Here is a 57,671-nt window from a genome sequence, read left to right on the forward strand (position 1 = left end):
CAGCTTGACGGGGCCCTGGGCCGTCCTCTTCTCCCGGATCTCGAAGTCCATCGCATACCCCCTGAACTGGGGTGTTGCGACGACCACTAGAACCTAGTTGTCGCCCCGGGGCCCTTCCCGTGTCCCTGGATCCGTGTCGTCCCCCGTGCCGCTACTCGGTCTTGATGGCGGTGAGCATGTTCAGCCGGGCGGCGCTGCGGGCCGGCCACATGGCGGCCAGTACGCCGACCACGGCGGCCAGCAGGAGGAAGATTCCGATCCGGTCCCACGGGAGGATCAGCTCGTAGCTGGGCATGGCCTTCGACAGCGTGGAGCCGACGGCCCAGGCGAGGAAGATGCCGATGCCGACGCCGAGGACGGCTCCGAAGAGCGAGATCACGACGGCTTCGAGGCGGATCATGTTCTTGACCCGGCTGCGGTCGAGGCCGATGGCCCGCAGCATGCCGATCTCCTGGGTCCGCTCGAAGACGGACATGGCCAGGGTGTTGACGACGCCGAGCACCGAGATGACCAGGGCCATGCCGAGCAGGCCGTACATGATGTTCAGCATCGTGTTGATCATGCCGCCCATCTCGTTGCGCATGTCCTGCTGGGTGGCGACGGTGATGGCCGGGTTCTTGCCGAGGGCGTCGACGACCTTCTGCTGGGCCGCCTCGGAGGCTCCGCCGTCGACGTTGACGTACACCTCGGGGATGTACATGTCCTCGCTGTGCTCGCTGAGGATCCTGTCGTCGATGACGTAGGGGGAGAGCAGGCCCTCCATGTCCTTGAAGACGGCGCCGACCTTGACGGACGCCTCCCGGCCGTCGTCGTGGGTCAGCTTGAGCGTCGTGCCGACGGTGAGGTTCTGCTTCTTGGCGGTCTTCTCCGCGACGGCGACCTCACCCCTGCCGAGGCTGTCGAGCGAGCCGCTGAGGACCTCGATGTTGAGGAGCTGCCCGATGGCGGCCGGGTTCACGCCGGAGGCGGCCCGGAAGTCGCCGTCGACGAGGAAGTAGCCGGCCGTCTGCGGGGACACCGCCTTGATCCCGGGGGCCTTGGCCAGGGTCTCGGCCACGGACTTGTCGAGGCTGCCCGCGTCGGAGGACATGGAGACCCGGTAGTCGGCCTTGAGCTTCTCGGTGCTCATGCGGTCGACGACCTTGCCGACGGTGATGCCGAGCACGGACAGCGTGGTGACGAGGGTCAGGCCGATCGCCAGGGAGGCGGCCGTGACGGCGGTGCGCCGCGGGTTGCGGACGGCGTTCTGGGCCGCCAGCTTGCCGGGGACGCCGAAGGCCTTCTGCAGCAGCGGGCGGACGGCGCCGATGACGGGCCGGGAGAGCAGCGGCAGCAGCACGATCATGCCGATCAGCATGAAGAACGCGCCGCCGCCCATGATCATGCGGCCGGTGTCGCCGCCCTTGGACACGCCCAGGAAGACCAGGCCGATGCCGAGGAGGCTGATGATCGACCCGAGGATGTTCCGGACGAGCAGGGACTTCGAGGTGGCCGGCAGGTGGGCGCTGCCCATGGCGGCGACGGGTGCGATCCGCCCGGTGCGCCAGGCCGGCAGCAGGGCGGCGACCGTGGTGACGACCACGCCGATGACGAGGGCGGCGACGACGGTGCCCGGGGCGATCACGGGGGCGCCGCCCGGCAGCTTCGCGCCGAGGGAGCCGATGACGGAGCGGATCCCGATGGCCAGGCCGACGCCGCCCAGCAGGCCGGCCGCGGCCGACAGGAAGCCGACGACGAGGGCCTCGGTGAGCACGGAGCGCATGACCTGGCCGCGGTTGGCGCCGACGGCGCGCAGCAGGGCCAGCTCCTTGGTGCGCTGGGTGACCAGCATGGTGAAGGTGTTGTAGATCAGGAAGATGCCGACGAAGAGCGAGATGCCGGCGAAGACGAGAAGCATCGTGCTGAGGTTGCTCAGGCCCTTCTCGATCTGCTTGGCCTGCTCAGCGGCGAGGGCCGCGCCGGTCTGCGCCTTGGTCGTCCTGCTGTCGAGCAGCGGCTTGATGTCGGCGAGCAGCTTGTCGGCGGAGGTGCCGTTCTTCGCGGCGACCGACAGCTCCTGGAAGTAGCCGGGCTTGAGGTAGAGCTCCTGGGCGACCTTCGTCTCGAAGAGGACCAGGCTGCCGCCGGCCTGGACGGCGCCGTCCTCGGTCGTGAAGACGCCGGCGAGGGTGTACTCCTTGACCGGGCCGTTGGTGGCGACGCGGACCTTGTCGCCGACCTTGTACCCGCCCTTGTCGGCGGTGGCCCGGTCCAGCGCCACCTCGTCGGCCTTGGCCGGGCCGGCGCCCTGCGTGAAGGCGTAGCGCGGGTCCTTGCCGTCCTTGACGGGCGTGTAGTTGGCGCCCTGGTTGGACCAGCCGGAGCCGATCAGCTTGCCGTCCTCGTCGCCCACGCCGGCGAAGCCGAAGACGCGCCCGCTGACGCTGTCCACGCCCGGGAGCGCCTTGATCCTGTCGAGGGTCTGCTGGCCGAGGCCGGGCTCGCCCTCCTTCTGGCCCTGCTCGTTGCGGCCCTGGCCGTAGGAGGTGACCGAGACGGCCACGCCCTCGTAGCTCTTGGCGGACTGGCCGGAGAGGGACTTCTTGAGGGTGTCGGTGAAGACGAGGGTGCCGGAGACGAAGGCGACGCCGAGGGTGACGGCGAGCACCGTCATCAGCAGCCGGGCCTTGTGCGCGAGGACGTTGCGCAGGGCGGTACGGAACATGGGGGATCTCAGTCCTGGGGCTGGAGGTCTGGAGGAAGGGCCGGGGCGGGACCCGGGATCAGCTGGTGCGGCCCTTGGCGTCGAAGGCCTTCATGCGGTCCAGCACGCCGTCGGCGGAGGGGCGCAGCATCTCGTCGACGATGCGGCCGTCGGCCAGGAAGATGACCCGGTCGGCGTAGGAGGCGGCGACGGGGTCGTGGGTGACCATCACGACGGTCTGGCCGAGCTCGCGCACGGAGTTGCGCAGGAAGCCGAGGACCTCTGCGCCGGAGCGGGAGTCCAGGTTTCCGGTCGGCTCGTCACCGAAGATGATCTCGGGGCGGGAGGCCAGGGCGCGGGCGACCGCCACGCGCTGCTGCTGGCCGCCGGACAGCTGGGTGGGGCGGTGGCCGAGGCGGCCGGAGAGGCCGACCATGTCCACCACGGTGTCGAGCCACTGCTTGTCGGGCTTGCGGCCCGCGATGTCCATGGGCAGGGTGATGTTCTCCAGCGCCGTCAGGGTGGGCAGCAGGTTGAAGGCCTGGAAGATGAAGCCGATCTTGTCCCGGCGCAGCTGGGTGAGCTGCTTGTCCTTGAGGGAGCCCAGCTCGGTGTCGCCGATGCGGACGGAGCCCGCCGAGAAGGTGTCCAGGCCGGCGACGCAGTGCATCAGGGTGGACTTGCCGGAGCCCGAGGGGCCCATGATCGCGGTGAACTGGCCCTGTCCGAAGTCCACGGAGACGTTGTCCAGGGCGACCACCTGGGTCTCGCCCTGGCCGTACACCTTGGAGAGGCCGGTGGCGCGGGCGGCCACGGCCTGGGCGGTGTGCGGGGCGTAGTTCATGGTGGTCACAGGACGGCTCCTCGATCGCTTGTGCGGGGACTCCTCCATCTTCACCGCGCCCCTACCTGCCGCGGATCAGCCGCCGTGACTGTTCGCGGGCCCCCTCCAGACTGACGGCGGGCGGGCCCGCCTCCTCCTCTGGTATGACACAGGAGAGGCGGACGGAGGAGGTGGCGGCCCTGGTCGCCGGGGCGGCGGGCGGAACCGGCCCGGGGTCGGCGGGGGTGGCGCGGGGGGTGGCGCAGGGGGGTGGCGCGGGCCATCGAAATCCCGTCATTCCCGTACAGGTGGTGATCGCCGTCCAGAACGGGCCGACCGCGCATTCTGGGGCCTGACGGACCCTCAAGCGCCAATAAAATCAGACAACATCGCATAGACGTCCGGTCGCCGGCCGGCGTCTTGCGGATAGGCTCGGCGCAGCGTTCAAGGCTTTTTCCACGGGGGCCGCCACGCCCTGCCCGGATGGTGGAATGCAGACACGGCGAGCTTAAACCTCGCTGGCCTTCGGGTCGTGCCGGTTCAAGTCCGGCTCCGGGCACTCCGTAGCTCCGGCGAGGTCCTCGTCGCGGTGGTGGCGCAGCTCCGAGGTTTATCTCCTGCGCTTCGCCATGCCTTCTCCTAAGATCCTCCTCCAGCAGTAGGGTGCTTTCTTTGCGAGCGCATTACTCTTGATGCAAGGCCGCGCTCGGTGGCCACGGAGGAGTGAGATGAGGAGCAGTAACCCGGTCTTCTCGCGACGGGGGTTCAGCCGCGACAACGGTGGCTACGCGGGCTTTGACGCGCAGCACCCGCAGGCCGGGACGAACCCGTACGCGACGAACCCCTATGCGACCGACCCGGCCACGGGTATGCCGCAGGCGCCGGCGCGCACCAACGCGATGACCATGGACGACGTCGTGAGCCGTACGGCCATGACGCTCGGCACGCTCATTGTGACGGCGACCCTCTCGTGGGTGCTGCTGCCGGTCGACCCGGCCAATCTCAAGACGTCGTACGCGATCGGCATCGGCGCCGCCCTGGTGGCGTTCGTCTTCGCGATGATCCAGTCGTTCAAGCAGAAGGCCGCCCCCGGCCTGATCCTGGCCTATGCGGCGTTCGAGGGCGTGTTCCTCGGCGTCATCAGCGCGGCCACCAGCACCTACTTCGGTGCCGGCGTGGTGATCCAGGCCGTGCTCGGCACGATGTGCGTCTTCGCGGCCGTGCTCTTCTCGTACAAGATGGGCTGGATCCGCGTCACCCGCCGCTTCTACGGCTTCGTGATGGCCGCGGCCCTGGGCTTCATCCTGCTCATGCTCGCGAACACGCTGTTCGCGGTCTTCGGCGGCGGTGACGGCCTCGGCTTCCGCAGCGGCGGCCTCGGCCTGCTGTTCGGCGCCATCGGCGTCATCCTCGGCGCCTGTTTCCTCGCCCTCGACTTCAAGCAGGTCGAGGACGGCGTGACGTACGGCGCCCCGCGCGAGGAGGCCTGGCTGGCCGCCTTCGGCCTCACCATGACCCTGGTGTGGATCTACATCGAGATGCTGCGCATCTTCCAGATCCTCTCCGGCGACGACTAGCAGGACCCGCGGGCCCTCGGGCCCGCGCGGACCGGCACTCGGCACGGGAAGGCCCCGCGAGCAGACGCTCGCGGGGCCTTCCCGTGTGTATGGGGGGCGACGGGGGTCGGGGGAGGGGTCAGCCGAACCGGCGGGCGGCGCGGCGCAGGTCGTACTCGTGGATGATCGCCTTGGCCTGGCCGTACGACAGCTCGTGTGCGCCGCGCAGCCAGCTGACCTTCTCCTCGAACCGGACGAGTGAGGGGCCCTCGTCGACGGTGCGGAGCCAGTCGGAGACCTCACGACCGGTGGTCAGGGGGATTCTGTCGATCATGTTGCGGTGGGTCTGCTCGGAGAACTCTACGGACATGGGCGCCTCCGGAGGTGTTGCCGTGCTGTTCTCTTCACGCCACCGTGCCGGAGAGTTCGCCCGTTGGCAATGGTGCCCGGGCGGCGCGTAAGGTCGGCCGGGTGCTGGATACTTCGCCCCTGAGCGCCGCCGTGGAACGTTTCGCCGACCGGCTGCGGGCCGCACCGCAGAGCCGCCTCCAGCAGGGCGCCGCCGCGGCGGCGCTGGAGCTGGCCCGCGAGCTCTCCGTACGGGCTCAGCGGCTGGAGGCGCCCGGACGGGTGCCGCGGGTGATGCCCGACGAGGGCCTCTTCGTCGTCGGCGACCAGGTGGCGGTGGCCGGGCTGGACCTCGCGGAGGCCCTGCGCGGCGGCGGGGCCGGTGCCGCGGACACGGCGAAGGCCCCGTCCGAGCTGCTGGACGAGGCCGTGTCGCTGGTGGAGCAGGCGGAGATCAGAGCGATGCGATGACGCGGTCCGCGAGGATGTAGACGTTGCTGTCCGGGTCCTCGGAGTCGCCGCAGGAGAAGGTCAGCGCGTAGGCGCCGGAGATCCCCGAGCCGCCCAGCAGGACCGGAGCCGTTCCCGAGCGCAGTGCCTCCGCGAGGCGCTCCGCGGTCTCCCGGTGCCCCGGGGTCATGCACAGCGTCGTGCCGTCGGTGAAGACGTACACGTCGAGTGTGCCCAGCGGGCCGGGTCGGACGTCCGCGAGGGCCGTACGGGCCTCCGCGAGCTCCTCCAGGCGGTTCACGGTGCGCTCGTGGTCCGCGCCGGGGTGCGAGGCCTGGACCGGTACGAAATCGGGGTGCGAGGGGTGGCGCCGGCGGGCGGCGGCCAGCTCGGCCGAGTCCTCCGGGTAGCCGGGCAGCTCGTCGAGGGCCTCCTCGCCCAGGACCGGCTCCAGGCCCACCAGGTCGGCCTGCCGGGGCAGGAAGACCGGGTTGTCCTCGCCGAGCCCCGACAGGCCGCCCAGCAGCGACGGCGCGTCCGCGGCGTCACGGGCCTCCTGCGCGGCCCAGAAGGCGCGCGCCTCGGCCAGCTCGCGCTCGCGCTCCTCGGCCAGGGCCTCGGCGACGGCGGCTCGTATCTCCGCGGCGGGCGACTCGGCGGCGGCGTTGCGGGCGTGCGGGACGGTCGCGGCCCGGGCGTGGACCGGCACCGCCAGCTCACTGCGCAGGGCGGTGACCTGCTTGCGCAGACCGTGGACGGCGTGCAGAGCAGCAGCGCCCACGGCCGTGGCAGCGGCCGTGGTCAGCAGCAGGGCAAGAGACATGGCGCTCACTGACTAACTCCTGAGGTGATTCGATCCCCCGACTTCCTACATCAGAGTGTCCCGGCCTGGGAATGGCGTGCAGTGCATTACGTCACGAAATGGACAGGGCCTTCGTCACACCATTCACTCCTGTGCAGTGGCTGACCTGCGTAAACACCGATCCCCCAGGACATAGGTCACATCCTGGGGGAGATTCGGTCACAGGTCGGCCGCGGCGGGATTAGAACCGGCGTCAGTACGGCCCCCGACCCCTAGGGGCGCCTGCCCCCTTCCTTGATCGGGTGATCGGAGGGTCACCCTCCGCTCCGGCTCGGCTCAGCCGCTCGTGCGTGTGGTCGCGCTGGGCTTCGCCACCGCTGCGGGCAGGTGCCGTGCTCGTTCCTCGCGAACTGCTTGTCGTGGAACTGCAGGCTGTTGATCAGGGTGCCGGTCAGGCGGGCGCCGGTCATCCCGAAGGGGTGACCCACGGCGATGGCCCCGCCGTTGACGTTCAGCTTCTCCAGCGGGATCTCCAGGTCCCGGTACGACGGGATGACCTGGGCCGCGAAGGCCTCGTTGATCTCGAAGAGGTCGATGTCGCCGACCGTCAGGCCGGCCCGCTTCAGGGCCTGCTTCGACGCCTCGACCGGGCCCAGGCCCATGATCTCGGGGGAGAGGCCCGTGACGCCGGTGGAGACGATCCGGGCCAGCGGGGTCAGGCCCAGCTCCCGGGCCTTGGTGTCGCTCATGATGACCAGCGCGGCGGCGCCGTCGTTCAGCGGACAGCAGTTGCCCGCGGTGACCAGGCCGTCGGGACGGAAGACCGGCTTGAGGCCCTGCACGCCCTCCAGGGTCACACCGGCACGCGGGCCGTCGTCGGTGGAGACGACGGTGCCGTCCGGAGTGGTGACCGGGGTGATCTCCCGGGCCCAGAAGCCGTTCTTGATGGCCTCCTCGGCCAGGTTCTGGGAACGGACGCCGAACTCGTCCATGTCCTGCCGGGTCACGCCCTTCAGACGCGCCAGGTTCTCCGCGGTCTGCCCCATCGCGATGTACGCGTCCGGGACCAGGCCGTCCTCACGCGGGTCGTGCCAGGACGAGCCCTCGCTCTGCGCGACGGCCGCGGTGCGGGCCTCCGCGTCGGCGAAGAACGGGTTGTGGGTGTCCGGCAGACCGTCCGAGGAACCCTTCACGGACCGCGAGACCATCTCGACGCCCGCGGAGATGAAGACATCGCCCTCGCCCGCCTTGATGGCGTGCAGCGCCATGCGGGAGGTCTGCAGCGACGAGGAGCAGTAGCGGGTGATGGTGGCGCCCGGCAGGAAGTCCATGCCCATCTGCACCGCCACGATGCGGGCCAGGTTGTGGCCCTGCTCGCCGCCCGGCAGACCGCAGCCCAGCATCAGGTCGTCGATGTCGCGCGGGTCCAGCTCGGGGACCTTGGCCAGGGCGGCCTGGACGATCGTCGCGGTCAGGTCGTCCGGGCGGACGTCCTTGAGGGACCCCTTGAAGGCGCGCCCGATGGGAGAGCGGGCGGTGGAAACGATGACGGCTTCGGGCATCGGGACTCCAAGGGGTGCGTCGTTGCGGGACCGGATGCGAAGTTACCGCCCCGTACGGTCGAGGTCACCGGCCTGGGGGTGTGATGCCGGTCGCTCCGACCGGGCCGGACGGCCGGGGCGTCCGCACCCCCAAGGATGCGCCACCCCGGCCGGTGGGGGGCCCGCGCCGACCGGGGCGGACCCGGCGAGAGCAGCGCCGGCCGCCGCAGGGCCCCCGCCGGGCGGACCGGACGGTGCGGACGGCCCCCTACGGCGCCAGCTCCGCCGCGTCCGGGGCCGCCGGCGCCGGGTCCTCGCCCGGCACGCGCCGCCGGCGGCGGTGCTTGAGCAGTACCCACGGGCCGCGGGCCGCGGTGACCTCCGTACCCGCCTGCCCGGCGGCCGCCGACGCGGCCTTCGCCACCGGCAGGATGTCCTCGTCGCGCGACACGTCCAGCCGGTCCGACTCCGGCCACAGCGCCAGCGCCGCGCACAGCGTCGGCAGCACGGCCATGGCGGCCGTCGCGTACCCCTCCGCCGAGGGGTGGTAGGAGTCGGGGCCGAACATCTCGCGCGGGTTCGCGGCGAACTCCGGGCCCAGCAGGTCTCCCATCGAGACCGTACGGGCGCCCAGCGCGACCACCCCTATGGTCTGCGCGGCGGCCAGCTGCCGGGACACGCGCCGCGCCAGCCAGCGCAGCGGCTGGTAGACCGGCTCGATCGTCCCCAGGTCCGGGCAGGTGCCCACGACCACCTCGGAGCCCGCCAGCCGCAGCCGGCGCACCGCCGACGTCAGCAGCCGCACCGACTGGGTCGGCGGCATCCGGCGCGTCACGTCGTTCGCGCCGATCATGATCACGCAGACGTCGGGCGGGGGCGCGTCCCGGTCCAGCAGCAGCCCCACCTGGCGGTCCAGGTCGTCCGACATGGCACCCGACAGGGCCACGTTGCGCAGCTCCACCGGCCGCTCCGCGACCGCGGCCAGCCCGGAGGCCAGCAGCGCGGCCGGCGTCTGGCGGGCCCGCCGCACCCCGAGACCCGCGGCCGTGGAATCACCCAGCATGCCCAACCGCAGCGGCTCGGGGCCCCCCGGGCCGCCGAACTCGCTCCCGTACAGCCCGTCGGCGCGCGGCGGGTCCGGCAGCCCGGACCCCACCGTGCGCTTGGCGAACTGCATCTCCGCCAATATCAGCCCGACCGCGGCGGCCCCCACGAGTCCGATGCCGCCGCCGCCGTACGCCGCCCCCGCCGCGATGCGGCGGGCTGTTCGCGCCCTGGACACCTTTCAGGCCACCTCCTCGGTCCTCATTGACCCCTACCTGCCCCGTACACACGGTCGGCCAATCCCTTTCGGCATACCCTGGCCGTGCCTCCCGGAGAACCCGTGGAGTCCCCTCCTTGGAGAACATGGTGCAATTCCACGATTCGATGATCAGCCTCGTCGGCAACACCCCGCTGGTGAAGCTCAACCGTGTGACCGAAGGCCTGCAGGCCACCGTCCTTGCGAAGGTCGAGTACTTCAATCCCGGCGGATCCGTGAAGGACCGGATCGCCGTACGGATGATCGAGGCCGCCGAGCAGAGCGGAGCCCTCAAGCCCGGCGGCACCATCGTGGAGCCGACCAGCGGCAACACGGGCGTAGGACTCGCCATCGTGGCCCAGCAGAAGGGCTACAAGTGCATCTTCGTCTGCCCTGACAAGGTGTCCATGGACAAGATCAACGTGCTGCGCGCCTACGGCGCCGACGTGGTCGTCTGCCCGACCGCCGTCGACCCCGAGCACCCGGACTCGTACTACAACGTGTCCGACCGCCTCGTGCGCGAGACCCCGGGCGCCTGGAAGCCCGACCAGTACAGCAACCCGAACAACCCCCGTTCGCACTACGAGACCACCGGTCCGGAGCTGTGGGAGCAGACGGACGGGAAGATCACCCACTTCGTCGCCGGCGTCGGCACGGGCGGCACGATCTCCGGCACCGGCAACTACCTCAAGGAGGTCAGCGGCGGGAAGGTCAGGGTCATCGGCGCCGACCCCGAGGGCTCGGTCTACTCCGGCGGCTCCGGCCGCCCCTACCTCGTCGAGGGCGTCGGCGAGGACTTCTGGCCGACCGCCTACGACCCGAACGTCACCGACGAGATCATCGCGGTGTCCGACAAGGACTCCTTCCAGATGACCCGTCGGCTGGCGAAGGAGGAGGGCCTCCTCGTCGGCGGCTCCTGCGGCATGGCCGTCGTGGCCGCGCTGAAGGCCGCCGAGGGGCTCGGCCCGGACGACGTCGTCGTCGTCCTGCTGCCGGACAGCGGCCGCGGCTACATGAGCAAGATCTTCAGCGACGAGTGGATGGCGGGACACGGCTTCCTGGAGGAGGCCGGACCGTCCGCCCGCATCGGCGACGTGCTGAACGACAAGGAGGGCGGCATCCCCTCCCTCGTCCACATGCACCCCGAGGAGACCGTCGGCGAGGCCATCGAGGTCCTGCGCGAGTACGGCGTCTCCCAGATGCCGATCGTCAAGCCGGGCGCCGGCCACCCCGACGTGATGGCGGCCGAGGTCATCGGCTCCGTCGTCGAGAAGGAACTGCTCGCCGCGCTGTTCGCGCAGCGCGCCGCGCTCTCCGACCCGCTGGAGAAGCACATGAGCTCGCCGCTGCCGCAGGTCGGCTCGGGCGAGCCGGTGTCCGAGCTGATGGCGGTGCTCGGCGAGGCCGACGCGGCGATCGTGCTGGTCGAGGGCAAGCCCACCGGTGTGGTGAGCCGCCAGGACCTCCTCGCCTTCCTGGCGAAGACGAAGTAGCGGTGGGGCGGCATGTCCCGGCCGTCGCGCAAACGGTACGGGCCGGACACGTGACAGCAGCACGGCCTTAACACGACTCCGGCACAGTGGTGGTCGTCGGCAGGGAACCGGGGAACCGGGCCCGGCCGGCACCACCGACGGTGTTCGCGCACCCCCCGGAGCGGCTCCCGGACACGCGAGCACCACGGACGCGGACGGCCCTGACCCGGCCGTGTCCTTCGCGGGGACCGCCGTCGTCCCGCCCCTCGATCGAGGGTGCGGCGGTCCCCGCGCACACCCTTCTCCGGCGTTCCGTCCGCCTCCGCCCCCGTATCGGGGGCCGGGCCGGCGGCGCGGCGGGCGAGCGGCGGCAGGGGTCAGGCCGGGGAGTCCGGCCGGGGGCGCCGCAGGCGGGCGGCGTGGACGAGGTTCACCCCCAGCACCCCGACCCAGGCCACCACCAGCCCCTTGAAGCCCTCCTGTGCGGCACCGATCGCCGACAGCGGGACGGCCAGGACCAGGGTGATGATCGCGAAGCCGAAGCGTTCGCCGAAGTTCCCCTCCGCCGGGTCGCCCCCGGCGTAGCGGCCGTCGCCGCGTGCCGCGGCCAGCCGTTCCTCGGCGAGCCGGCGCCGCAGCTGGGTGTCGACCTTCTCGACGAACGAGTCCACCAGCGCGGCCTCGTACTCCGGGCCCAGCTCCCGCCGGGCCTTCAGCGTCGCGTCGAGTTCCTTCTTGAGCTCTGGGGCGTGGGTGTCCATGGCCCCACCGTAGGAAGCGCCGCCGCCCCCGACACTGGGGCTGTCCCCCCTATCCGCATCGCGGGCACCGGCTTGCCCCGCTGCATAACCCCATGCAGAGTGCTCCGTGACTGAATGGACCAGCGGGACGGAGGGGACGGCATGAGCGACAGCCCGGCGGCGCGGCTCCAGGCGCTGTTCGAGGGGCACCGGCTGACGCCGACCCAGCGGCGGATCGCGCACTGCATGGTGCGCGGCGCGGCGGAGGTGCCCTTCCTGTCGAGCGTCGAGCTCGCCGAGCTGGCAGGGGTGAGCCAGCCGTCGGTGACCCGCTTCGCCGTGGCGCTCGGCTTCGACGGCTACCCCGCACTGCGCAGGCACCTGCGCGAGGTGGCCCCGGCCGAGCGGGCCTCCGCCGCGCCCGAGGACCCGTCCAACGAGTACCAGCAGGCCGTCCTCGGCGAGATCGAGAACCTGCGCCGGCTCGCCGAGATGCTGGCCGACCCCGCGCCGGTCGAGGAGGCGGGCCGGCTGCTCGCCGCGTCGACCCCGCTGCCGGTGTTGGGGCTGCGGGCGGCGTCCTCGCAGGCGCGCGGCTTCGCGTACTTCGCGGCCAAGGTCCATCCGGACGTACGGCTTCTCGACGAGGGCGGCTCGATGATGGAGGACCGCATCGACGCGGCCCTCTACGAGGGCGCCACGGCCCTGCTGTGCTTCGCCCTGCCCCGGTACCCCCGGGAGGTCGTGGACACACTGGAACGGGCGCGCACGGCCGGGCTGACCGTGGTGACGGTCGCGGACTCGGCCTTCGCCCCGGTCGCCCGCCACTCGGACCTGCTGATCCCGGCCCCGGTCGGCACGGGACTGGCCTTCGACACGGCATGCGCGCCGATGCTGCTGGGCCGGGTCCTGCTGGAGGCCATGGCGGACGCGCTGCCGGACGCCCAGGCCCGTCTGGAGGCCTTCGACACCCGCGCGGCGGCCCGCGGCCTGTTCGTGGAGTGAGCCTCAGCGGTGGCTGAGCTCCGCCGGCCCGGTGTCGCCTCCCAACTGCTCGGCCTGGCCCCGACCGCTACGTGCTGCGGCTGCCCGCGGTCACCGCGCCGGCCCCGGACGGCCTGATCGTGGGCCTGGCGGTGGGTCTGGCGGCCCCCCCTGGAGCAGGGCGTCCCGCAGCGCGCCGCCGGCCTCCGCCACGATGTCGGCGGGTCGCTGCGCGGGCCTGGCGAGGCGGAAGCGGACCCTGCCGGAGGAGGTCACCGTGAAACCGTGGACGGCCGGGCGCGGCAGGCTGTTGTAGCCGTAGTGCGCCGTGAAGAAGTACGCGCCGGTGTCCGGTACGCCGATCAGGTCGCCGGGGGCGAGCAGCGGCAGCTCGCGGGCCGCGGCGAGCAGGTCCCCGGCGAAGCAGGCCGGACCCGCGACGTCCTGCGCCACCGCCGGGCCCGTCCTCGGGGCGCCCTGCGCGTCGTACGGCAGGATCCGCACGGGCCAGGCGGCCGGGGCGTACGCGGTGCGGGTGGCCAGCTGGACGCCGGCGTGGGTGAGCGCGATCGGCCGGGAGCCGCTGCGCTTGGTGTACTCCACCCGGGCCAGCACCAGCCCGTGCTTGGCGAGCAGGGACCGGCCGAACTCGGTGACCAGGCCGTAGGAGCCGTCGAAGAGCGCCGGGACGGCCCCGCGCAGCGCGGCGACGTACTGGGCGTACGTCGGGACCGCCTCGTCCGAGGCGAAGTTCACCGGCAGGCCGCCGCCGATGTCGAGGGTGTCGATCCGGCGGTGTCCGGCCGCCGCGTTGATCTCCTCGGCCAGTGCATGCAGTTCCCGTACGCCCTCCGCGAGCAGTTCCAGGGGGACGCCCTGCGAGCCCGAGTGGACGTGCAGGCGGGTCAGCCACGGGCGGTCCAGGAAGGCCCGGACGAGCCACTCGCGCGCCCCGGGATCGCGCAGGGCGACGCCGAACTTCGAGGTGGACGTCGCCGTGGAAAGGGCGTCGATGGCGCCCGCGCCGGTCTGCGGATTGACCCGGACGCCGATCGGGGACGCGGTCCGCGCCCCGGCGACGAGCGCGTCGAGGCGCTCCAGCTCCTGCCGGTTGTCGGCGTTGACGGCGATCCCCAGGGCCAGCGCCCCGCGCAGCTCGGCCGTCGTCTTGGCGGGGGAGTCCAGGACCGTGCGGGCCGCGGGCACGCCCGCCGCCCGGGCCAGGGCCAGCTCGCCGGGGCTGGCCACCTCGCAGCCCAGACCGGCCGCCGCGAGCAGCCGCAGCACGGGCACCAGCGGCGCGGCCTTGACGGCGAAGGCGTGCAGGACGGGCGTTCCCGGGGCCAGGGCCCCGGCGAAGGCCGCGGTCAGGGCGGCCGCGGAGGCCCGGATCCCGTCGGTGTCCAGCAGGCAGACCAGGGGCTCGCCGGCATCGGCCCCGCCCACCAGCCCCTGCTCGACCGCGGCCCGTACGACCCGGTCCCGGCGCTCGGCGGCGCCCTCGCCCTCCGTGTCTGCGGCCATGTCCGCCATCCCATCACCCGAAGGGGCCGCCCGCAGCTGTTGACTGAATCTATTCAGGGCGCGAGGATGTGAATGGAATCATCAACATCGGAGGAGGCACCCCGCCATGTCAGGACCCCGCCCCGTACGCGCCGCGCGCGGCACCGAGCTCAGCGCCCTGGGATGGCAGCAGGAGGCCGCTCTGCGGATGCTCCAGAACAACCTCGACCCCGAGGTCGCCGAGCACCCCGACAAGCTCGTCGTCTACGGCGGCACCGGCAAGGCCGCCCGCGACTGGCGCTCGTACGACGCGATGGTCCGCACCCTGCGCACGCTGAAGCAGGACGAGACGATGCTCGTCCAGTCCGGCCGCCCGGTCGGCGTGATGCAGACCCACGAGTGGGCGCCCCGCGTGCTCCTCGCCAACTCCAACCTGGTCGGCGACTGGGCCAACTGGGAGGAGTTCCGCCGCCTGGAGCACCTGGGCCTGACCATGTACGGCCAGATGACGGCCGGTTCGTGGATCTACATCGGCACGCAGGGCATCCTCCAGGGCACCTACGAGACCTTCGCGGCCGTCGCCGCGAAGAAGTTCGGCGGCACCCTCGCCGGCACCATCACCCTGACCGCCGGCCTCGGCGGCATGGGCGGCGCCCAGCCGCTGGCCGTCACCATGAACGACGGCGTCGCGATCTGCATCGACGTCGACCCGCGCGCCATCGAGCGCCGCATCGAGCACCGCTACCTGGATGTCAAGGCCGACGACCTGCGCCACGCCCTCCAGCTGGCGGTCGAGGCCCGTGACGCCCGCAAGCCGCTCTCCATCGGCCTGCTCGGCAACGCCGCCGAGCTGCTCCCGCAGATGCTCGCCGAGGGCGCCCCGATCGACATCGTGACCGACCAGACCTCGGCGCACGACCCGCTGGCGTACCTGCCCGTCGGCGTCGACTTCGACGACATGGCCTCCTCCGCGGCCAAGGACCCGGCCGGCTTCACCACCCGGGCCCGTGAGTCCATGGCCCGGCACGTCGAGGCCATGGTCGGCTTCATGGACGCCGGCGCCGAGGTCTTCGACTACGGCAACTCCATCCGCGGCGAGGCCCAGCTCGCCGGCTACGACCGGGCGTTCGCCTTCCCCGGCTTCGTCCCGGCCTACATCCGCCCGCTCTTCTGCGAGGGCAAGGGCCCCTTCCGCTGGGCCGCCCTGTCCGGCGAGGCCTCGGACATCCACAAGACCGACCAGGCCATGCTGGAGCTCTTCCCGGAGAACGAGTCCCTGCACCGCTGGATCAAGATGGCCGGCGAGCGCGTCCACTTCCAGGGCCTGCCCGCGCGCATCTGCTGGCTCGGCTACGGCGAGCGCGACAAGGCGGGCGAGCGCTTCAACGACATGGTCGCCTCCGGCGAGCTGGCCGCCCCGCTCGCCATCGGCCGCGACCACCTCGACTGCGGCTCCGTCGCCTCCCCCTACCGCGAGACCGAGGCCATGCTCGACGGCTCCGACGCCATCGCCGACTGGCCGCTGCTCAACGCCATGGTCAACGTCGCCTCCGGCGCCTCCTGGGTCTCCCTCCACCACGGCGGCGGCGTCGGCATGGGCCGCTCCATCCACGCGGGCCAGGTCACCGTCGCCGACGGCACCCCGCTGGCCGGCGAGAAGATCCGCCGTGTCCTGACCAACGACCCGGGCATGGGCGTCATCCGCCACGTCGACGCCGGCTACGACATCGCCGAGACGGTCGCCGACGACCGCGGCGTCCGCGTCCCGATGCGCGAGGGCGACGAGGCGTGAGCGGGGCCGCATCGACGCCCGCGGCCGGACCGGCCGCGGGCTCCGGCGGGGCGCCGTCGTTCCACGCCATGTGGGCCGACCTCGCGCCCGTCGGCCGCAACGCCGACACCGGCGGCTACCGCCGCTACGCCTGGACCGGCGCCGACGCCGACTGCCGCACCTGGTTCCAGGAGCAGGCCGAGGCGCGCGGGCTCACCTACGAGACCGACCGCAACGGCAACCAGTGGGCCTGGCTCGGCGACCCGCTCGCCGGGGACGCCGTCGTCACCGGCTCCCACCTGGACTCCGTCCCCGACGGCGGGGCCTTCGACGGCCCCCTCGGCGTAGTGTCCTCCTTCGCCGCCCTGGACGAGCTGCGCAGGAGGGGCGCGCAGTTCTCCAGGCCGCTGGCCGTCACCAACTTCGGCGACGAGGAAGGCGCCCGCTTCGGCCTCGCCTGCGTCGGCTCCCGGCTCACCGCCGGGCAGCTGACCAAGGAGAAGGCGTACGAGCTGCGCGACGCCGACGGCATCAGCCTGCCGCAGGCCATGGAGGCCGCCGGACACGACCCCGCGGCCATCGGGGCCGACCCCGAACGGCTGGGCCGCATCGGCGCCTTCGTCGAACTGCACGTGGAACAGGGCCGCGCCCTGGACCTGTCCGGCGACCGGGTCGGCATCGCCTCCGCGATCTGGCCGCACGGCCGCTGGCGGTTCGACTTCCGCGGCGAGGCCAACCACGCCGGCACCACCCGCCTCGTGGACCGGCACGACCCGATGCTGACGTACGCGGCGACCGTACTGGCCGCCCGTACCGAGGCGGCCCTCGCCGGCGCCGTCGCCACCTTCGGCAAGATCTCCGTCGAGCCCAACGGGGTCAACGCCATCGCGTCGCTCGTGCGCGGCTGGCTCGACTCCCGCGCCGCCGACCAGGCCACCCTCGACACCGTCGTCACCGCCATCGAGAAGGCGGCCCGCGAGCGCGCCGAGCAGGACGGCATCGACCTCACGGTCGTCCGGGAGTCCTTCACCCCGGTCGTCGAGTTCGAGCACGCCCTGCGCGACGAGATGAACCGGATCCTGGGCGGCTCCGTCCCCGTCCTGGGAACCGGGGCGGGACACGACGCGGGGATCCTCTCCGCCGCCGTCCCGACCGCGATGCTGTTCGTACGGAACCCGACCGGCGTCTCGCACTCCCCGCGCGAGTTCGCCGCCGAGGACGACTGCGTGGCCGGCGTCCTCGCCCTCGCCGACGTACTGGAAGGCCTGGCATGTCGCTGACGACGTACTGGCTGGAGCACGCCTGGCTCGGCACCCATGTCGAGCCGGGCGTCGCCCTGGAGGTGTCCGCCGAGGGGCGGGTCGCCGCCCTGCGCACCGGCACCGACACGCCGCCGCCCGGGGCGGAGATCCTGCGCGGCCTGACCCTCCCGGGGCTCGCGAACGCGCACAGCCACGCCTTCCACCGGGCGCTGCGCGGCGCCGTCCAGGTCGGCTCCGGCACCTTCTGGACCTGGCGCGAGCTGATGTACCGGGCCGCCCAGAACCTCACCCCCGAGACCTACTTCGCGCTGGCCCGCGCCGTGTACGCCGAGATGGCCCTGGCCGGCATCACGAACGTGGGCGAGTTCCACTACGTCCACCACGCGCCCGGCGGCACCCCGTACGCCGACCCCAACGCCATGGGCGAGGCCCTGATCGAGGCCGCCGCCGCGGCCGGCATCCGGATCACCCTGCTGGACACCGCCTACCTCTCGTCCGGTTTCGGCGAACCCCCCAACGCCCACCAGCAGCGCTTCTCGGACGGCAGCGCCGACGCCTGGGCGGAGCGCGTCAGCGCCCTGAAGCCGCGCGAGCACGCCCTGATCGGGGCCGCCGTCCACTCGGTGCGGGCCGTGCCCGCGGACCAACTGGCCACCGTCGCCCGCTGGGCCGAGGAGCGGCGGGCGCCGCTGCACGTCCACCTCTCCGAGCAGACCGCCGAGAACGACGCCTGCCGGGCCGCCCACGGCCGCACGCCCACGCAGCTGCTGGCCGACCACGGGGTGCTCGGACCGCGCACCACCGGCGTCCACAACACGCACCTCACGGACCCGGACATCGCCCTGCTCGGCGGCACCGGCACCGGCACCTGCATGTGCCCCACGACCGAACGCGACCTCGCCGACGGCATCGGCCCGGCCACCCGGCTCCAGCAGGCCGGCAGCCCGCTGTCGCTGGGCAGCGACAGCCACGCCGTCATCGACCTGCTCGAAGAGGCCCGCGCCATGGAGCTGAACGAGCGGCTGCGCAGCCGTACGCGGGGCCACTGGACGGCGAACGCGCTGCTGACCGCCGCCACCGGGGACGGGCACGCGGCGCTGGGCCTGGCCGACGCCGGCCGCCTGGAGGCGGGCGCGCTCGCGGACTTCACCACCCTCGCCCTGGACTCCGTGCGCACGGCCGGTCCGCTGCCGCGGCTCGGTGCCGAGACCGCCGTCTTCGCCGCCACCGCCGCGGACGTCCGCCACACGGTGGTCGGCGGCCGGCACGTCGTCCGCGACGGCCACCACACCCTGGTCGCCGACGTCCCGTCCGCCCTGTCCGAAGCGATCGCGGCCCTCCGCGCCTGACCCTGCCGCCCGCGGCGGGCTTTCCCCCACCCCGCCCCTTCCCGAAACCGGGCTCCGCCCGGGCCCGGTCCTCGAACGCCGGACGGGCTGGAGAATCCAGTCTCGCCGGCGTTCGAGGCGCGGGGTCCGGGGCGGAGCCCCGGGGCTCTGAGAGGAACCCAGTGACCACCACGGCCATCACGAACATCGGCAGCCTCGTCACCAACGACCCCGCCGTCGGCGACGGCAGCCCCCTCGGCCTGATCGAGAACGCCGCCGTCGTCATCGACGCCGACACCATCGCCTGGGTCGGCCCGGCCACCCGGGTCCCGGCCGCGGACGAAAGCTTCGACGCGGCCGGCCGCGCCCTGATCCCCGGCTTCGTCGACAGCCACAGCCACCTCGTCTTCGCCGGCGACCGCACCCAGGAGTTCAACGCCCGGATGTCCGGCCGCGCCTACTCCGCCGGCGGCATCCGCACCACGGTGGCCGCCACCCGCGCCGCCTCCGACGCCGCACTGGAGGCGAACCTCGTCCGCCACCTCGACGAGGCACGCCGCCAGGGCACCACCACCTTCGAGACCAAGTCCGGTTACGGCCTCACCGTCGCCGACGAGGCCCGCGCCCTGCGGATCGCCGCCGCGCACACCGACGAGGTCACCTACCTCGGCGCGCACATCGTCTCCCCGGACTACGCCGAGGACCCGGCCGGCTACGTCGACCTCGTCACCGGCGAGATGCTCGCCGCCTGCGCCCCGTACGCCCGCTGGGTCGACGTCTTCTGCGAGAAGGGCGCCTTCGACGGCGACCAGGCCCGCGCCGTCCTCACCGCCGGCGCCGCCGCCGGGCTGATCCCGCGCGTCCACGCCAACCAGCTCTCCCACGGGCCCGGCGTGCAGCTCGCCGTCGAGCTGGAGGCCGCCTCCGCCGACCACTGCACCCACCTCACCGACGCCGACGTCGACGCCCTCGCCCAGGCGGCGGGCACCACCGTCGCCACCCTCCTGCCCGGCGCCGAGTTCTCCACCCGCGCCCAGTGGCCCGACGCCCGGCGCCTGATCGACGCGGGCGCGACCGTCGCCCTGTCCACGGACTGCAACCCGGGCTCCTCCTACACCAGTTCCATGCCGTTCTGCATCGCGCTCGCCGTGCGTGACATGCGGATGACCCCCGACGAGGCCCTCTGGTCGGCCACCGCCGGCGGCGCCCGCGCCCTGCGCCGTACGGACATCGGTGTCCTGACCCCGGGAGCCCGCGCCGACCTCGCCCAGCTGGACGCCCCCAGCCATGTCCACCTGGCCTACCGGCCGGGCGTGCCGCTCGTCTCCGCGGTGTGGCGCAAGGGCGTCCGCGCCCACTGACGAAGCGCCGATCCGGGCCTGTCCTTTGTCTTCCCTCCGCAAGGCCCCGGGCGTACCTTGAGCCACCCATCTGATGTGTCGTCAGGAATTCGTGGCTCGAGGGGAAGACGAAGGTGTCCGACCGCATACGCTCCACCGCGCTCGCGCTGGCCTCCGCGCTGGCCGGATCGGCGGTACTGATCACCGCCCCCGCAGCCCACGCCGCCGTCGTCGACGTGGCCTACGACTGCAAGACCCCGATCGGGGACAAGTCGGCGGTGTCGCCCATCGACATCAAGGCCGTCAAGGAGGGCGACGGCTACAAGCTGACGATGTCCTTCCAGAAGGGCGTCTCCTCCAGCCCCATCGAGCTCGGCAAGGGCGCGATGAGTCCCGGCGCGGTGATCGTCGTCGGCGGCGCCGAGAAGGCGTCTGTACCGGTGTCCGGCCCGCCCAACGCCGAGGCCGTGCCCCCCGACACCCCGATCAGGATCACCGACCTCTCGGGCACCTACACCCCGAAGAAGACCGGCAGGGTCACCTTCACCGCCGGTGTGCTGACCATCAAGGCGATGGGCACCACGACCACCTGCACCCCCGGGAACAGCCCCGGTCCCTCGCTGGAACTGGACGTCACCGCGGCCGGCGGGGGCGGCGCATCCGGCACGCCGGGCGGCGACGCACCGCCCGACACCCTCCCCCAGACCGGGCCCACCGACTCCGCCCTCGCCCTCGGCACCCTCGGCGGCACCGTGCTGCTCACCGGCGCGGCCGGCGTGCTCTGGCTGACCCGGCGCGGCCGGCGGGCCCCTTCCTGAACGGAGCGCCCCCGGCCATGCCCGTGCTCCCCACGCCCAGGCGCGACGTCCGCCTCCTCCTGGCCCTCGCCGCCGCGGCCGCACTCCTCACGGCCCCCGCGCCCGCCGCGACCGCCGACGAACCGGGCTGGTCCGCCGAGCCCGCCACCGGGACGGCAGCCGGCCCGGCGGGCCGGCCCGGCGGCGCCCGCCCGTACTTCTACCTGGAAGGCGCCCCCGGCGCCGTGCTGGAGGACCGCCTCGTCCTGACCAACACCACCGACCGGGAGCGCACCGTCACCCTGCGCGGGGCCGACGCCCAGCCCGCCGCCGAAGGCGCCCCCGCCGTGCGCCCGGCCGCCTCCGGCGAGCCCGCCGGCGCCGGTTCCTGGTTCGGCTTCGGCGCCGGAGCCACCGTGCGGATCCCGCCCCGCACCCGCGCGGTGGTCCCCTTCACCGTCACCGTGCCGCCCGCGTCCCCACCCGGCGACCACCCCGCCGCCGTGATTGCCGCCGAAACGGGACGGGAGGTGGGCGTACGGGTCCACCTGCGGGTCAGCGCTCCCACCCTGGCCGCCCTCACCGTCGAGGACGTCGCCGTACGGGGCCGGGGCGCGGCCGCGGTCGTCGCCTACACCCTGGTCAACCGCGGGAACGTGGCCCTCGCGCCCGAGCTCGACATCCGCGCCGACGGCGCCTTCGGCGCGGTCCCGGGCCCGGGACCGCGCGCCGTACCGGTCGAACTGCCGCCCGGCGGGCGGGCCGAGCTGACCGAACCCTGGCCCGGGGCCCCCACCGTCGACCGGGTCCGCGTCACCGTGACCGCGACCGCCCCCGGCGGGGCCCGGGCCGCCGCAGCCGCCTCCGCGTGGCTCGTGCCCCGGCGGGCCGCCGGCTGGGCGGGCTGTGGCCTGCTCGCCCTCGGCGGCACCGCGCTGACCGCGATGTTCCTCGTACGCGGCAGGGGCCCGCGACGGCGGCCGGCGGACGGCGGGACGCCCCCGGCGGCCGCCCCGGCACCGGACCACGAACTGACGGGAGCCCCCAGGTGAGCGCCATGGTCGGCGGCAAGACCGGAGGCGGGCGCGGCCGCGCCGTCCGGTCCCTCCTCGCGGGGCTGGCGGCCTGCGCCCTCGCCCTCCTCCCCGCGGCGGCGTCCACCGCGGACGAGGCCCGACCCACCGCGGCGCTGTCCCTCCAGGAGGCCGCCCAGGGCACCGAGCTCACCGTCACGGGCGCCGGCTGGCGGCCCAGAACGCTGGTAATGCTGCTGGTCTGCGGACAGAACATGATCGGCGGCACCAACAGCTGCGCCAACGCCGACGGGGTGGCCGTCTCCGTCGCCGACGACGGCCGCTTCACCGGCCGGCTGGCCGTCGTGCCACCACCCAAGCCGTGCCCCTGCATCGTCAACGTCACCTCCGTCAACGGGGACCGCTCCACCGTCGCGGCCCCGCTGCGGATCACCGGCCATCCGGTGGCCGAGCTGCCCGCCGCATCCGGCACGGGCCGCCTCGCGATGCTCACCGGGGTCCGGCTGGAGGGCGAGGACGGGGTGCTGACCTGGTTCGGTGCCCCGCCCGGACGAAAGTTCAAGGTCACCGTCGGCAACCTCGGCACCGCCCCCGTGAAGGATCCGGTCTTCCAGCTCGGCACCGCCCACGGCGTGTTCGCCCCGCTGTGGGAGGAGGCCCGCTGGAAGGGGACCATCCCGCCCGGCGGCAAGGCGGAGGTCGCGCTCGACGTCACCCTGCCCGCCGGTGCCCACGGCGACTACACGATCTCCCTCAAGTACGGAGACACCGTCGTGGCCACCCAGCCCTGGGGCGTGGACCGCCCGTACGGGGTCCTGCTCTTCTGGGGACTCCTCCTGGTGGTGGTCCCGGCCGCGGTCTTCCGTACCGGCATGGCCGTCGTCGACAAGGTCCGGCCGCCCACCGGGCACGGCGCCGGACGGCACCGGGGCCTGCGGCCCGCCGGGGCCGCGGCGGCCGTGACGGCCCGGCTGCCCCGGCTGTCCGCCGCGCGCCGGGCCGCGCCGTCCCCCGCCGAGCGGCCGGCCGGGCCCCCCGCGACCACCACGGCGGTTCTGCCGTGGTTCACCCCGGACAGCGCGCCGGAGACAGCACCGCAGACGTCCGCACCGTCTGAGAACCGTTCGACGACGAAGGGACCATCGTGAAGAACCGACGGAGGGCGGGCGCGGCACTGGTCGCGCTGCTGCTCGGCGGCGCGGGCCTCGCCATCACGGCTCCTCCCGCCCAGGCCGCCGAGGCCACGTTCAAGGTCAGGTGCGTGCCGCCGGCCGGCGGCGGCTCCCCGGTGGAGGGTGAGACCACCGCCAAGGTCACCGCGCCGGCCACGGCCAAGGTGGGCGACGAGGTCGAGGTGTCCTGGGAGACCGTCAAGCCGGCCTCGAACAACACGGACCTCATGGACATCCCGCAGGACTCCGTCCAGCCCACCGGCTGGATCACGGTCGGCGGCGGAGGCGGGGAGCTGAAGGTCGTCGGGGAGAAGAAGAACCCGCCGATCCCCAAGAAGGCCCCCATGCAGATGTCGACGATGAAGGGCAAGCTGAAGCTCACCAAGGCGGGCAGGATCACCCTGACCCCCGGCAAGTACGACGTCGCGGTCACCTTCTCCTTCGGCACCTTCGTCACCAAGTGCGCGCCGGTCGGCAAGGTCGAGGGCGGCGCCGTCATCGAGGTGTCGGGCGGCTCCAGTGGCGGCACCACGGGCGGTACGACCAGCGGCGGCACGACGAGCGGCGGCGGTACGACGACCGGCGGCGGTACGACGACCGGCGGCGGCAGCACCACGTCGGGCGGCAGCGGCAGCGGCGGCGGGGGCGGCCAGAGCGACTTCCCGGGCAAGGCGGTCGAGGTGGCCTTCGACTGCGGGGCGGTCGTCCCGGGCGGCATCAGGACCCCGGTCACGATCAACGCCAGGAAGAACGGCGGCAGCTACGACCTCACGGTCAAGACCGCCAAGGGCGCGATGGCGGCGCCCATGGCGCTGCCCGCGGGAGCCCTCAAGCCCTCGATGGACGTCAAGCTCGGCGGCGCGGACAGCGGCACGGTCAAGGTCTCCGGCCCGGCCAACGCCGAGCCGATCCCCGACAAGGCCCCGGTCAGCCTCAGCGACATGACCGGCACCTACAAGCCCGGCAGGTCCGGCAAGGTGACGCTCAGCCCGGACCGGCTGACGATCGACGTCACGATGGCGCCCGGCGCCACGCCGATCAACGTCCCGTGCAGGGCGACCAGCAGCGGCGTCTCGCTGGAACTGGACACCACGGCCCAGCCGGGCGGCTCCGGCTCCTCGACGAGCGCCTCCGGCGGCACCGCCTCGGGCGGCCTCGCCGAGACCGGCGCGCAGGACGAGGGCGGCATCAAGGCCCTCGCCCTCGTCGCCGGAACGGTGATCCTGCTCGGCGGCGCGGTGTTCACCTTCACCCCCTGGCGCCGCCTGCGCGGCACCCGCTGACACGCGGACGGCCCGGCACACCTTCCGGTGTGCCGGGCCGTTTCTGCCGCCGGAGCGGGACGGGTCAGTTCATGTCGCCCATCAGCGCGTTGACCTTCTTGCGGTACATGAAGATCGCGACACCGGCGAGGACGGCGGCGAACGCCTGGAAGAGGATGACGCCGACACCGTTCAGCTGGACCTCGGCGAGGCCGAGCAGACCGGTGATGCAGTCACCGGCGGTGACGGCCAGGAACCAGACGCCCATCATCTGGGAGGCGTACTTCTGCGGCGCCATCTTGGTGGTGACCGACAGGCCGACCGGGGAGAGGCACAGCTCGGCGATGGTGTGCATCAGGAAGATGAGCACCAGCCACCACATGGTGACCTTGGTGTCGTTGCCGGCGGTCTGGCTCAGCGGCACGGCGAAGACGAAGAACGAGGCGCCGACGATGATCAGGGCCACCGAGAACTTCACGATGGTGCTGGGCTCGCGGTTGCTGCGGGCCAGGGCCACCCACATGGCGGCGAAGATCGGCGCCAGGGCCACCACGAAGAGCGGGTTCAGCGACTGGAAGATCGTCGTCGGGACTTCCCAGCCGAGCAGGGCGCGCTCGGAGTTCTTGTCACCGAACAGCGAGAGGGTCGAACCGCCCTGGTCGTAGATCATCCAGAAGACGGCGGCGGCCACGAAGAACCAGATGTAGGCGCTCATCCGGGTCTGCTCGACCGAGGACAGGTCCTTGTCGCGCTTGATCCGGGTGAGGACGGCGACCGGAATGATCAGACCGGCGATCGTGATCGGGTACAGCGCCCACTTGATGGTGAACATGTCCGCGGCGACCACGGCACCGTAGAAGACGGCCACGGCGGCCAGGACGGCGAGAGCCTTGGTGATCACGGCCTTGCGCTCGGCCGGGCTCAGCGGGTTCGGCACGATGCTGCTCTTCGGGCTCAGCGTACGGCCGGCGAGCAGGAAGATGACCAGGCCGACGCCCATGCCGACGGCGGCGAGGAAGAAGCCCAGGTGCCAGCTGACGGTCTCACCGATGGTGCCGATGACGATCGGGGCCGCGAAGGCACCCACGTTGATGCCGATGTAGAAGATCGTGAAGCCACTGTCACGGCGCGGGTCGTCCGCGTCCTTGTACAGGTGGCCGACCATCGTGGAGATGTTGGCCTTCAGCAGACCGGAGCCGACCGCGACCAGCACGAGACCGACGAAGAACGCCAGCTGGCCGGGGACGGCCAGCGCGACGTGACCGGCCATGATGACGAAGCTGGCGATGGCGACCGTCTTGCGGGCGCCCCAGACGCGGTCACCGAACCAGCCGCCGGGCATGGCCATGAGGTAGACCATGGCCACGTAGACGGAGTAGATCGCCGTGGCCGTCGCCGCGGTGAAGCCGAGGCCGCCGCCCTGGCTGCCCGTCGCGGCGTCCACGCCGCCGGAGACCAGGTACAGGACGAGAAGCGCACGCATGCCGTAGTAGGAGAAGCGCTCCCACATCTCGGTCATGAACAGCGTGGCCAGGCCGATCGGGTGGCCGAGGACGGTCTTCTCGTGAGCCGGGCTCGGTGAGGCCGTCGTCAGGCTGGAAGCCATGGTCGATCCTTGCTTGCTCGGGACGCTTCGGCTTCGTGAGCCCATCCGCGCCCGGTGGGGGGTGGCCGGCACCGGCGTACGGACCTCCCGCCCCACGCCCGGGGGTCTCGCCCCCGGTCGGGGGGCGAAGGAACGTCCGTCTCCGGGATCCACGCCCGCCCGCGCACATCACGCGAGGGGCCCGGCCCAGGTCATTCGCTGCCGTCAGGGCCGGCCGGAGCGGTCCTCGCTCGGACCACCCGTCCGGTTCCGGACAGAAAGAGAGACCTATGCGCTGTTTTTCGGCACAAAGGTCCCTGAGGTATTGCATCAGGCGTCTCGCCACCATACGACACGACACTGCGGCATATGAAAGGACTTGAGAGATGGATCACAAGGCGAGTCGGGAACCGTTCGACCATATTCGAAGGCGCTCAACGGTCCATAAGCCCAGATCGGAAGGGGTCTGCGAGCAGCCCTCTCGATGCAGTCCCCGCGGACTACCATCACCCACATGACGCGTGTACTGCTCGCCGAGGACGACGCATCCATCTCGGAACCCCTGGCCCGGGCCCTGCGCCGGGAGGGGTACGAGGTCGAGGTCCGGGAGGACGGCCCCACTGCCCTGGACGCGGGGCTCCAGGGCGGCGTCGACCTCGTCGTCCTGGACCTGGGCCTGCCGGGCATGGACGGGCTCGAAGTCGCCCGTCGGCTGCGCGCCGAAGGCCACGGCTTCCCGATCCTGGTGCTCACCGCCCGGGCCGACGAGGTCGACACGGTCGTCGGCCTCGACGCGGGCGCCGACGACTACGTGACCAAGCCCTTCCGCCTGGCCGAGCTCCTGGCCCGGGTCCGGGCCCTGCTCCGGCGCGGCGCCACCGAGGCCGTCCAGCCCCCCGCCACCCACGGGGTGCGCATCGACGTCGAGTCGCACCGCGCCTGGATGGGGGAGGAGGAGCTCCAGCTCACCGCCAAGGAGTTCGACCTGCTGCGCGTCCTGGTGCGCGACGCCGGCCGGGTCGTCACCCGCGACCAGCTCATGCGCGAGGTCTGGGACACCACCTGGTGGTCCTCCACCAAGACCCTCGACATGCACATCTCCTGGCTGCGCAAGAAGCTGGGCGACGACGCCGCCAACCCCCGCTACATCGCCACCGTCCGCGGCGTCGGCTTCCGCTTCGAGAAGAGCTAGCCCCGCCCATGCGCCGCCGCCTCATCCAGTCCACGCTCGCCGTGGTGCTCGTGGTGATCGCCGTCTTCGGGGTCTCCCTCGTCATCGTGGAGACCCGGACCATCACCAGCAGCGCCCAGGACCGCGTCGAGTCCGAGGCGCTGCGGCTGGTGGGCGTCGTCGAGTCGAACGTCCTGGAGAATCAGCCGACCGACCCCGCCGCCCTCGCCGAACTGCTGGACGCCGGCCACTTCGCCCGGATCACCGTCCCCGGGCAGCCCGACGTGGAGATCGGCGCGTCGATCCCCGACAGCGTCGTGCGCGGCACGGCCCGCGGCGAGCAGGGCGAGATCGTCGTCGTGGAGGAGGCCCGCTCCACGGTGACCCGGGAGGTCGTCCGGACCCTGGCCGTGGTCGGCGCGGTGGCCCTGCTCGCCGTCGTGGCGGCCGTCCTGCTCGCCGTCCGCCAGGCGAACCGGCTGGCGTCCCCGCTCACCGACCTCGCCGAGACGGCCGAGCGGCTCGGCTCCGGCGACCCCCGCCCCCGGCACAAGCGGTACGGGGTGCCCGAGCTGGACCGGGTCGCGGACGTGCTCGACTCCAGCGCCGAACGCATCGGCCGGATGCTCACCGCCGAGCGGCGCCTCGCCGCCGACGCCTCCCACCAGCTGCGCACCCCGCTCACGGCGCTGTCGATGCGCCTGGAGGAGATCACCGTCACCGACGACCTGGAGACCGTACGGGAGGAGGCGACGATCGCCCTGACCCAGGTGGAGCGGCTCACGGACGTCGTGCAGCGGCTCCTCACGAACTCCCGGGACCCCCGGACCGGCTCCGCGGTCCCCTTCGACCTCGACGAGGTCGTCAAGCAGCAGGTGGAGGAGTGGCGGCCGGCCTACCGCAGCGCGGGCCGGGCCATCGTGCGCTCCGGGAAGCAGGGCGTACGGGCCGTCGGCACCCCCGGCGCGGTCTCCCAGGTCCTGGCCACCCTCGTGGAGAACGCCCTGATGCACGGCGGCGGCACCGTCGCCCTGCGCACCAGGGTGGCCGGCAACCAGGCGGTCCTGGAGGTCACGGACGAGGGGCCGGGTGTCCCGCCGGACCTCGGCAACCGGATCTTCGAGCGGGCCATCAGCGGCCGCAACTCCACCGGCATCGGCCTCGCGGTCGCCCGCGACCTCGCGGAGGCGGACGGCGGCCGCCTGGAACTGCTCCAGGCCCAGCCGCCGGTGTTCGCCGTGTTCCTCAGCCGCACCGCCCCCGAGCCGGCCCAGCCGCAGAAGACCGTCCGCTAGAGGCGCCCCCGCCGCACTCCGCGGGCGCCCGCGAGCCGTCCTAGTTCTTCACGGGCTCCGGCTCCGGCCGCGGACCGCGCCGGAGCTCCGGCCCGGCCGGCGGCTCCGGCTCCCGCACCGCTTCGGCCGCGGGCCGCGGGGCGACCTGCGGGAGGGCCTTGAAGACCCAAGTCCGGTACGACCAGAAGCGGAAGACCGTCGCCGTGCCGATGCCGATGAACTTGAAGACGTTGCTCGCGACCGGCCCGTCCCAGCCGAAGCCGTAGGTGGCGGTGTAGAGCACGCCGTTCTCGATGACCAGGCCGATCGCGCTGAAACCGGCGAAGAGCGCCATCTCGCGGGTCCGGCCGCCATGGGCCCGGTCCCGGTAGGCGTAGTAGCGGAACCCCAGGTAGTTCGTGGCGATGGCCACGACCGTGGCTATCACGCTCGCCCGGACCACCTGCAGCTCGGTGGTGTGGCGGATCAGGTTGAACACGCCCAGGTTGACCAGAACCCCCAGGCCGCCGACCGCCCCGAACCTGGCGACCTCCCGCAGGAGGCCGCGTACGCGTTCGAGGACAGATCCGCCCTGCGTGGTCATCAGTAGGCCAGTCCTGTCGGTCACCGCCCCCTCACGGGGCGTTCGGTGTTCTCCGTCAACCCACCCATGCTAAGTGTCCCCCCAGTGCTCCGTCTGTGCCTTCCGGCACCCTGCGACGCACGGCACACCGGGGTTCGCACGGGGCCGCCTCCGGGCCCAGGTCCGGTCGGCCCGGTACCGGCGGATACCCTGGAGGAGTGACGTTCCCGGTAGTCGGCATGGTCGGCGGCGGTCAGCTCGCCCGCATGACCCACGAGGCGGGTATCCCCCTCGGCATCAGATTCAAGCTCCTCAGTGACACACCACAGGACTCGGCGGCCCAGGTCGTGAGCGACGTCGTCATCGGCGACTACCGCGACCTGGAGACGCTGCGCGCCTTCGCACGCGGTTGTGACGTGATCACCTTCGACCACGAGCATGTACCCACCGAGCACCTGCGGGCCCTGGAAGCGGACGGCATCCCCGTCCGCCCGGGGCCCGACGCCTTGGTACACGCCCAGGACAAGGGGGTGATGCGCGCCCGGCTCGACGAGATCGGCGCGCCCAGCCCCCGCCACCGGATCGTGAGCGATCCGGACGACGTGAGCGCCTTCGCGGACGAGGTGGGCGGTTTCCCGATCATCCTCAAGACCGTGCGCGGCGGCTACGACGGCAAGGGGGTGTGGTTCGTCCGCACTCCGCAGGACGCCGAGGCCCCCTTCAAGGCGGGCGTCCCGGTCCTCGCCGAGGAGAAGGTGGACTTCGTCCGCGAACTCGCGGCGAACATCGTCCGCTCCCCGCACGGGCAGGCCGTCGCCTACCCGGTCGTGGAGTCCCGCCAGGTGGACGGGGTCTGCGACACGGTGATCGCACCGGCGCCGAACCTCTCCGAGGCACTGGCCGGCGAGGCCCAGGCCCTCGCCCTGCGCATCGCGCAGGAACTCGGCGTGACCGGCCACCTGGCCGTCGAGCTGTTCGAGACCGCCGACGGCCGGATCCTCGTCAACGAACTGGCGATGCGCCCGCACAACAGCGGTCACTGGACCCAGGACGGGGCCGTGACCTCCCAGTTCGCCAACCACGTGCGCGCGGTCCTGGACCTCCCGCTGGGCGACCCGCGCCCCCGCGCCCCGTGGACCGTCATGGCGAACGTCCTGGGCGGGGACTACCCCGACATGTACGGGGCCTACCTGCACTGCATGGCGCACGACCCCCAGCTGAAGATCCACATGTACGGCAAGGACGTGAAACACGGTCGCAAGGTCGGCCACGTCAACACCTACGGCGACGACCTGGACGATGTGCTGGAGCGCGCACGCCACGCTGCCGACTACCTCAGAGGAACGGTCACGCAATGAGCACCACCGCCGCAGGACCTGTCGTCGGCATCGTCATGGGGTCCGACTCGGACTGGCCCGTGATGGAGGCCGCTGCCCAGGCCCTCGACGAGTTCGAGATCCCCTACGAGGTCGACGTCGTCTCCGCGCACCGGATGCCGCGCGAGATGATCGAGTACGGGGAACAGGCCGCCGGCCGCGGCCTGAAGGCGATCATCGCGGGCGCGGGCGGCGCCGCCCACCTGCCCGGCATGCTCGCCTCGGTCACCCCGCTGCCGGTCATCGGCGTGCCCGTGCCGCTGAAGTACCTCGACGGCATGGACTCGCTGCTGTCGATCGTGCAGATGCCGGCGGGGGTGCCCGTCGCCACCGTCTCGGTCGCGGGGGCGCGCAACGCCGGCCTGCTGGCCGTACGGATGCTGGCCGCGCACGACACCGAGCTGCTCGCCCGCATGCGCGACTTCCAGCAGGAGCTGAACGACCAGGCCACCGAGAAGGGCAAGCGGCTGCGCACGAAGGTCGCGAACGCGGAGTCCTTCGGGTTCGGCAAGTGAGCGCGGCGCAGCGCCTGGCGGAGGCGCGCGAGCTGCTGGCCGAGCACCCCGTCGCGGACGGTCACAACGACCTGCCCTGGGCGCTGCGCCAGCAAGTGCGCTACGACCTGGCGCGACGCGACATCGCGGGCGACCAGTCCGCCCATCTGCACACCGACATCCCCCGGCTGCGCGCCGGGGGTGTCGGGGCGCAGTTCTGGTCCGTGTACGTGCGCTCGGACTACGCCGGGGACGAGGCGGTCAGCGCCACCCTGGAGCAGATCGACGCCGTCGCCCAGCTGATCGACCGCTACCCCGGCGACCTCGTGGCGGCGCTCACGGCGGACGACATGGAGCAGGCCCGCGCCGACGGCCGGATCGCCTCGCTGATGGGCGCCGAGGGCGGCCACTCCATCAACAACTCGCTCGCCACGCTGCGCGCCCTGCACCGACTGGGCGTGCGGTACATGACGCTCACGCACAACGACACCATCGACTGGGCGGACTCGGCGACCGACGAGCCCCGGCACGGCGGACTCACCGACTTCGGCCGCGAGGTCGTCCGCGAGATGAACCGCGTCGGCATGCTGGTGGACCTCTCGCACGTCGCCGCGACGACGATGCGCGACGCCCTCGCCGTCTCCGTCGCGCCGGTGGTCTTCTCGCACTCCTCGGCGCGTGCGGTCTGCGACCACCCGCGCAACGTCTCCGACGACGTGCTGGCGCTGCTGCCGGCCAACGGCGGGGTGGCCATGGCGACCTTCGTACCGAAGTTCATCCTCCCCGCCGCGGTCGAATGGACCCTCGCCGCGGACGAGAACCTGCGGGCGCACGGCTTCCACCACCTCGACACCACCCCCGAGGCGATGGCCCTGCACCGGGCGTTCGAGGAAGCGCGCCCGCGGCCCGTGGCCACGGCCGCCACGGTGGCCGACCACCTGGACCACATGCGGGAGGTGGCCGGCGTCGACCACATCGGCATCGGCGGGGACTACGACGGCACCGCCTTCACCCCCTCCGGCCTGGAGGACGTGGCCGGCTATCCGAACCTGGTCGCGGAGCTCCTGACGCGCGGCTGGTCCCGGGCCGACCTGGCCAAGCTGACCTGGTCCAACGCGGTGCGCGCCCTGCGCGACGCCGAAGCGGTGGCGCGCGAGGTGTCGGCGACCCGCGGCCCGTCCAACGCGGTGATCTGACCACCCGCGGACGTCGGTCCGGCGGGTGCGGTGACCGGCTGTGACGTGCCGGTCACCCGAACGCCCCGCCTGCCGGGCGGCCGCGCGTCCGCACGTGTCACGGTGGCAGCATCTCTCCCTGCTGCCGCCGAGACCGGAGCGAACGCCATGGCCGACCTGCAGGACGAACCCCACTCCGTGGGCGTCGGGGCCGAGGACCTCCCGGCCCCCGCCGGACCGGAGACGAAGGCGAGCGCCCTGGACCGGGCCGCCGCGCTGCTGTCCGTCCACCCCGTCGCCGACGGGTGCAACACCCTGGTCTGGACGCTGCGCCAGAGCCCGTACCACGACATCGACACCCCCGACGCGGGCGTCGACACCGACATCCCGCGCCTGCGCGCCGGCGGGGTGGGCGCCCAGTTCTGGTCCCTGCTCGTGCCGCCTGCGGCCGGCCGGCCGGTCGAGGACGAGGCGGGCGACCGGGTGGTCTCCGACACCCTGGAGCAGATCGACGCCGCTCTGGGCCTCGTGCGCCGCTACCCCGACAGCCTGCGGCTCGCACTCAGCGCCGACGACATGGCCGACGCCCGCAACCGGGGCCGGATCGCCTCGTTCCTCGGCCCCGTGCCGGGCCGGGCCCTGGCCGGCTCCCTGGGCGCGCTGCGCGCCTTCCACGCCCTCGGCGTACGGGTCCTCGCGCCCGCCGGAGCACCCTGGGCGCGGGAGACGCTGACGGCCTTCGGCCACGAGGTGGTCCAGGAGGCGAACCGGCTGGCGGTCCTCCTGGACCTCGCGGGCTGCGAGCCGCCGGTCGCCGCCCAGATCGCGGGTGCCTCCAAGGCGCCGGTGATCATCTCGAACACGGCCGCCGCCGCGCTGACCCCGCACCCGGGCAACGTGCCCGACGAGGTGCTCCGCGCGGTGCGCGAGGCGAACGGCGTCGCCATGGTCGCCTTCGACACCGCGCGCACCGGGGACTCCCTGCACGCAGTCGCCGACCACCTGGACCACGTACGGGCGGTCGCCGGCCCGGAGGGCGTCGGACTCGGCGCGGCCTTCGGCACCGAGCCGCCGGTCCTGCGCCCCACCGGCCTGACCGACCCCTCGGGCTACCCGCGGCTGATCGCTGAACTCCTGGACCGCGGCTGGCCCGAGACGGACCTCGCCCTCCTGACCTGGGGCAACGCCCAGCGCGTCATCCGCGACGCCGAATTCCTGGCCCGCCGCGCCTCCTGCTGACCCGCCGCAGATCCAGCCCCGCCGGGTCGGAGGCGCGGGGGCTCGGGGGCAGCACCCCCGCAACGGCGCCGCACCCCCGCACGCAGCGCGCCGCGTGGAGCCCGGGTCCTTCCGACCGGCCGAGCCACCCCGCAGGAGTCAGGCCCGGGGCCGCCCCATCGCCCGGTACGTCCAGCCGGCGGTCCGCCACCGCACCGGGTCCAGCGCGTTGCGCCCGTCGAGTACGAGCCGGTCGGTCACGACCGCGGCCAGCTCCGCCGGGTCGAGGTCGCGAAACTCGCGCCACTCCGTGAGGTGGAGCACCACCTCCGCGCCGCGGGCCGCCTCCAGCGCGGAGCCCGCGTACCCGAGGGTCGGGAAGACCTGCCGGGCGTTGTCCATGCCCTTGGGGTCGTAGACGGTGACCTGCCCGCCCTGGAGGTGGATCTGTCCGGCCACGTTCAGGGCGGGCGAGTCCCGCACGTCGTCCGAGTCCGGCTTGAAGGTGGCGCCGAGCACGGCGACCCGCTTGCCGAGGAAGGACCCGCCCACGGCCTCGCGGGCCAGCTCGACCATGTGCCCGCGCCGCCGCATGTTGATGGAGTCGACCTCGCGCAGGAAGGTCAGGGCCTGGTCCGCGCCCAGCTCGCCGGCGCGCGCCATGAAGGCCCGGATGTCCTTGGGCAGGCAGCCGCCGCCGAAGCCGATCCCGGCGCGCAGGAACTTCGCACCGATCCGCTCGTCGTGGCCGATGGCCTCGGCCAGCTTGACCACGTCACCGCCGGCGGCCTCGCACACCTCCGCCATGGCGTTGATGAAGGAGATCTTGGTGGCGAGGAAGGAGTTGGCGGCCGTCTTGACCAGCTCGGAGGTGGGGAAGTCCGTGACGACCAGCGGGGACCCCTCGGACATGGGGGTCTCGTACACCTCGCGCAGCACCTTCTCGCCGCGCTCGCCCTGAACGCCGATCACGATGCGGTCGGGGTGCAGGGTGTCCTGCACGGCGAAGCCCTCCCGCAGGAACTCCGGGTTCCACGCCAGCTCCACGTCCCGGCCCGCCGGGGCCAGCTCCGCCAGCCTCTCCGCCAGCCGCTGCGCGGAGCCCACCGGCACGGTGGACTTGCCGACGACCAGCACGGGCCGGGTCAGGTGCGGGGCCAGCGAGGTCATCGCGGCGTCGACGTAGGACATGTCGCAGGCGTACTCACCGTGCTTCTGCGGGGTGTTCACGCAGACGAAGTGGACGTCGCCGAAGGCGCCCACCTCCTCGTAGGAGGTGGTGAACCGCAGCCGGCCGGTCGAGCCGGGCAGCCCGGCCACGTGCTTGGCGAGCAGTTCCTCCAGGCCGGGCTCGTACATCGGCACCCGGCCCGCGGCCAGCATCTCGATCTTCTCAGGCACGACGTCCAGCCCCAGGACCTCGAAGCCCAGCTCGGCCATCGCCGCGGCGTGGGTCGCGCCGAGATAGCCGGTGCCGATCACAGTGATCCTGAGGGGGGCCATGGGTGCTCCAGAGGTGCGGGGCCGTTTGCGGCCACTGAGCATAGTCGGGCCCGCCTGCGGGGACGGTGTCCAGGAGCACCCGGCGGCACACCTCTGTCACGCAGCTCACGTGGCTCGTCCATATCGCCATGCGTGACCGGGACACTAAGCTTGGGTTACTTAACGGTAGTTAGCATCACGTATCGCGTGTCACCCTGGGGAGTGAGAGATCTTGGCGGGTTCTGCCGACTTCGACCTGTACCGCCCGGCCGAGGAGCACGACATGCTCCGCGAGTCGGTCCGCTCGCTCGCCGAGGCGAAGATCCTGCCGTTCGCAGCCGCCGTCGACGAGGAGTCCCGCTTCCCGCAGGAGGCCCTCGACGCGCTGGTCGCCAACGACCTGCACGCCGTCCACGTGCCGGAGACCTACGGCGGCGCGGGCGCCGACGCCCTCGCCACGGTGATCGTGATCGAGGAGGTGGCCCGCGTCTGCGCGTCCTCCTCCCTGATCCCTGCCGTGAACAAGCTCGGCTCCCTCCCGGTGATCCTCTCCGGCTCCGAGGAGCTCAAGGCCAAGTACCTCGGCCCGCTCGCCAAGGGCGACGCGATGTTCTCCTACGCGCTCTCCGAGCCGGACGCGGGCTCCGACGCCGCCGGCATGAAGACCCGTGCCGTACGCGACGGGGACTTCTGGGTGCTCAACGGAGTCAAGCGCTGGATCACCAACGCGGGCGTCTCCGAGTACTACACGGTCATGGCCGTCACCGACCCGGAGAAGCGCTCCAAGGGCATCAGCGCCTTCGTCGTGGAGAAGTCCGACGAGGGCGTCTCCTTCGGCGCACCCGAGAAGAAGCTCGGCATCAAGGGCTCCCCGACCCGCGAGGTCTACCTCGACAACGTCCGGATCCCCGCCGACCGCATGATCGGCGCCGAGGGCACCGGCTTCGCCACCGCGATGAAGACCCTCGACCACACCCGCATCACCATCGCCGCCCAGGCGCTCGGCATCGCGCAGGGCGCCCTGGACTACGCCAAGGGCTATGTCCAGGAGCGCAAGCAGTTCGGCAAGCCGATCGGTGACTTCCAGGGCGTGCAGTTCATGCTCGCGGACATGGCCATGAAGATCGAGGCCGCCCGCCAGCTGACGTACGCCGCCGCCGCCAAGTCCGAGCGCGTCGACGCCGACCTGACCTTCTTCGGCGCCGCGGCCAAGTGCTACGCCTCCGACGTCGCCATGGAGGTCACCACCGACGCCGTCCAGCTCCTCGGCGGCTACGGCTACACCCGCGACTACCCGGTGGAGCGCATGATGCGCGACGCCAAGATCACGCAGATCTACGAGGGCACGAACCAGGTCCAGCGGATCGTGATGGCACGCAACCTGCCGTAGCCGCGAGGCACCGGCCCAGCGCGTACCAAGGCGACCCCCGGCCGCGGCCGGGGGTCGCCTTGGTACGCGCCGCCTGCCGGGGTGCGGGATCCGCCGACAGCGGATCACCGCCCGCCCGGAGCCGCCGGGTTCGTCCCGGTACGGGACGGGTGCGGCAGGCCGGACCTCCCGCGCACCGGGCGACAACTGCCCGGACGTACCGGGTCGTTCGCCCCCGGTGGTGCGAACAACCCGTCAATCCATGACATTCCGAGCGCGGTGCCCCTACGGCGCGCGCGCCCGCCCGACCCGTCCGGCACCGGCTTCCGGGCGCCTGCGGATGGGCTAAATTTGGACCTTCGTACGCCGGAATCGGTTGGGGAGAACGCAATGACGGAAGCGATCCTGCTGGTCGGCGGACAGGGGACGAGGCTGCGTCCGGTGACGGTGAACACGCCGAAGCCCATGGTCCCCACGGCAGGCGTCCCGTTCCTCGCCCACCAGATAGCCAGGGCTGCCGCCGCCGGCGTCACGCACATCGTCATGGCCACCTGCTACCTCGCCGAGGTCTTCGAGCCCTACTTCGGGGACGGGTCCGACTTCGGCCTGAGTCTGGAGTACGTGGTCGAGGACGAGCCCCTCGGCACCGGCGGCGCCATCCGCAACGCCGGGCAGCGCCTGACCGGCGGCCCCGACTCCTCCGTCCTCGTCTTCAACGGCGACATCCTCACCGGCCTGGACATCCGCGGCCTGGTGGACGCGCACGAGGCGGCCGACGCCGACGTCTCCCTGCACCTGGTGCGGGTCGAGGACCCGCGCGCCTTCGGCCTCGTCCCCACCGACCCCGACGGGCGCGTCCTCGCCTTCACCGAGAAGCCGCAGACGCCCGAAGAGATCATCACCGACCAGATCAACGCCGGCTGCTACGTCTTCCGGCGCAGCGTCATCGACTCGATCCCGGCCGGCCGCCCCGTCTCCGTCGAGCGCGAGACCTTCCCCGGCCTGCTCGCCGCCGGGGCCACGCTCCACGGGGTCACCGAGAACACCTACTGGATGGACCTCGGCAAGCCCGAGTCCATCATCCAGGCCTCCGCCGACCTCGTGCGCGGCGTCGTCCCCTCCCCGGCCGTCCCCGGCCGCCGCGGCGAGTCCCTGGTCCTGCCGGGCGCCCGGATCGCCGCCGGCGCCAAGCTGTCGGGCGGCACCGTCGTGGGCGCCGGCGCCCGTGTCGAGGCCGGAGCGGTCGTCCAGGGCTCCATCGTGCTCGACGGCGCGGTCATCGGCCCCGACGCGCAGGTCAACGCCAGCCTCGTCGGAGCCCGCGCGACGGTGGGCGCGCGGACCGTGCTGGACGGCACCGTGGTCGGCGACGGCGCGGCCGTGGGGGCCGACAACGAACTGCGGGCCGGCGCCCGGGTGTGGTGCGGCGCCGAACTGCCCGCCGCCGCCATCCGCTTCTCCCCGGACGCCTGACCCCGCGCCCGGGAGCGCGCACGGCGGCCGGGCGGGGGCGTCCGTCAGTTGCCGCGGACGGTGACCTTCTCGTCGTTCTGGATCTGCTTCACCAACTGCTGCACCTTCGCCTTGTCCCAGACGAGGTTGCCGCCGCGCTGACCGGAGATCGGCATGTTCATCGACACGCCGTCACCGCCGTTGACGCCCTTCATGGCGAAGAACATCTGGCCCATGTCGTACAGGCCCATGTCCTTGTCCACGATGAGGGTGTCCAGGCCCGCGCCCAGCATCGGGTACAGCTGGAAGGGGTTGAGGATCGTCGACGGCGTCGCGGCCTGGTTGGCCAGCGCCGCCAGGAACTTCTGCTGGTTCTTCGTCCGCTGGAGGTCCGACTCGGCGAAGGCGTAGCGGGTGCGCACGAAGGCCAGCGACTGCTCGCCGTTCAGCGTCTGCCGGCCCGCCTTGAAGTCGGCGCCCGACTTCTCGTCCTTGAAGCCCTCCTCGATGTCGAGCTCCACACCGCCCAGCGCGTCCACGATGTTCGCGAAGCCGGCGAAGCCGATCTCCGCGTAGTGGTCGATGCGCAGCCCGGTGTTGTGCTCGACCGTGCGCACCAGCAGCTCGGGGCCGTCCTCGGCGTAGGCCGCGTTCAGCTTCACCCGGCGGCCCTGCGCGGGGAACTTCTTGCCGGACTGGGAGCCGACGAAGGAGGGGATCTCCACGTCCGAGTCTCGGGGCAGCGAGATCATCGTGTTCCCGCTGGAGCACTTCGCCAGGATCATCATCGAGTCGGTCCGCTTGCCCTCGGCCGAGCCCGTGTGGAGCTTCTTCTTCTCCTCGTCCGACATGCCCTCGCGGCTGTCCGAGCCGACGATCAGGTAGGTCGTGCAGTCGCCCTCCTTCGGCCGCTCCACGACCTTGGAGAGGTCCACCTCACGGCGCACCTTGGAGTCCGCCCAGAAGTAGGTGGCGACGGACGTCACGAGCAGCGCCGAGACCAGCACGATGGAGCCGACCTTGATGCGCTTGCGCCAGTCCGGGGCCCGCCCGGGTGCGCGACCGGGGCCGTCCGGGCCCGACGGGCCGCCGGGGCCTCCCGGCCGGCCCGGACCGCCGCCCGAGGGCGAGCCGTACACCTGGCCGGTGTTGTAGCCGCTGTCGTAACCGCCGTACGTGTCGTGGCCGCCCGACTGCTGCGGCGGCACACCGGGCGCGGGCCCGGGCCCCGCCGGGCGCTGCGGCCGCGGGGGCTGTACGGGCTGAGGGGGCCGCGGCGGCTGCTGGGGCTGCCGCTGGACGTGCCGCATCCGCTGCACACCCTCGGGCTGCGGACGCGCGCTGCCGCGTCCGTAGGCGTCGTCACGACCTTCTGGCCAGTCATTCATGCGCCCAAGGATGCCTGGCCGGGCGGTGCCTGCGACAGCCCGGGGGAGGTTCCGTACCGGTGCTGTTGCAGAGCTGATGCCTGCCCGGCCCAACTAAGGTGTCCGTATGACACAGATACCGGGCGAGCTGCCCGGGAAGCCGACTGCCGCCTCCCGGACGACCCTCAGCCACATCATGACCGCCAACGACACCAACCTCCTGGGCACGGTGCACGGTGGCGTCATCATGAAGCTGGTCGACGACGCCGCCGGCGCCGTGGCGGGCCGTCACTCCGGTGGTCCGGCGGTCACCGCCTCCATGGACGAGATGGCCTTCCTCGCCCCCGTGCGCGTGGGCGACCTCGTCCACGTGAAGGCCCAGTGCAACTGGACCGGCCGGTCCTCCATGGAGATCGGCGTGCGCGTCCTCGCCGAGCGGTGGAACGAGTCCACCCCCGCCACCCAGGTCGGCAGCGCCTACCTCGTCTTCGCGGCCGTGGACGCCGACGGCAAGCCCCGCCAGGTCCCGCCGGTGCTGCCCGAGACGGAGCAGGACGAGCGGCGCTACCAGGAGGCCCAGATCCGCCGCACCCACCGGCTCGCCCGACGCCAGGCCATCCTGGCCCTGCGCGAGGAGCGCGCCGCCCAGGGCTTCGACGACTGAACCGTCCCGTACGGGAGCCGGGGCCCCGGAGGCGCCCGTCCGGCCCTCAGCTCCCGCAGACCACCTGGTCGCCGCTGACGACCCCGAAGGCGCCCTGGTGCGGGTCCTCCGCACGCACCGGCACCACCTTGCGGTAGTCGGAGCCCGCGATCACCGTGATCGTCCGGCCCTGGCCCGCGACCGCCCGCAGCTCGCTCCCGGGCAGCGCCGTCGCCACCGACCGGGCCGAGCGGTCCCAGCGCGGGTCGTAGGTGATCACCGTGCGCCTGACGTTGCGGCCGGCGCCGTTGCCGGGGGCCCGGGTGGTGTCGAAGCCCGTGGCGCGCAGCGCGGCGTCGACGCGGCCGCCCAGCCCGTCGATCCGCGTCCCGTTCTCCACCTGGACCCGGACCTGCGGGGGCGGCACGTCCACCGGCACCGCCGCGGGACGGTCGGAGGCCTTCCCCGGCCGGGCCGGCGCCAGCGGCCGGTCCTCGCGCAGCGCCTGGAAGAGCTTGGCCGCCTTCGGCTCGTCCCACTTCACGGTCGACCCGATGCCCTTCACGCGGAAGGACGGGCTGCCGATGGGCACCGAGGCGAACTCGGAGGAGGACGGGGTGAAGTCCCGCATCGCCTGCCCGAGGGCCAGCATCTGCTCCGAGCCGAAGCCGCGGTCGGCGCGGACGGAGCCCAGCAGGGTGGAACTGAGCTCCTTGAACTTGACCGGGTTGAGCAGCACCCCGCCGGTCGTCGCCTGTTTGATCAGGGCGGCGACGAACCGCTGCTGGCGCTGCATCCGGCCGAGGTCGGAGGCGCCGTCGATGTGGCGCGAGCGCACGTACTGCAGGGCCTGCCCGCCGGTCAGCCGGTGCGTGCCGGGCAGCAGATCGAGTCCGGTGTTGGGGTCGCGCATGGTCTTGGCGGTGCAGATCTCCACCCCTCCCATCGCGTCGACCGTCTTCATGAAGCTGGTGAAGTCCACCTCCAGGTAGTGGTCGATCTTGACCCGCGTCATGTTCTCGACCGTCCGCACGGTGAGGTTGGGCCCGCCCTCCGCGTACGCCGCGTTCAGTCGTACGGGGTGCGGTTTGTGCACCTTGCCGCTGACGAGGTCGCGGTGCGCGGGCACCTCGGCGTAGCTGTCGCGGGGCAGGCTGACGACGCTCGCCCGCTCCCTGTCCGCCGACAGGTGCACCAGCATGATGGTGTCGGTGCAGTGGCACGGTGCCCCGCCCAGGCGGTACTCGCGCTTCTCCTCGGGGGAGACCTTCTCCCGGCCGTCGGTGCCCACCAGCAGGAAGTTGATGCCGTGGCCGGCCTGCGGGCGGTTCTTCATGTCCTTGAACGGGTCCACCCGCTCGATCCCGGTGTCCAGACCGGTCATCACGGCGTGCCCGACGGCGCCCGAGCCCAGCACCGCCACCGACAGCCCGGCCGCCAGCCGCACCCCCCACCGAGGCCGGCCCTGCCGGCGCCGGGCCGGTCCGCCACCACCGCCGCGCCGTGCGCGCTGCGGCTCGGGCGGCCGGGCGGGACGGGTGGGTCGGTGCGGCTGGGGCACGGCGGACACCTCCGCGGAGCAGCAGGGAAACCGGTCAGGGCCGGGTCGGGTCGCGAGCACTCGGCCGGCTGATTCGACAGAACAGTAGGCCCATACGATCAGCAGCTGTCCCTACCGATCACTCGGCGCGCACCTGGTTCCCCCGTACGCGGTAACGTGACACCGATACCCGACCTTGAAGGACCACATGCCCGCCCAGCAGCCCGCAGTCTCGGTGATCATGCCGGTGCTCAATGAGGAGCACTACCTCCGCGAGTCCGTCCGCCACATCCTGGAACAGGAGTATGCGGGCGAGATGGAGGTGGTGATCGCACTCGGGCCGTCCACGGACCGCACCGACGAGATCGCCGCCGAACTCGTCGCCGAGGATCCCCGAGTCCACACCGTCCCGAACCCCACCGGCCGGACCCCGGCGGCGCTCAACGCCGCGATCAAGGCCTCGCGTCACCCGATCGTGGTACGCGTCGACGGCCACGGCATGCTCTCCCCGAACTACATCGCCACCGCCGTGCGCCTCCTGGAGGAGACGGGCGCGCAGAACGTCGGCGGGATCATGCACGCCGAGGGTGAGAACGCGTGGGAAGAGGCCGTCGCCGCCGCGATGACCTCGAAGATCGGCGTCGGCAACGCCCCCTTCCACACCGGCGGCCAGGCCGGCCCGGCCGAGACCGTCTACCTCGGCGTCTTCCGCCGCGAGGCGCTGGAGCGGCAGGGCGGCTACAACGAGGAGTTCATCCGCGCCCAGGACTGGGAGCTGAACTTCCGCATCCGCGAGGCCGGCGGGCTGATCTGGTTCTCGCCCGAGCTGAGGGTCCAGTACCGCCCGCGACGCTCGGTCAAGGCGCTGGCCAAGCAGTACAAGGACTACGGCCGGTGGCGGCATGTGGTGGCCCGCTACCACTCGGGCTCCATCAACCTGCGCTACCTCGCCCCGCCGACCCTCGTCTGCGCGATCGCCGCGGGCGTGGCGGTGGGCGTCACGGTCAGCCCGCTGGGCTTCGCCGTACCGGTCGGTTACCTCGTGGCGATCGCCGCCGGTTCGGTGCCGGCGGGTCGGGGGCTGCCGCTGAAGGCCCGGGCGCAGATCCCCGTCGCCCTGGCAACGATGCACCTGTCCTGGGGCTTCGGGTTCCTGACCAGCCCGCGCGCCCTGGCGAACAAGCTCATCGCGAGCCGCCGCCCGGCCGTGGTGCCCGGAGTCCCGCAGGCCTGAGACGTACCGAAGGGGCCCGGCGCGGCAGCTGCGACAAACGCGGCTGCCGCACCGGGCCCCTTCCGTGTGCGCACTACCAGGTGAAGCCGGGCTGGATGGGCATGCAGGCCTGGTCGTTGTCGCCGTTGAGCGCGTGCGCGGAGTCCGGAGCCTTGGTCGGGGCGGGCGCGGGCGGGGCCGGCGTACCGCCGGTGCGCCAGTCCTTGCCGACGAACACGACGATCCCGGCGACCTGGTCGGACTTCTGCACCGAGGCGGCGGGCAGCCCGAGGGCGGTGGCCACGGCGGCCGCGTCCGCGGCCTGGCCGTCGGTGGCGTAGCGGATCACCGAGGTGTCCTCCGCGCCCGTCTGCGTGTCGGCGACGACCTTGGTGAAACCCTTGCCGCCGAGCAGGGCGGCGACCTCGCTCGCCCGGCCCTTGACCTTCGGCTCGGTGCCGTCCTTGCCGCCGGTCGCGTTGCGGACGGTGACCGCGATCCTCGACGGGGGCGCGGCCGTGGCGGGGGCCGTGGCCGAGGCGGTGGGCCCCGGCTGCTGGGCGGGCGCCGACGGGGTGCCCGGGGACGCGGAGGCGGCCGGGGCGGCGGACCCCTGGCCGTCGAGGGGGATGTCCTCGCGGACCATGCGGAACAGGTCCTCTGCCTCGCCCGGCTTGGGCTCGACGCGGCCGTCCAGGCCCGGCCTGGTGCTGTAGACCCACGGCATGGTGGTCATGGTGATGCGGCCCGGCGGGACCTTCTTGAGCTCCATGCTGAGGTCGAACAGCTTGTCGATCTTGTTCAGGCCGGTGTCCACGACCATGGCCTCGATCGCGGCCTGCGCCAGGCTGTTGAGCTTCACCGGGTTGCTCAGCTTGGCGTTCTTGCGGAACTCGCGCGCCATGGAGTTCATGTACTGGTGCTGGGCGTGGGTGCGCCCGATGTCCGTGCCGTCCTCGAAGCCGTAGCGGGTGCGCAGCCACTGCAGGGCCGTCTCGCCCTGGATGACGCTCGTGCCCTTCGGCAGCTTCAGGCCGGAGCCCTTGCCGTCACGCGTACGCGAGTGCACGTTCTGCTCGACGCAGACCGGGACGCCGCCGATGGCGTCCGCCATCCGCACCACGCCCTTGAAGTCGATCATCATGAAGTGATCGATGGGGATCTTCGTCAGCTCGGTCCACGCGGCGACCGTGCAGCCCGGTCCGCCGCGCTGGATCGACTCGTTCGTCTGGACGAGTCCCTTGCTGGCGGGGTGCACCTTGCCGCCCGGCTCGGTGCACTTGGGCATCATCAGCATCGTGTCGCGGGGCATCGAGATGACGGACATGTTGCTGCGGTCCGCGGACAGGTGCAGCAGCATCTGGACGTCCGCCAGAGGCGGCCCGTCGAAGGTGTCCGTGGCCCCGCCGAGGGCCTGGTTCTCGGCGTCGTTGCGCGCGTCGGAGCCGATGAGCAGGATGTTCAGCGGGGTCTGCCCGAAGGCGTTGGGCTTGGAGCCGCCCAGCTTGTTCTCACCGAGGTTCAGCGCGTCCGTCTGGATGTTGCCGTTGAGGTGGCGGTAGTAGAGGTAGCCGGCCGCCGCCGTCCCGAGTATGAGCAGGGAGAGGACGGAGGAGACCCAGCGCAGCACCCGCCGGCGGCTCCGCCCGGGGGGCCGGCCGCCGGCTGCTCCGGCCCGGCGTGAGCCGCCCCGCGGCGGGGGCACCGCGGCGGGCGCGCCCGCCCCGCCGCCGGGTATGTCCCCGTCGGCCCGGGCGCCCGCCCCCTCCTCCCGCACGTCGCTGTGCCTCACGCGTATCCCCCTCAAGGTCCTTCTTGGTCGACTGTGCGCCGGTCCGACCGGCAACGTCCCGCTACTTGGCGCAGACGGCCTTGTCGGCCTGCGTCTGCTGGACGTCCTTGGGCAACTCCTGCGGGATCGGCGGTGCCAGCGGGGTGCCCGGCTTCTGGAAGTCCGGACCCAGGGTCAGCTTCATCGGCGTCTTCGCCGCCGCGTCCGTCGTCCCCATCTTCAGCGCGGTGGCGGGCAGCCCCAAGGCGTCCGCCAGCGCCCGGGCCTGGTCGGCCTGGTTGGGCGCGAACTCCAGCTGGGTGGCGCCGACCTTCGCCGGTGCGTTGCCCTGGTTGCTGGTCCTGGACATCCCCTTGGTGTCCTGCAGCCACTTCAGGGTGGTGGAGGCGGCGCCCGAGGGCCCGCCGCCGTTGTACACGCTCACCCGGACGTCGCCGGCGGGCGCGCGGTTGCCCTGGAGCAGGGCGTCCTGCTTGGCCTTCGCGTCCGCGTCGGCCGCCTCCTTCGCCGCCTGCTCCTTCTTCTCGACCTCCGTGAGAGAGACGTCCCCCCGGATCATCTGCAACAGCGGGTCGGCCAGCGCCTGGTTGACCACGACGGTCGCCTTGACCTTCTCGGCCGGGTTGTCGAGCACCGGCAGCGTGGTGAAGGTGATGTTCTTGAGGTCGATGTCCTTCAACTCGGTCGCGAGATCGGTGAGCTTGTCGATCGAGCCCAGTCCCTGGTCCACCGTCAGCGACTTGGTGGCCGCCTCCGCCAGCGAGAAGAACTTCTTCGGACTGGTCAGCGTCTCCTTGGACTTCATCTCGCGCATCATCGACCCGAGGAACTGCTGCTGGGTCTTGATCCGGTCCAGGTCGCTCTCGTTGCCGAAGGCGTGCCGGGTCCGTACGAAGGCCAGCGCCTGCTCGCCCTGCAGCCGGTGCTCGCCCTCGGAGAGCTTGAGCTTGGAGTCCTCGTCGTCGACGGCCTTCTCCAGGCAGACGGGCACGCCGCCCACCGCGGTGCTCAGGGTCTTCACCGCGTTGAAGTCGACCATCATGAAGTTGTCGACCTCTATGCCGGTGAGGTCCTTGACGGTGCGCATCGTGCAGCCCGCGTCACGACCCTCCTGGCCCAGGCTGTTGTTGAAGCGCACGCCCTTCGAGCCGCGGATCGCCTTGGTCGTGCCGTCCGGCTGCTTCGTCGGGCAGTCCGGGATGTTCGTGATCAGGTCGCGCGGGATGGACAGCGCGGTGGCGTTGGAGCGGTCCTTGGCGATGTGGAACAGGATCGTGGTGTCCGCGTGGCCCACGCTGTCCTTGTCGCCGTACCCCTCGTTGCCCGCACCGCTGCGCTTGTCGGTGCCGATGACCAGGATGTTGATCGCCTGGTCCTTCTTGAAGCCGCCGGTGCCCGCGCCCGCGATGTCGGTGACGCTGAGGTTGCCGTTCAGGTGGTCGTAGTACAGGTACGCCGCGGTGGCACCGCCGACCAGCAGGAAGGCCAGCGTGCCGCTGGTGATCAGCAGGGCCTTCTTGCGGCGTCCGCCACCGCCTGCGCCGCCCTTGCGGGAGCGTCCGCCGCCCCGGCGGCCGCCCGGCGGGGTCTCGCCGCGGCGCGGTCCGGGTACCCCGGGGGAGGGCTTGGTGGGGGCGGCGGGTGCCGAGGAGGACCGGCGGGGTTTGGCCACCTTGGGCCGCTCTTGCGCTGCGGAGTCGTTCAGTTGCAGCTCGTAGTGGCCGGTGCGGGGATTGAGCACCCACTGGTCTGCGGGGTCGATCTCGTCCGCCCGCCCACGGCTTTGCGCATCCACGGTTGCTCGAATCCTCCGTCGGGTGCCTCGCGACGCGCCTCCCCAAGGCGCACGGTCAACGATCCGGCTGCTGGTACCCGGTCTCCGGTCCGGCCGGGCACCGGATCGCTCACCTTATCCGTCCTGTTCGGCCGTAAACCATGGTGGTGACACATTCCACTCCCCTTATAACGGGGTGAACCGCCCATCCCGCTCGGTTCGGTCACCGGCTTTTTGGATTGCTTTACCGGCACTCCGCGTTCCCTGCGGTCGTTCCTGTGAACGTAGGGATGGGTGCGGAGGGGGTCGGGGTTCCCTCACCGGTCGAATTCCCTTCCGGAGCCGTCCGACTGGCCGTCGCGGACGGGCTCGGGGTGGCGGCCGCGGGTGTGCGGGCGGCGTTCGAGGGCGAGGGCTCCGGCGGGGTCACCGTCAGGGGTTCGTCCTCCCGCAGCTGCCGGAACAGCCGTGTGGCGTCCGGCTGTACCAGCTCGTCCCGGTTGGGGTTGGGGGCGTAGGGCCGGCGCGGCACGGTCAGGAAGGTGATGCGGTCGGTCGGTATGCCCCGTACGCCCCGTACGAGTTCGTACATGTTGCGCAGCGAGGCCAGCCCGGCGTCCGTCGTCAGCGAGGACGTCGCGGCGTCCAGCAGCGGGTACAGCCGGGTCGGGTTGAGCAGGACCCCGCTGCTCTGCACCTTCTTGACGAGCGAGCCGAGGAACTGCTGCTGGCGCTCCATCCGTTCGGTGTCACTGCCGTTGCCCAGGCTGTGCCGGGCGCGGACGAAGCCCAGTGCCTGCTCGCCCCGGAGGGTCTGCCGGCCGGCGGGCAGCCTCAGCTTGGCCTGTACGTCGTCGATCGGCTTCGCGAGGCACACCTCCACCCCGCCGACGGCGTCGACCATCCGCTTGAACCCGCTGAAGTCGATGACCATGTGGTGGTCGATCCGGATGCCCGTGAGCTTTTCGACGGTCCGGATCGTGCAGGCGGCACCGCCCCACTCGAACGCCCAGTTGAACTGCGCGAAGGAGGCACCGGTGCGGCTCCCGTCCGGCCGGAGGCAGGAGGGGATCTCCGCCATCAGGTCCCGGGGTATCGACACCGCCGTCGCGCTCCTGCGGTCCTGCGGCAGGTGCAGCAGGATCGTGGTGTCCGAGCGCTGGGTGCCCTTGTCCTCCCCGTACCCGGCGTTGCCCCGGCCGGAGCGCGAGTCGGAGCCGATCAGCAGGAGGTTCCGGGCCCCGGTGGCGAGGGGTGCCGGGCGTTCGCGTTCGTAGCGCGCCAGCTCGGCGGCGGCCGACGTGTCCTCGGTGATGTTCCCGTCGAGCTTGTTGTAGAGCCACCAGCCCGCGGCCGTCCCCACCAGCACCAGCAGGGCCAGCCCGAGACCGATCCAGCGCAGCAGCCGGCGCCTGCGGGTCCACGGGGGTCGTCGCTCGCCCCCGGCCGCACCGGTGCCGCCCGGTATGCCTGCGCTGTCCGTCACTGGCGTCCGTCCCCTCGCCGCTGCGAGCAGCCGTACGGGTGGGCACGGCCACTGCCGATCCTGCCCCCGGGGCGCCGGAGCAGCCCGGGGGCGGGGTCGTGTCTAGGGCCGTCCGGGTGACAGATCGGCCGTTCCCGGGATTGATCAGTGCGGGTGACGGGCCGCGTGCCGGTGTCAGACCGTGTGGGTGACGCGTTCGCTCGCGGTCCGCTCGGCCAGCGCCTGCGCCGACAGCCGGTCCAGGTGCCGGCAGAGCACCACCGAGGCCCCCGCCGCGAGCGCCGCGTACAGCCCGGCGGACAGCCCCTCCCAGGTGTCGTAGCCCCGCCCGGTCAGCACCCGCGACCCCGCACCCAGGCCGAGCTCCGCCGCGTCCGCACGGGCCCGGTCGACCAGCGCCGCGTGCGAGAACTCCTCGCCGCCGACCGCCAGGGCCGGGTCGGAGGGCTCCACCGGGACGAAGGGGGCGAAGCGGTCGCCCTGCCCCGGCACCTCCACCGCGTAGTCCGCGAACCCGGCCGGGGGCTGCGGGAAGCGCCCGCCCAGCGGGCGCAGGGCCAGCGCCACCCGCTCGCCGGAGCACTCCAGGGCCTGCTCCAGGGTGTCCGGCCCGCTGACGACGAGATCCGCGTCGGCCGGGTCCCCGCCCACTGACGCCACGACCCCGACGGAATCGCAGGCGAGCAGCCACACGGCGCTCTGCCAGTGTGCGGGGAGCAGCAGCGCGAGCCGGTCACCGGGCTCGGCGCCCAGGTCGCCCTGGAGCAGATTCGCGGTCTTGGCCACCCAATTGGCGAAGGTCGCTACGGACAATTCGACGCGTTCGCCCGTGGCGTCGTCGTAGAAGGTGACGAGCGGGCGGCCCGGATCGGCGGCGAGCGCGGATCGCAGCAGGTCGGCAGGGGTGCGGTCAATGGCGTTCACCCGGCCCAGCGTACGCGGGGCCGCGCGGGCCCCTCCCCCGTACGGGGGGCCGCGGCTCCGCCGTACGGGGGAGGGGTGCCCGAGGCGCAGCGGACGGGGCGTCAGATCTCGGATGGCGCCCCGTGGTGCGCGTGCTCACCATCCTTTCCATGCGTGGATTCCTTGCTTCCTCGATCGGCGTCGCGACGGCCGCCGTACTGGCCCTGCCCCTCGCGCTCCCGACTCCAGCACTCGCCGAAACCGTCCCCGCGACCCCGGCCGGGTCCACCCAGTCGCTGCCGCTCGTCCCCATGGGACCCGCGGCGGACCGCACCCCCGGCGTCCCCGGAATGAGCGCCTCGCCCCGCGGTCCCGAGACGCAGGGCCTGACCGCCCGTGAGGTCACGACGTTCTCGCTGGTCGGTGTCGTCTGGGACGACGCCGCCACCCAGCTCAACGGCCGCGTCCAGGTCCGTACGCGCTCCACCCGGACCGCGACCTGGTCCGACTGGCAGGACGTCGAGGTCCACAACAGCGAGCACGCCGCCGACCCGGACACGTCGGAGCGCGGCTCCGGCCGGGTCCGCGGCGCCACCGCCCCGCTGTGGGTGGGCGAGTCCGACGGCATCGAGGTCCGCGTCCAGGCGGAGAGGGACGCTCCGGCCACTCGCGCCGCAGCCCGGCTGCCCTCGGGCCTGCGGATCGAGCTCGTCGACCCGGGCGCGGCGCCCAGCCCCACGGACGGCAAGAACAGCGGCCCGGCCGACGAGAAGGGCGAGATGGTGGCGCCGGGCCTGACCATGGAGATGGCCGAGGCCTCCGCGGCGAACGTGCCGCACGCCCCGCTCGGCGCGAACGAGATCACCGAGCTGAACAAGGCCGACTCCACCGCGGACGCCGTCTTCGCCGCCGAGGGCGAACTGACCGCGGCGGCCGCCCCGTACATCGGCCCGCGCCCGCGGATCGTCACCCGCAAGGGGTGGGGAGCGGACGAGTCCCTGCGCGAGAAGGCCTTCGCCTACACCAACACCGTGAAGGCGGCGTTCGTCCACCACAGCGCCTCCGGGAACAACTACGCCTGCAAGGACGCCCCGGCGGTACTGCGCAGCCTGTACCGCTACCACGTGGTCAGCAGCGGCTGGCGCGACCTCGGCTACAACTTCGCCGTCGACAAGTGCGGCACGGTCTACGAGGGCCGCGCGGGCGGGGTCGGCAAGCCGGTCCTCGGGGCGCACACCATGGGCTTCAACACCGACAGCATGGGTGTGGCGGTGCTCGGCACCTTCACCTCCTCCGCACCCCCGGCCGCCGCCGTCGACGCGGTCGCGCGCCTCACCGCGTGGAAGCTCGGCCTCTTCGGCCGGGACCCCCGCGCCAAGACCACCCTCAAGTCGGGCGGCGGCAACCGCTACCCCAAGGGCCGCAACGTCTCGCTGAACGTCATCTCCGGCCACCGCGACGGCTTCGCGACGGAATGCCCCGGCAGGCAGCTGTACGGCAGACTGCCGGTCACCCGCACCTCCTCGGCCAAGCTCCAGGGCCGCCCGTAGGCTCCCGCCGGGCCCGTCCACCCCCTGAGGCACCCGCCCGCCGGGCGGACGGGCCCGGCTTGCGCAGACCGGGCGGCGCGGCGGAACGCTTAGGCTCGATACATGGCCGGCCGCTTCGAACCCCTCAACCGGACCGTCGTGCGCGGCGGGCGCACCGCCGTCCCGCCGGGGCGGGGGAGCCACGTCGGCCTCGGAGGAACGGCGCGCCGGTGGGCGCCGGACGGCCCCGTCGACCTCGGCCTCACCCTCGGCCCGCTCCGGCGCGGCCCCGGCGACCCCACCTTCCGGGCCGCACCCGACGGCTCCGTGTGGCGCGCCACCCGCACCCCCGAGGGCCCCGCCACCCTCCGCGTGGCCCGGTCCGGCACGGAGATCGACGCCGAGGCCTGGGGCGCCGGCGCCGCCTGGCTCCTCGACCACCTGCCCGCGCTGCTCGGCGCCGGCGACGACCCGGCCGTCTTCGTCCCCCGCCACCGCCTCGTGCACGCCAGCCACCGCACCCGCCCGGGCCTGCGCCTGACCCGCACCGGCCTGGTGCTGGAGTCCCTGATCCCCACCGTCCTGGAACAGAAGGTCACCGCCGACGAGGCGTACCGCGCCTGGCGCCGCCTCGTACGCCAGTACGGCGAACCGGCACCCGGCCCCCACGGGCAGGACCTGTACGTCATGCCCGACCCCCGTACCTGGGCGATGATCCCGTCCTGGGACTGGCACAAGGCAGGGGTCGACGCCAAACGCTCCGACACCATCGTCCGGGCCGTACGCGTCGCGAACCGCCTGGAGGAGGCGGCTGCCATGGACCTGCCCGAGGCGGCACGACGGCTGGAGGCCGTCCCCGGCATCGGCCCGTGGACCTCCGCGGAGACCCTGCAGCGCAGCAACGGCCACCCCGACGCCGTCACCACCGGCGACCTGCATCTGCCCGGCATCATCGGCTACGCCCTCGCCGGCGACCGCGACGCCGACGACGCCGCCATGCTGGAGCTGCTCGCCCCGTACGCGGGCCAGCGCCACCGGGCCGCCCGCCTCGTGCTCCTCGCGGGCCGCACCCCGCCCCGCCGCGCCCCGCGGATGTACCGCAGCGACATCGGCCGTTTCTAGGGCGTGGCCGGGGGCGGCGGGCGCCGACCCCGCACCTCGCCGGAGGCCGGCGGCCCGCCCCCGCGGCAGGTCGGGGGCGGGGAGCGGTCCGACGCGCACGCCGCAGGCGCCGGCGTCAGCGGACCTCGACGAAGTCCTCCGCCGCCCGCCCCGGCCGCCGCGGCGGCGCCGCCGCCGGGTGGCCGACCGCCACCGTCCCCATCGGGTCCCAGTCGTCCGGCAGCTCCAGCACCTCCCGCACCACGTCCCGGCAGAACATCGTCGAGGACACCCACGCCGACCCCAGCCGCTCACCGGCCAGCGCGACCAGCAGGTTCTGGACGCCCGCGCCCATCGCCACCACGAACATCTCCCGCTCGGCGGCGTCCCGCCGGGCGTGCCCGTAGTGGTGCGCACCGTCCGTCACCAGGCACGGCACCACCAGGTACGGGGCAGCCCGCAGGACGTCCCCGCGCCGTACCCGCTTCGCGATGGACTCCTCGGACTTGCCGTCCGACCGCAGGTCCGCGATCCACGCGTCCCGCATGGCGTCCAGCAGCCGCACCCGCGAGGCCTCGGACTCCAGCAGCACGAACCGCCACGGCGTCGTGTGGTGGGGCGCCGGGGCCGTCACGGCCGCCGCCACCGCCCGCCGCACCGCGCCCGGGTCCACCGGCTCCGCCGTGAAGGCCCGTACGGTCCGCCGCTGCGTCACGGCCTCCCGTACCGCCTCCGAGGTGCCCAGCCGGAACATGTCGTCGGCCGGGGAGCGCACCAGGTCCCGCGCGGCGCTGCCCTCGCCCATGACGTGCGCCAGTCCGCGTACGACGGCCACCGGCAGGCCGGCCGCCTTGCCCTTGACCAGGTCGCCGGCGGCGGCGAGCTCGTCCGCCGTCGCGACCACCGTCGCGTTCAGGGGGTTGCCGTGGGTGTCGCCGGCGCCGCGCAGGTCCTCCAGGACCCGCACTCCGGCGGAGCCGATGGCCACGTCCGTCAGCCCGTTGCGCCAAGGCCGCCCGAAGGTGTCCGTCACGACCACGCCGACGTCCACGCCGAGCGCGTCGCGCACCCCGGCGCGGATCGCCGCGGCGGACGCGTCCGGGTCCTGCGGGAGCAGCAGCACCGTGCCGGGCGCGGTGTTGGAGGCGTCCACCCCGGCCGCGGCCATCACCAGGCCCTGCCGGTTCTCCACGATGCGCAGCGCGCCCCGGCGCGCGACCACGCGTACGGTCTCCGCGTCGATGGCCGCCTCGCGCGAGTCCGCCCGGACGATCCGCCCCTCGGCCTTGGAGACGATCTTCGAGGTGACCAGCAGGACATCGCCGTCCCGCAGACCGGGCGCCGCCGTCGTGATCAGCTTCGCCAGGTCGTCGCCCGGCCGGACCTCCGGTATCCCTTCGACGGCCCGCACCTCGTACGAGGGCACACCCGTCACCGAGCGGCCTCCGCCAGCTCCAGTGCGGCCCGGGCCATCGCCGCGGTGGCCTCCAGGTCGGTCATCATCAGCGGCACCGCGCGGCAGCTGATCCCGGCGGCCTCCACCTCGCCGACCGCGTCCGCGTCGGCGGTGTCGACCAGCCAGCCGTCGAGCAGCCCCGTCCCGTAGTACAGGGCGACCGCGGCGGCGGTGGCCTCGACGCCGACGGCGGCCAGCACCTTGTCGGCCATGCCGCGCACGGGCGCCCCGCCGACGATGGGGGAGAGGCCCACGACGGGGGCGTCGGCCTCCGCCACGGCCTCCCGGATGCCGGGTACGGCGAGGATGGTGCCCACGGACACCACGGGGTTGGACGGCGGGAGGACGATCACGTCGGCCGCGGCGATGGCCTCCAGCACGCCGGGTGCGGGCTTGGCCTGTTCGGCTCCCACGGGTACGACGGCCTCCGCGTCGACGGAGGCGCGCAGCCGGACCCAGTACTCCTGGAAGTGGATGACCCGGCGCTCGCCGGTGCCGGCCTCGGTGATGGCGACGTGGGTCTCGACCCGGTCGTCGGACATGGGCAGCAGCCGGACGCCGGGCTGCCAGCGGTCGCAGAGGGCCTCGGTGACCGCGCTCAGCGGGTAGCCGGCTCCGAGCATCTGCGTGCGGACGATGTGGGTGGCGAAGTCGCGGTCCCCGAGGCCGAACCACGTGGGTCCGACCCCGTAGGCGGCGAGTTCCTCCTTGACCGTGAAGGACTCGTCGGCGCGGCCCCAGCCCTGGTCCTCGTCGATGCCACCGCCGAGGGTGTACATCACGGTGTCCAGGTCGGGGCAGACCTTGAGCCCGAAGAGGTGAATGTCGTCACCGGTGTTGCCGATGACCGTGATGTCCGCGTCGGGCACCGCCGACTTGAGTCCGCGAAGGAACCGGGCGCCGCCTATACCGCCGGCCAGAACAACAATGCGCATGCGGACAGTCTGTCAGCCGGGCCCGCGGGCGGCGGGCCGGGACCGTCAGGCGGGCACGGACTCGGTCTCGGCCGGGGAGCAGCTGTGCATGGGCATCTCGGTCAGGCCGGGGAAGTAGACGTGGAGGCTGACCGCGCCTTCGAGGGTGTCGTTGACGACCTCGTGGGCGTAGCCGGGGGCGAAGACGCGCTGGGCGCCCGCCCGGTGGGCGAGCCGGCCGCGGGAGGTGTGCTCGGTGAGCTCCCCCTCCAGGACGGTCAGGACGCCGGAGGAGGCGCCGTGGTCGTGCAGCCCGCTGCCCTGGCCGGGGACCCAGCTGAGCAGCCAGACCTCGTAGCCGGGGCCGGTGCGCAGCCGGTGGTACCAGCGGGTGGTGGCGTCGTACTGGACGAGGTGCTCCCAGGAGGCGCGGTCCTCGGCGATGGAGCGGGCGAGGCCGACGAACTCGGCCACGGTGGCGGGGTGTTCGCGGGCGGGCTGCAGGAGGTGCTGGACGGCGAGGATGTCACCGGCGATCTGGAGGTCGCTCTCGACGGTCGCGGGAGCGGCGGATGCGGTGGCGCTGGTGGTGCTGTTCATCGGGGGGTACCTCGACGGATGTCAGTCGTGCTGGCGGTCGCTGTGGGGGAGGGCCGGAGCTCTGGGGAGCCGGGGCTCCACGGGCATCAACAGCAGCAACAGCAACAGCGAACCTGGGCAGCGCGCAGGAACCCACGAATGGGGGTCCGGGTGGCGGCTGCGGGCGCTGACATGCGAACAAGGAGAACGGGTGCCGGGTCCAGCTGTCAACCCAATGTCCGGTTTGGGGTAAAAGTTTCACCTCATCCGGTTGCCGTTCCGGGAGAAAGGTTTGTGCAACGAAGAGTGGGGCATTTGCGCTGCGCCGGGGTTCAAACCTGATCTCGCCATCGTGACCTGAATGTGATCTGCGCCGCTCTTCCTTGCCGACCGCAACCCCGCTTCCAGGTGACGCGTGGATAACGGGTGAAGGTGACATCTCATGACCCCGGTGGCATGTGTCACGATTTTTGGCGATATGAACACTTTCTGCATAGGCTTGGTTCCGCAGAGTGAATAAGGGGCCCAATAGCAGATCTCGGCTTGACTGCCCCGGAGCCACGCACTTGTAATTTCACTCGTGTCGTTACGTAGCAATGAGTGACGACGTGACCACGGGGACGCACCAACAGAGCGAGGGGCGCACATGACCGAGCTGTTTCAGGAACTGCTGGTCGAGGAAGCGGACGAGGAGCTCGGATGGCAGGAGCGCGCCCTGTGCGCCCAGACCGACCCCGAATCCTTCTTTCCGGAGAAGGGCGGCTCCACCCGCGAGGCGAAGAAGGTCTGCCTCGCCTGCGAGGTCCGGTCCGAATGCCTTGAGTACGCCCTCGCCAACGACGAGCGGTTCGGGATCTGGGGCGGCCTGTCCGAGCGCGAGCGCCGCCGCCTGAAGAAGGCAGCCGTCTGACACCCCCCGGAGCACCACCGCCCCGGCAGCCGCAGCACCCCGCACGACATATCCGAATATCCGAGCAAGACCTCTCCGGCACGACGCACAGCCGGACGAGGAGCACCGCACACGGTCCGCCTCCTGCACCTTCCCCGCAGGAGGCGGACCGTTGCTGTGGCAGCCGTTAGGGTGGGGCGCTGTCCAGCAGCCTCCGAGGGCACACCACCCCCGGACCCCCCGCCGGAGGGCCCGTACCGCGATGTCCCTGCACAGCCAGTCGACGGCCTCCTACCAGGCCCCCGACACACCAGAGTTCCCCCGGCACGTCGTCACCGCCGTCCTCGTCGCCCACGACGGCGCCCGCTGGCTGCCCCGGACGCTCGCCGGCCTCCTCGGCCAGGAACGCCCCGCGCAGAACCACGTCGCCGCCGACACCGGCAGCGCCGACGAGTCCGCCCGCCTCCTCACCGAGGCCCTCGGCGACGACCGCGTCCTCCACCTCGCCCGCCGCACCGGATTCGGCACCGCCGTCGACGAATGCGCCCGCACCGCAGGCACCCTGGGCCCCGAGGACCTCCCGTACCTCAAGCGCCCCAGCGGCTGGGACCCCGTCAGCCGCACCTGGCGCGACGACGCCTACGACCTCCCCGACCTCCCCCACGGCGAACCCGTCCAGTGGCTCTGGCTCCTGCACGACGACAGCGCCCCCGAACCCGACGCCCTCACCGAACTGCTCCGCGTCGCCGACGAGAACCCCGACGCCGCCGTCATCGGCCCCAAACTGCGCGGCTGGTACGACAAGAAGCAGCTCCTCGAAGCAGGCGTCACCATCGCCCGCAGCGGCCGCCGCTGGACCGGACTCGACCGCCGCGAACAGGACCAGGGCCAGCACGACCAGGTGCGCCCCGTCCTGTCCGTCTCCACCGCCGGCATGCTCGTCCGCCGCGACGTCTACGACGAACTGGGCGGCTTCGACCGGCGTCTGCCCCTCATGCGCGACGACGTCGACCTGTGCTGGCGTGCCCAGAGCGCCGGCCACACCGTCCTCGTCGCCCCCGACGCCGTCATGCGCCACGCGGAGGCCTCCGCCCGCGAACGCCGCACCATCGACTGCGCCGGCCGCACCACCGCCGGCCCGCACCGCGTCGACAAGGCCGGCGCCGTCTACACCATCCTCGCCAACAGCTCCGGCCGCGCCCTGCCCTACGTCCTGCTGCGCGTCGTCCTCGGCACCGTCCTGCGCACCCTCGCCTACCTGATCGGCAAAGCCCCCGGCCAGGCCGTCGACGAGATCACCGGCCTCCTCGCCACCCTGCTGCGCCCCGGCCGCCTCCTCGCCGCCCGCAGGGCCCGCCGCCGGCCCGCCGTCCCCGCCTCCGAACTGCGCGGGCTCTTCCCCCCGCCCGGGGCCTCCCTGCGCGCCAACGCCGACCAGCTCGCCGGCTACTTCGGCGGCGACCGCCACACCGACCCCGCCCCCGCCGGCCGGCACGGCGGCGGCAGCATCCTGGCCGCACCCGGCGAGGACGGCGACTACCACGAGACCGAGCGCTTCGCCCGCCTCAAGCGGATCGCCCGCAACCCCGCACCCCTCCTCCTCGCACTGCTCCTTCTGGTCTCCGTCGCGGCCTGCCGCGCCCTGATCGGCGGCGGCTCCCTGATGGGCGGCGCCCTGCTGCCCGCCCCCGACAGCGGCCTCGACCTCTGGAGCACCCACACCGACGGCTGGCACCCCGTCGGCACCGGCTCCACCGCCTCCGCCCCGCCCTACCTGGCCGCCCTCGGCGCCCTCTCCACCCTGCTGTTCGGCTCCACCCAGGCCGCCCTGACCCTCCTGCTCGTCGGGTCCGTCCCCCTGGCCGGCCTCACCGCGTACTTCGCCTCCCGGCCGCTCGTCGAATCCCGGCTGCTGCGCGCCTGGGCCGCCACCGCCTACGCCTTCCTCCCCGCCGTCACCGGAGCCCTCGCCGGCGGCCGCCTCGGCACCGCCGTCCTCGCCGTCGTGCTCCCCCTCACCGCCCGCTCCGCCGTCGCCGCCTTCGACCTCGGCGAAGGCGCCACCGCCGGCGACCAGCGGGGCGGCCGGCGTGCGGTGTGGACGTACACCCTCCTGCTGACCCTGGCCACCGCCTTCACCCCGCTCGTCTGGCCGCTCGCCGCCCTCCTCGGCACGGCCGCGCTCGTCCTGCGCCGCGCACAGTGGAAGACGTACGGCCTCAGGCTGCTCGCCACCCTCGCCGTCCCCCTCCTCGTCCTCGCCCCCTGGTCGCTGGGACTGCTCACCCACCCCGGCCGCTTCCTCCAGGAGGCCGGACTGCCCTACGGAGCCGGTTCCGCCGGCGCCCTGGACCTCCTCGGCATCAGCCCCGGCGGCCCCGGCACCGGCGCCCGCCTGCTGCTCGTGGGGATCGTCCTCGCCGCCCTGGCCGCCCTGCTCCGCTCCGACCGGCAGTTCGCCGTCCGCACCGCCTGGGCCACCGCCCTGGCCGCCCTCCTCCTCGCGGTCCTCGCCAACCGCACCGCCTGGGCCGGCCCCGCCACCCTCGTGTACGGACTCGCCCTCCTCGCCGCCGCCACGGTCGGCGCCGACGGCGCCAAGCACCGCGTCGCCGCCCGCAACTTCGGCTGGCGCCAGCCCGTGGCCGCCCTCATCGCCCTCGCCGCGGCCGCCGGCCCGCTCATCGCCGCCGCCACCTGGATGGTCGCCGGCGCCGACGGCCCGCTGCAGCGCCGCGACCCCGTCCAGGTGCCCGCCTTCGTCGCCGACGCGAGCGGCGACGACAACCAGACCCGCACCCTGCTGCTCGACCCCGACGGGCCCGCCGAGGTCTCCTACAGCCTCGTCCGCGGCCCCGGCGGCCGCCTCGGCGACGCCGAGATCACTGCCCGCACCGGCGACGACCCCCGCCTCGACAAGGTGGTCTCCAACCTCGTCGCCGGCTCCGGCGCCGACCAGTCCAGCCAGCTCAGCGCCTACGCCATCCGCTTCGTGATGTTCCGCCCCGGCGGACCCGAGGACATCCGCCGCGTCCTCGACGCCACCCCGGGCCTGAGCCGCCGCCACCAGCAGGACGGCACCGCACTGTGGGGCGTCGAGCCCTGGCTGCCGCGCGCCGTGATCGTCCCCGCCCGGCA

Annotated in this window: 45 protein-coding genes, 1 tRNA gene and 1 pseudogene (1 of these 47 running past the window's edge); 27 read left to right on the forward strand and 20 right to left on the reverse strand. The window is 72.8% G+C overall.

Features of this window, described 5'->3' with window-relative positions:
* Window positions 1-151: 151 nt before the first annotated feature.
* Window positions 152-2,704, reverse strand: a complete 2,553-nt coding sequence (locus IF89_RS0126400; RefSeq protein WP_030773056.1) for an ABC transporter permease — start codon at window positions 2,702-2,704, stop codon at window positions 152-154.
* Between the two features lie 58 nt (window positions 2,705-2,762).
* Window positions 2,763-3,527 carry an ABC transporter ATP-binding protein gene (locus IF89_RS0126405; RefSeq protein ID WP_107047363.1) on the reverse strand — a complete coding sequence of 255 codons (765 nt, stop codon included), beginning with the start codon at window positions 3,525-3,527 and terminating at the stop codon, window positions 2,763-2,765.
* A 456-nt stretch (window positions 3,528-3,983) separates the two neighbouring features.
* Between IF89_RS0126405 and IF89_RS0126410 the strand changes: the two genes are divergently transcribed.
* A tRNA-Leu gene (locus IF89_RS0126410) sits at window positions 3,984-4,065 on the forward strand.
* 169 nt (window positions 4,066-4,234) lie between these two features.
* Window positions 4,235-5,083, forward strand: coding sequence for a Bax inhibitor-1/YccA family membrane protein (locus IF89_RS0126415; RefSeq protein WP_030773071.1), 849 nt, complete (start codon window positions 4,235-4,237; stop codon window positions 5,081-5,083).
* 118 nt (window positions 5,084-5,201) lie between these two features.
* On the opposite strand, the gene IF89_RS0126420 is transcribed toward IF89_RS0126415, so the two are convergent.
* On the reverse strand, window positions 5,202-5,432 hold the full coding sequence (locus IF89_RS0126420; protein ID WP_030036969.1) for a DUF4287 domain-containing protein: 231 nt from the start codon (window positions 5,430-5,432) through the stop codon (window positions 5,202-5,204).
* Between the two features lie 101 nt (window positions 5,433-5,533).
* Between IF89_RS0126420 and IF89_RS0126425 the strand changes: the two genes are divergently transcribed.
* Complete coding sequence (locus IF89_RS0126425) at window positions 5,534-5,881, forward strand: hypothetical protein (protein WP_030773074.1); 348 nt, start codon at window positions 5,534-5,536, stop codon at window positions 5,879-5,881.
* Here IF89_RS0126425 and IF89_RS0126430 read toward each other — a convergent pair.
* From IF89_RS0126430 to IF89_RS0126440, 3 genes and pseudogenes are all read right to left on the reverse strand, one after another.
* A complete protein-coding gene (locus tag IF89_RS0126430) occupies window positions 5,865-6,683 on the reverse strand; it encodes a hypothetical protein (protein ID WP_030773076.1) in 819 nt (272 codons plus the stop codon). The two genes, IF89_RS0126425 and IF89_RS0126430, sit on opposite strands and share 17 nt — an antisense overlap.
* A 386-nt stretch (window positions 6,684-7,069) precedes the next feature.
* Window positions 7,070-8,224 (reverse strand): annotated as a pseudogene (locus IF89_RS0126435) (acetyl-CoA C-acetyltransferase); the annotation flags it as partial.
* 247 nt (window positions 8,225-8,471) lie between these two features.
* On the reverse strand, window positions 8,472-9,485 hold the full coding sequence (locus tag IF89_RS0126440) for an SGNH/GDSL hydrolase family protein (protein WP_030773079.1): 1,014 nt from the start codon (window positions 9,483-9,485) through the stop codon (window positions 8,472-8,474).
* A gap of 128 nt (window positions 9,486-9,613) precedes the next feature.
* Here IF89_RS0126440 and IF89_RS0126445 point away from each other — a divergent pair, with 128 nt between their 5' ends.
* Window positions 9,614-10,996, forward strand: coding sequence for a cystathionine beta-synthase (locus tag IF89_RS0126445; RefSeq protein ID WP_030773081.1), 1,383 nt, complete (start codon window positions 9,614-9,616; stop codon window positions 10,994-10,996).
* Window positions 10,997-11,352: 356 nt separating this feature from the next.
* Here the strand turns inward: IF89_RS0126445 and IF89_RS0126450 are convergent, their stop codons facing one another.
* Window positions 11,353-11,736 carry a hypothetical protein gene (locus IF89_RS0126450; RefSeq protein ID WP_030773084.1) on the reverse strand — a complete coding sequence of 128 codons (384 nt, stop codon included), beginning with the start codon at window positions 11,734-11,736 and terminating at the stop codon, window positions 11,353-11,355.
* Window positions 11,737-11,877: 141 nt separating this feature from the next.
* Here IF89_RS0126450 and IF89_RS0126455 point away from each other — a divergent pair, with 141 nt between their 5' ends.
* Window positions 11,878-12,720: a MurR/RpiR family transcriptional regulator gene (locus IF89_RS0126455; RefSeq protein ID WP_030773087.1), complete on the forward strand. Its 843-nt coding sequence runs from the start codon at window positions 11,878-11,880 to the stop codon at window positions 12,718-12,720.
* A 90-nt stretch (window positions 12,721-12,810) separates the two neighbouring features.
* On the opposite strand, the gene IF89_RS0126460 is transcribed toward IF89_RS0126455, so the two are convergent.
* Window positions 12,811-14,223: a diaminopimelate decarboxylase gene (locus tag IF89_RS0126460; protein ID WP_051807659.1), complete on the reverse strand. Its 1,413-nt coding sequence runs from the start codon at window positions 14,221-14,223 to the stop codon at window positions 12,811-12,813.
* Between the two features lie 106 nt (window positions 14,224-14,329).
* On the opposite strand from IF89_RS0126460, the gene hutU reads away from it, so the two are divergent.
* From hutU to IF89_RS0126500, 8 genes are all read left to right on the forward strand, one after another.
* On the forward strand, window positions 14,330-15,994 hold the full coding sequence (hutU, locus tag IF89_RS0126465; RefSeq protein ID WP_030773097.1) for a urocanate hydratase: 1,665 nt from the start codon (window positions 14,330-14,332) through the stop codon (window positions 15,992-15,994).
* A 68-nt stretch (window positions 15,995-16,062) separates the two neighbouring features.
* On the forward strand, window positions 16,063-17,253 hold the full coding sequence (locus IF89_RS0126470; protein WP_030773101.1) for an allantoate amidohydrolase: 1,191 nt from the start codon (window positions 16,063-16,065) through the stop codon (window positions 17,251-17,253).
* Window positions 17,244-18,584: a formimidoylglutamate deiminase gene (locus tag IF89_RS0126475; protein ID WP_030773104.1), complete on the forward strand. Its 1,341-nt coding sequence runs from the start codon at window positions 17,244-17,246 to the stop codon at window positions 18,582-18,584. Before IF89_RS0126470 ends, IF89_RS0126475 begins: the two co-directional genes overlap by 10 nt.
* 161 nt (window positions 18,585-18,745) lie before the next feature.
* Window positions 18,746-19,924: an imidazolonepropionase gene (gene hutI, locus IF89_RS0126480; protein ID WP_030773107.1), complete on the forward strand. Its 1,179-nt coding sequence runs from the start codon at window positions 18,746-18,748 to the stop codon at window positions 19,922-19,924.
* Between the two features lie 113 nt (window positions 19,925-20,037).
* Window positions 20,038-20,721 carry an LPXTG cell wall anchor domain-containing protein gene (locus IF89_RS0126485; RefSeq protein WP_030773110.1) on the forward strand — a complete coding sequence of 228 codons (684 nt, stop codon included), beginning with the start codon at window positions 20,038-20,040 and terminating at the stop codon, window positions 20,719-20,721.
* A gap of 17 nt (window positions 20,722-20,738) precedes the next feature.
* Entirely contained in the window at window positions 20,739-21,752 is a 1,014-nt protein-coding gene (locus IF89_RS0126490) for a hypothetical protein (protein WP_030773112.1), read from the forward strand.
* 5 nt (window positions 21,753-21,757) lie between these two features.
* Entirely contained in the window at window positions 21,758-22,882 is a 1,125-nt protein-coding gene (locus IF89_RS0126495; RefSeq protein WP_030773116.1) for a hypothetical protein, read from the forward strand.
* Entirely contained in the window at window positions 22,879-24,189 is a 1,311-nt protein-coding gene (locus IF89_RS0126500; RefSeq protein ID WP_158717928.1) for a hypothetical protein, read from the forward strand. Before IF89_RS0126495 ends, IF89_RS0126500 begins: the two co-directional genes overlap by 4 nt.
* 64 nt (window positions 24,190-24,253) lie before the next feature.
* Here the strand turns inward: IF89_RS0126500 and IF89_RS0126505 are convergent, their stop codons facing one another.
* Window positions 24,254-25,774: a peptide MFS transporter gene (locus IF89_RS0126505; protein WP_030773122.1), complete on the reverse strand. Its 1,521-nt coding sequence runs from the start codon at window positions 25,772-25,774 to the stop codon at window positions 24,254-24,256.
* Between the two features lie 493 nt (window positions 25,775-26,267).
* Between IF89_RS0126505 and IF89_RS0126510 the strand changes: the two genes are divergently transcribed.
* Entirely contained in the window at window positions 26,268-26,945 is a 678-nt protein-coding gene (locus IF89_RS0126510; protein ID WP_030011073.1) for a response regulator transcription factor, read from the forward strand.
* Window positions 26,946-26,953: 8 nt separating this feature from the next.
* The gene (locus IF89_RS0126515; protein WP_030773124.1) at window positions 26,954-28,219 is read left to right on the forward strand and encodes an ATP-binding protein; all 1,266 of its coding nucleotides are present in this window, start codon (window positions 26,954-26,956) and stop codon (window positions 28,217-28,219) included.
* Between the two features lie 40 nt (window positions 28,220-28,259).
* On the opposite strand, the gene IF89_RS0126520 is transcribed toward IF89_RS0126515, so the two are convergent.
* Window positions 28,260-28,802: a GtrA family protein gene (locus tag IF89_RS0126520; protein ID WP_051807654.1), complete on the reverse strand. Its 543-nt coding sequence runs from the start codon at window positions 28,800-28,802 to the stop codon at window positions 28,260-28,262.
* 110 nt (window positions 28,803-28,912) lie between these two features.
* On the opposite strand from IF89_RS0126520, the gene IF89_RS0126525 reads away from it, so the two are divergent.
* From IF89_RS0126525 to IF89_RS0126540, 4 genes are all read left to right on the forward strand, one after another.
* Window positions 28,913-30,139 carry a 5-(carboxyamino)imidazole ribonucleotide synthase gene (locus IF89_RS0126525; RefSeq protein WP_078628535.1) on the forward strand — a complete coding sequence of 409 codons (1,227 nt, stop codon included), beginning with the start codon at window positions 28,913-28,915 and terminating at the stop codon, window positions 30,137-30,139.
* Window positions 30,136-30,672, forward strand: coding sequence for a 5-(carboxyamino)imidazole ribonucleotide mutase (gene purE, locus IF89_RS0126530; RefSeq protein WP_030773131.1), 537 nt, complete (start codon window positions 30,136-30,138; stop codon window positions 30,670-30,672). Before IF89_RS0126525 ends, purE begins: the two co-directional genes overlap by 4 nt.
* Complete coding sequence (locus IF89_RS0126535) at window positions 30,669-31,847, forward strand: dipeptidase (protein ID WP_030773134.1); 1,179 nt, start codon at window positions 30,669-30,671, stop codon at window positions 31,845-31,847. The genes purE and IF89_RS0126535 overlap by 4 nt, the downstream gene beginning before the upstream one ends.
* A 147-nt stretch (window positions 31,848-31,994) precedes the next feature.
* A complete protein-coding gene (locus IF89_RS0126540; protein WP_030773135.1) occupies window positions 31,995-33,065 on the forward strand; it encodes a membrane dipeptidase in 1,071 nt (356 codons plus the stop codon).
* A gap of 138 nt (window positions 33,066-33,203) precedes the next feature.
* On the opposite strand, the gene IF89_RS0126545 is transcribed toward IF89_RS0126540, so the two are convergent.
* On the reverse strand, window positions 33,204-34,547 hold the full coding sequence (locus IF89_RS0126545) for a UDP-glucose dehydrogenase family protein (protein WP_030773137.1): 1,344 nt from the start codon (window positions 34,545-34,547) through the stop codon (window positions 33,204-33,206).
* A 211-nt stretch (window positions 34,548-34,758) separates the two neighbouring features.
* Between IF89_RS0126545 and IF89_RS0126550 the strand changes: the two genes are divergently transcribed.
* Both IF89_RS0126550 and IF89_RS0126555 read left to right on the forward strand, forming a co-directional pair.
* Complete coding sequence (locus IF89_RS0126550; RefSeq protein ID WP_030773138.1) at window positions 34,759-35,916, forward strand: acyl-CoA dehydrogenase family protein; 1,158 nt, start codon at window positions 34,759-34,761, stop codon at window positions 35,914-35,916.
* 369 nt (window positions 35,917-36,285) lie between these two features.
* Window positions 36,286-37,368: a nucleotidyltransferase family protein gene (locus IF89_RS0126555; RefSeq protein WP_030773141.1), complete on the forward strand. Its 1,083-nt coding sequence runs from the start codon at window positions 36,286-36,288 to the stop codon at window positions 37,366-37,368.
* Between the two features lie 44 nt (window positions 37,369-37,412).
* Here the strand turns inward: IF89_RS0126555 and IF89_RS0126560 are convergent, their stop codons facing one another.
* Entirely contained in the window at window positions 37,413-38,735 is a 1,323-nt protein-coding gene (locus IF89_RS0126560) for an LCP family protein (protein WP_078628531.1), read from the reverse strand.
* 106 nt (window positions 38,736-38,841) lie between these two features.
* Here IF89_RS0126560 and IF89_RS0126565 point away from each other — a divergent pair, with 106 nt between their 5' ends.
* Window positions 38,842-39,378, forward strand: a complete 537-nt coding sequence (locus tag IF89_RS0126565; protein ID WP_030773147.1) for an acyl-CoA thioesterase — start codon at window positions 38,842-38,844, stop codon at window positions 39,376-39,378.
* Between the two features lie 46 nt (window positions 39,379-39,424).
* Here the strand turns inward: IF89_RS0126565 and IF89_RS0126570 are convergent, their stop codons facing one another.
* Window positions 39,425-40,804, reverse strand: coding sequence for an LCP family protein (locus IF89_RS0126570; protein ID WP_030773150.1), 1,380 nt, complete (start codon window positions 40,802-40,804; stop codon window positions 39,425-39,427).
* A 301-nt stretch (window positions 40,805-41,105) separates the two neighbouring features.
* Here IF89_RS0126570 and IF89_RS0126575 point away from each other — a divergent pair, with 301 nt between their 5' ends.
* Window positions 41,106-42,131: a glycosyltransferase family 2 protein gene (locus IF89_RS0126575; RefSeq protein ID WP_030773153.1), complete on the forward strand. Its 1,026-nt coding sequence runs from the start codon at window positions 41,106-41,108 to the stop codon at window positions 42,129-42,131.
* Between the two features lie 73 nt (window positions 42,132-42,204).
* Here the strand turns inward: IF89_RS0126575 and IF89_RS0126580 are convergent, their stop codons facing one another.
* The 4 genes from IF89_RS0126580 to IF89_RS0126595 all read right to left on the reverse strand — a co-directional run bounded on the left by IF89_RS0126580 (window position 42,205) and on the right by IF89_RS0126595 (window position 48,086).
* Window positions 42,205-43,902 (reverse strand): LCP family protein, encoded by a 1,698-nt coding sequence (locus IF89_RS0126580; protein WP_234327880.1) that lies wholly within the window; start codon window positions 43,900-43,902, stop codon window positions 42,205-42,207.
* Between the two features lie 61 nt (window positions 43,903-43,963).
* Window positions 43,964-45,697, reverse strand: a complete 1,734-nt coding sequence (locus IF89_RS0126585; protein ID WP_030773158.1) for an LCP family protein — start codon at window positions 45,695-45,697, stop codon at window positions 43,964-43,966.
* A gap of 223 nt (window positions 45,698-45,920) precedes the next feature.
* Window positions 45,921-47,162: an LCP family protein gene (locus IF89_RS0126590; protein WP_030773161.1), complete on the reverse strand. Its 1,242-nt coding sequence runs from the start codon at window positions 47,160-47,162 to the stop codon at window positions 45,921-45,923.
* A 174-nt stretch (window positions 47,163-47,336) separates the two neighbouring features.
* On the reverse strand, window positions 47,337-48,086 hold the full coding sequence (locus IF89_RS0126595) for a TIGR03089 family protein (RefSeq protein ID WP_030773164.1): 750 nt from the start codon (window positions 48,084-48,086) through the stop codon (window positions 47,337-47,339).
* A gap of 149 nt (window positions 48,087-48,235) precedes the next feature.
* Here IF89_RS0126595 and IF89_RS0126600 point away from each other — a divergent pair, with 149 nt between their 5' ends.
* Together IF89_RS0126600 and IF89_RS0126605 are read left to right on the forward strand one after the other, a co-directional pair.
* Window positions 48,236-49,615, forward strand: coding sequence for a peptidoglycan recognition protein (locus tag IF89_RS0126600; protein WP_030773167.1), 1,380 nt, complete (start codon window positions 48,236-48,238; stop codon window positions 49,613-49,615).
* Window positions 49,616-49,717: 102 nt separating this feature from the next.
* Window positions 49,718-50,716 (forward strand): DNA-3-methyladenine glycosylase family protein, encoded by a 999-nt coding sequence (locus tag IF89_RS0126605; RefSeq protein WP_030773170.1) that lies wholly within the window; start codon window positions 49,718-49,720, stop codon window positions 50,714-50,716.
* A gap of 115 nt (window positions 50,717-50,831) precedes the next feature.
* Here the strand turns inward: IF89_RS0126605 and IF89_RS0126610 are convergent, their stop codons facing one another.
* From IF89_RS0126610 to IF89_RS0126620, 3 genes are read right to left on the reverse strand one after another with little or no spacing between them, the layout of a single operon-like run.
* The gene (locus IF89_RS0126610) at window positions 50,832-52,130 is read right to left on the reverse strand and encodes a coenzyme F420-0:L-glutamate ligase (protein ID WP_030773173.1); all 1,299 of its coding nucleotides are present in this window, start codon (window positions 52,128-52,130) and stop codon (window positions 50,832-50,834) included.
* Window positions 52,127-53,086 (reverse strand): 2-phospho-L-lactate transferase, encoded by a 960-nt coding sequence (gene cofD / locus IF89_RS0126615; protein WP_030773176.1) that lies wholly within the window; start codon window positions 53,084-53,086, stop codon window positions 52,127-52,129. Before cofD ends, IF89_RS0126610 begins: the two co-directional genes overlap by 4 nt.
* A gap of 45 nt (window positions 53,087-53,131) precedes the next feature.
* A complete protein-coding gene (locus IF89_RS0126620; protein WP_051807656.1) occupies window positions 53,132-53,665 on the reverse strand; it encodes a cysteine dioxygenase in 534 nt (177 codons plus the stop codon).
* A 625-nt stretch (window positions 53,666-54,290) separates the two neighbouring features.
* Here IF89_RS0126620 and IF89_RS0126625 point away from each other — a divergent pair.
* Both IF89_RS0126625 and IF89_RS0126630 read left to right on the forward strand, forming a co-directional pair.
* The gene (locus IF89_RS0126625) at window positions 54,291-54,554 is read left to right on the forward strand and encodes a WhiB family transcriptional regulator (RefSeq protein WP_003983763.1); all 264 of its coding nucleotides are present in this window, start codon (window positions 54,291-54,293) and stop codon (window positions 54,552-54,554) included.
* 241 nt (window positions 54,555-54,795) lie between these two features.
* Window positions 54,796-57,671, forward strand: the 5' portion of a protein-coding gene (locus IF89_RS0126630; RefSeq protein WP_078628533.1) for a glycosyltransferase family 2 protein. The gene runs 775 nt beyond the window's last position; only the first 2,876 of its 3,651 coding nucleotides appear in the window; its start codon is at window positions 54,796-54,798; the stop codon falls past the right edge of the window.

Source organism: Streptomyces sp. NRRL F-2664, from assembly GCF_000719345.1.
Taxonomy (GTDB): Bacteria; Actinomycetota; Actinomycetes; order Streptomycetales; family Streptomycetaceae; genus Streptomyces.

Bases quoted from the DNA above. Each gene is read 5' to 3' on its own strand.
- IF89_RS0126400 (WP_030773056.1), bottom strand. From the start codon at position 2,704: ATGTTCCGTACCGCCCTGCGCAACGTCCTCGCGCACAAGGCCCGGCTG.
- IF89_RS0126420 (WP_030036969.1), bottom strand. From the start codon at position 5,432: ATGTCCGTAGAGTTCTCCGAGCAGACCCACCGCAACATGATCGACAGA.
- IF89_RS0126540 (WP_030773135.1), top strand. From the start codon at position 31,995: ATGGCCGACCTGCAGGACGAACCCCACTCCGTGGGCGTCGGGGCCGAG.
- hutU (WP_030773097.1), top strand. From the start codon at position 14,330: ATGTCAGGACCCCGCCCCGTACGCGCCGCGCGCGGCACCGAGCTCAGC.
- IF89_RS0126415 (WP_030773071.1), top strand. From the start codon at position 4,235: ATGAGGAGCAGTAACCCGGTCTTCTCGCGACGGGGGTTCAGCCGCGAC.
- IF89_RS0126405 (WP_107047363.1), bottom strand. From the start codon at position 3,527: ATGAACTACGCCCCGCACACCGCCCAGGCCGTGGCCGCCCGCGCCACC.
- IF89_RS0126450 (WP_030773084.1), bottom strand. From the start codon at position 11,736: ATGGACACCCACGCCCCAGAGCTCAAGAAGGAACTCGACGCGACGCTG.
- IF89_RS0126625 (WP_003983763.1), top strand. From the start codon at position 54,291: ATGACCGAGCTGTTTCAGGAACTGCTGGTCGAGGAAGCGGACGAGGAG.
- IF89_RS0126430 (WP_030773076.1), bottom strand. From the start codon at position 6,683: ATGTCTCTTGCCCTGCTGCTGACCACGGCCGCTGCCACGGCCGTGGGC.
- IF89_RS0126565 (WP_030773147.1), top strand. From the start codon at position 38,842: ATGACACAGATACCGGGCGAGCTGCCCGGGAAGCCGACTGCCGCCTCC.
- IF89_RS0126555 (WP_030773141.1), top strand. From the start codon at position 36,286: ATGACGGAAGCGATCCTGCTGGTCGGCGGACAGGGGACGAGGCTGCGT.
- purE (WP_030773131.1), top strand. From the start codon at position 30,136: ATGAGCACCACCGCCGCAGGACCTGTCGTCGGCATCGTCATGGGGTCC.
- IF89_RS0126455 (WP_030773087.1), top strand. From the start codon at position 11,878: ATGAGCGACAGCCCGGCGGCGCGGCTCCAGGCGCTGTTCGAGGGGCAC.
- IF89_RS0126620 (WP_051807656.1), bottom strand. From the start codon at position 53,665: ATGAACAGCACCACCAGCGCCACCGCATCCGCCGCTCCCGCGACCGTC.
- IF89_RS0126475 (WP_030773104.1), top strand. From the start codon at position 17,244: ATGTCGCTGACGACGTACTGGCTGGAGCACGCCTGGCTCGGCACCCAT.
- cofD (WP_030773176.1), bottom strand. From the start codon at position 53,086: ATGCGCATTGTTGTTCTGGCCGGCGGTATAGGCGGCGCCCGGTTCCTT.
- IF89_RS0126515 (WP_030773124.1), top strand. From the start codon at position 26,954: ATGCGCCGCCGCCTCATCCAGTCCACGCTCGCCGTGGTGCTCGTGGTG.
- IF89_RS0126575 (WP_030773153.1), top strand. From the start codon at position 41,106: ATGCCCGCCCAGCAGCCCGCAGTCTCGGTGATCATGCCGGTGCTCAAT.
- IF89_RS0126470 (WP_030773101.1), top strand. From the start codon at position 16,063: ATGTGGGCCGACCTCGCGCCCGTCGGCCGCAACGCCGACACCGGCGGC.
- IF89_RS0126600 (WP_030773167.1), top strand. From the start codon at position 48,236: ATGCGTGGATTCCTTGCTTCCTCGATCGGCGTCGCGACGGCCGCCGTA.
- IF89_RS0126560 (WP_078628531.1), bottom strand. From the start codon at position 38,735: ATGAATGACTGGCCAGAAGGTCGTGACGACGCCTACGGACGCGGCAGC.
- IF89_RS0126510 (WP_030011073.1), top strand. From the start codon at position 26,268: ATGACGCGTGTACTGCTCGCCGAGGACGACGCATCCATCTCGGAACCC.
- IF89_RS0126460 (WP_051807659.1), bottom strand. From the start codon at position 14,223: ATGGCCGCAGACACGGAGGGCGAGGGCGCCGCCGAGCGCCGGGACCGG.
- IF89_RS0126505 (WP_030773122.1), bottom strand. From the start codon at position 25,774: ATGGCTTCCAGCCTGACGACGGCCTCACCGAGCCCGGCTCACGAGAAG.
- IF89_RS0126545 (WP_030773137.1), bottom strand. From the start codon at position 34,547: ATGGCCCCCCTCAGGATCACTGTGATCGGCACCGGCTATCTCGGCGCG.
- IF89_RS0126490 (WP_030773112.1), top strand. From the start codon at position 20,739: ATGCCCGTGCTCCCCACGCCCAGGCGCGACGTCCGCCTCCTCCTGGCC.
- IF89_RS0126495 (WP_030773116.1), top strand. From the start codon at position 21,758: ATGGTCGGCGGCAAGACCGGAGGCGGGCGCGGCCGCGCCGTCCGGTCC.
- IF89_RS0126605 (WP_030773170.1), top strand. From the start codon at position 49,718: ATGGCCGGCCGCTTCGAACCCCTCAACCGGACCGTCGTGCGCGGCGGG.
- IF89_RS0126520 (WP_051807654.1), bottom strand. From the start codon at position 28,802: ATGACCACGCAGGGCGGATCTGTCCTCGAACGCGTACGCGGCCTCCTG.